Annotated in this window: 53 protein-coding genes (1 of these 53 running past the window's edge); 34 read left to right on the top strand and 19 right to left on the bottom strand. The window is 57.4% G+C overall.

Features of this window, described 5'->3' with window-relative positions; genetic code table 11:
- A protein-coding gene (locus FD02_RS07645; protein WP_268871601.1) for a multidrug effflux MFS transporter crosses the window boundary here: on the bottom strand, positions 1-372 show its start. The gene continues 771 nt to the left of window position 1, outside the view; the window shows 372 of its 1,143 coding nt (coding positions 1-372); it begins with the start codon at positions 370-372; the stop codon falls past the left edge of the window.
- A 183-nt stretch (positions 373-555) separates the two neighbouring features.
- Here FD02_RS07645 and FD02_RS07640 point away from each other — a divergent pair, with 183 nt between their 5' ends.
- From FD02_RS07640 to FD02_RS07580, 13 genes are all read left to right on the top strand, one after another.
- A complete protein-coding gene (locus FD02_RS07640; RefSeq protein ID WP_054723417.1) occupies positions 556-894 on the top strand; it encodes a hypothetical protein in 339 nt (112 codons plus the stop codon).
- Between the two features lie 93 nt (positions 895-987).
- Positions 988-1,863, top strand: a complete 876-nt coding sequence (locus FD02_RS07635) for a C40 family peptidase (protein WP_056951523.1) — start codon at positions 988-990, stop codon at positions 1,861-1,863.
- A 199-nt stretch (positions 1,864-2,062) separates the two neighbouring features.
- Positions 2,063-2,977, top strand: a complete 915-nt coding sequence (locus tag FD02_RS07630; RefSeq protein ID WP_056951522.1) for an ABC transporter ATP-binding protein — start codon at positions 2,063-2,065, stop codon at positions 2,975-2,977.
- Positions 2,955-4,574: an ABC transporter permease gene (locus FD02_RS07625; RefSeq protein WP_056951521.1), complete on the top strand. Its 1,620-nt coding sequence runs from the start codon at positions 2,955-2,957 to the stop codon at positions 4,572-4,574. The genes FD02_RS07630 and FD02_RS07625 overlap by 23 nt, the downstream gene beginning before the upstream one ends.
- A 12-nt stretch (positions 4,575-4,586) precedes the next feature.
- Positions 4,587-5,228 (top strand): TetR/AcrR family transcriptional regulator, encoded by a 642-nt coding sequence (locus FD02_RS07620; RefSeq protein ID WP_056951520.1) that lies wholly within the window; start codon positions 4,587-4,589, stop codon positions 5,226-5,228.
- Between the two features lie 73 nt (positions 5,229-5,301).
- Positions 5,302-5,856 (top strand): guanylate kinase, encoded by a 555-nt coding sequence (locus tag FD02_RS07615; RefSeq protein ID WP_420805083.1) that lies wholly within the window; start codon positions 5,302-5,304, stop codon positions 5,854-5,856.
- Positions 5,857-5,915: 59 nt separating this feature from the next.
- The gene (locus FD02_RS07610; RefSeq protein WP_054722875.1) at positions 5,916-6,344 is read left to right on the top strand and encodes a Fur family transcriptional regulator; all 429 of its coding nucleotides are present in this window, start codon (positions 5,916-5,918) and stop codon (positions 6,342-6,344) included.
- Positions 6,345-6,453: 109 nt separating this feature from the next.
- Positions 6,454-6,873, top strand: coding sequence for a hypothetical protein (locus FD02_RS07605; RefSeq protein WP_056951519.1), 420 nt, complete (start codon positions 6,454-6,456; stop codon positions 6,871-6,873).
- A gap of 11 nt (positions 6,874-6,884) precedes the next feature.
- Complete coding sequence (locus FD02_RS07600) at positions 6,885-7,715, top strand: DUF6681 family protein (protein WP_056951518.1); 831 nt, start codon at positions 6,885-6,887, stop codon at positions 7,713-7,715.
- Positions 7,716-7,869: 154 nt separating this feature from the next.
- Positions 7,870-8,607: an amino acid ABC transporter ATP-binding protein gene (locus FD02_RS07595; RefSeq protein ID WP_054722881.1), complete on the top strand. Its 738-nt coding sequence runs from the start codon at positions 7,870-7,872 to the stop codon at positions 8,605-8,607.
- An 11-nt stretch (positions 8,608-8,618) separates the two neighbouring features.
- The gene (locus FD02_RS07590; protein ID WP_056951517.1) at positions 8,619-9,440 is read left to right on the top strand and encodes a glutamate ABC transporter substrate-binding protein; all 822 of its coding nucleotides are present in this window, start codon (positions 8,619-8,621) and stop codon (positions 9,438-9,440) included.
- Positions 9,441-10,085, top strand: coding sequence for an amino acid ABC transporter permease (locus FD02_RS07585; protein WP_054722883.1), 645 nt, complete (start codon positions 9,441-9,443; stop codon positions 10,083-10,085).
- A 15-nt stretch (positions 10,086-10,100) separates the two neighbouring features.
- Positions 10,101-10,766 (top strand): amino acid ABC transporter permease, encoded by a 666-nt coding sequence (locus FD02_RS07580; RefSeq protein ID WP_056951516.1) that lies wholly within the window; start codon positions 10,101-10,103, stop codon positions 10,764-10,766.
- A 91-nt stretch (positions 10,767-10,857) separates the two neighbouring features.
- Here the strand turns inward: FD02_RS07580 and FD02_RS07575 are convergent, their stop codons facing one another.
- The 7 genes from FD02_RS07575 to FD02_RS07545 form a co-directional block, all read right to left on the bottom strand.
- Positions 10,858-11,562, bottom strand: coding sequence for an MIP/aquaporin family protein (locus FD02_RS07575; protein ID WP_082603372.1), 705 nt, complete (start codon positions 11,560-11,562; stop codon positions 10,858-10,860).
- A gap of 4 nt (positions 11,563-11,566) precedes the next feature.
- On the bottom strand, positions 11,567-13,405 hold the full coding sequence (gene glpO, locus FD02_RS07570) for a type 1 glycerol-3-phosphate oxidase (protein ID WP_056951513.1): 1,839 nt from the start codon (positions 13,403-13,405) through the stop codon (positions 11,567-11,569).
- Positions 13,402-14,928, bottom strand: coding sequence for a glycerol kinase GlpK (glpK, locus tag FD02_RS07565; RefSeq protein ID WP_054722885.1), 1,527 nt, complete (start codon positions 14,926-14,928; stop codon positions 13,402-13,404). The genes glpO and glpK overlap by 4 nt, the downstream gene beginning before the upstream one ends.
- Before the next feature lie 339 nt (positions 14,929-15,267).
- A complete protein-coding gene (hflX, locus tag FD02_RS07560; protein WP_056951512.1) occupies positions 15,268-16,548 on the bottom strand; it encodes a GTPase HflX in 1,281 nt (426 codons plus the stop codon).
- 158 nt (positions 16,549-16,706) lie between these two features.
- Positions 16,707-17,600 (bottom strand): diacylglycerol/lipid kinase family protein, encoded by an 894-nt coding sequence (locus tag FD02_RS07555; protein ID WP_054722887.1) that lies wholly within the window; start codon positions 17,598-17,600, stop codon positions 16,707-16,709.
- Between the two features lie 152 nt (positions 17,601-17,752).
- Positions 17,753-18,214 (bottom strand): hypothetical protein, encoded by a 462-nt coding sequence (locus tag FD02_RS07550; RefSeq protein WP_156408278.1) that lies wholly within the window; start codon positions 18,212-18,214, stop codon positions 17,753-17,755.
- A 125-nt stretch (positions 18,215-18,339) separates the two neighbouring features.
- Positions 18,340-19,974, bottom strand: a complete 1,635-nt coding sequence (locus FD02_RS07545; protein WP_056951510.1) for an APC family permease — start codon at positions 19,972-19,974, stop codon at positions 18,340-18,342.
- 219 nt (positions 19,975-20,193) lie between these two features.
- On the opposite strand from FD02_RS07545, the gene FD02_RS07540 reads away from it, so the two are divergent.
- Together FD02_RS07540 and FD02_RS07535 are read left to right on the top strand one after the other, a co-directional pair.
- Positions 20,194-20,952 (top strand): ABC transporter ATP-binding protein, encoded by a 759-nt coding sequence (locus FD02_RS07540; RefSeq protein ID WP_054722889.1) that lies wholly within the window; start codon positions 20,194-20,196, stop codon positions 20,950-20,952.
- 9 nt (positions 20,953-20,961) lie between these two features.
- Positions 20,962-22,764, top strand: coding sequence for an FtsX-like permease family protein (locus FD02_RS07535; RefSeq protein WP_056951508.1), 1,803 nt, complete (start codon positions 20,962-20,964; stop codon positions 22,762-22,764).
- A 64-nt stretch (positions 22,765-22,828) separates the two neighbouring features.
- Here FD02_RS07535 and FD02_RS07530 read toward each other — a convergent pair whose 3' ends face one another.
- The 6 genes from FD02_RS07530 to FD02_RS07510 form a co-directional block, all read right to left on the bottom strand.
- Positions 22,829-24,562: an oleate hydratase gene (locus tag FD02_RS07530; RefSeq protein WP_268871600.1), complete on the bottom strand. Its 1,734-nt coding sequence runs from the start codon at positions 24,560-24,562 to the stop codon at positions 22,829-22,831.
- Positions 24,552-24,686, bottom strand: coding sequence for a hypothetical protein (locus FD02_RS11615; protein WP_263849086.1), 135 nt, complete (start codon positions 24,684-24,686; stop codon positions 24,552-24,554). Before FD02_RS11615 ends, FD02_RS07530 begins: the two co-directional genes overlap by 11 nt.
- Before the next feature lie 93 nt (positions 24,687-24,779).
- Complete coding sequence (locus FD02_RS07525) at positions 24,780-25,331, bottom strand: TetR/AcrR family transcriptional regulator (protein WP_056951505.1); 552 nt, start codon at positions 25,329-25,331, stop codon at positions 24,780-24,782.
- A 9-nt stretch (positions 25,332-25,340) separates the two neighbouring features.
- On the bottom strand, positions 25,341-26,000 hold the full coding sequence (locus tag FD02_RS07520; RefSeq protein ID WP_056951504.1) for a histidine phosphatase family protein: 660 nt from the start codon (positions 25,998-26,000) through the stop codon (positions 25,341-25,343).
- Between the two features lie 73 nt (positions 26,001-26,073).
- The gene (locus tag FD02_RS07515) at positions 26,074-26,979 is read right to left on the bottom strand and encodes a proline-specific peptidase family protein (protein ID WP_056951503.1); all 906 of its coding nucleotides are present in this window, start codon (positions 26,977-26,979) and stop codon (positions 26,074-26,076) included.
- 147 nt (positions 26,980-27,126) lie between these two features.
- Positions 27,127-27,948, bottom strand: a complete 822-nt coding sequence (locus FD02_RS07510; protein ID WP_056951501.1) for a nucleotidyltransferase domain-containing protein — start codon at positions 27,946-27,948, stop codon at positions 27,127-27,129.
- A 1,263-nt stretch (positions 27,949-29,211) separates the two neighbouring features.
- Between FD02_RS07510 and FD02_RS07505 the strand changes: the two genes are divergently transcribed.
- Positions 29,212-30,045, top strand: coding sequence for a metallophosphoesterase family protein (locus FD02_RS07505; RefSeq protein WP_056951499.1), 834 nt, complete (start codon positions 29,212-29,214; stop codon positions 30,043-30,045).
- Between the two features lie 398 nt (positions 30,046-30,443).
- Here the strand turns inward: FD02_RS07505 and FD02_RS07500 are convergent, their stop codons facing one another.
- Positions 30,444-32,264 carry a monovalent cation:proton antiporter family protein gene (locus tag FD02_RS07500; RefSeq protein WP_056951497.1) on the bottom strand — a complete coding sequence of 607 codons (1,821 nt, stop codon included), beginning with the start codon at positions 32,262-32,264 and terminating at the stop codon, positions 30,444-30,446.
- Between the two features lie 126 nt (positions 32,265-32,390).
- On the opposite strand from FD02_RS07500, the gene helD reads away from it, so the two are divergent.
- The 14 genes from helD (at position 32,391) to guaA (ending at position 49,981) form a co-directional block, all read left to right on the top strand.
- Positions 32,391-34,682 carry an RNA polymerase recycling motor HelD gene (gene helD, locus FD02_RS07495; protein WP_056951495.1) on the top strand — a complete coding sequence of 764 codons (2,292 nt, stop codon included), beginning with the start codon at positions 32,391-32,393 and terminating at the stop codon, positions 34,680-34,682.
- A gap of 4 nt (positions 34,683-34,686) precedes the next feature.
- The gene (locus tag FD02_RS07490) at positions 34,687-35,154 is read left to right on the top strand and encodes an acyl-CoA thioesterase (RefSeq protein ID WP_056951493.1); all 468 of its coding nucleotides are present in this window, start codon (positions 34,687-34,689) and stop codon (positions 35,152-35,154) included.
- A gap of 126 nt (positions 35,155-35,280) precedes the next feature.
- Positions 35,281-35,760: a FeoA family protein gene (locus FD02_RS07485; protein ID WP_056951491.1), complete on the top strand. Its 480-nt coding sequence runs from the start codon at positions 35,281-35,283 to the stop codon at positions 35,758-35,760.
- Positions 35,757-37,853, top strand: a complete 2,097-nt coding sequence (gene feoB, locus FD02_RS07480; RefSeq protein ID WP_054723587.1) for a ferrous iron transport protein B — start codon at positions 35,757-35,759, stop codon at positions 37,851-37,853. Before FD02_RS07485 ends, feoB begins: the two co-directional genes overlap by 4 nt.
- 5 nt (positions 37,854-37,858) lie before the next feature.
- On the top strand, positions 37,859-38,029 hold the full coding sequence (locus FD02_RS07475; protein ID WP_156408277.1) for a FeoB-associated Cys-rich membrane protein: 171 nt from the start codon (positions 37,859-37,861) through the stop codon (positions 38,027-38,029).
- Entirely contained in the window at positions 38,026-38,949 is a 924-nt protein-coding gene (coaA, locus tag FD02_RS07470) for a type I pantothenate kinase (RefSeq protein WP_054723585.1), read from the top strand. The genes FD02_RS07475 and coaA overlap by 4 nt, the downstream gene beginning before the upstream one ends.
- Positions 38,950-39,034: 85 nt before the next feature.
- Positions 39,035-41,695 (top strand): DNA polymerase I, encoded by a 2,661-nt coding sequence (polA, locus tag FD02_RS07465; RefSeq protein WP_056951489.1) that lies wholly within the window; start codon positions 39,035-39,037, stop codon positions 41,693-41,695.
- Between the two features lie 11 nt (positions 41,696-41,706).
- A complete protein-coding gene (gene mutM / locus FD02_RS07460; protein ID WP_056951487.1) occupies positions 41,707-42,552 on the top strand; it encodes a bifunctional DNA-formamidopyrimidine glycosylase/DNA-(apurinic or apyrimidinic site) lyase in 846 nt (281 codons plus the stop codon).
- Entirely contained in the window at positions 42,549-43,139 is a 591-nt protein-coding gene (gene coaE / locus FD02_RS07455) for a dephospho-CoA kinase (protein ID WP_056951485.1), read from the top strand. The genes mutM and coaE overlap by 4 nt, the downstream gene beginning before the upstream one ends.
- A gap of 36 nt (positions 43,140-43,175) precedes the next feature.
- Positions 43,176-43,649 carry a transcriptional regulator NrdR gene (nrdR, locus tag FD02_RS07450; RefSeq protein ID WP_056951483.1) on the top strand — a complete coding sequence of 158 codons (474 nt, stop codon included), beginning with the start codon at positions 43,176-43,178 and terminating at the stop codon, positions 43,647-43,649.
- Between the two features lie 46 nt (positions 43,650-43,695).
- Positions 43,696-45,048 (top strand): DnaD domain protein, encoded by a 1,353-nt coding sequence (locus FD02_RS07445; protein WP_056951481.1) that lies wholly within the window; start codon positions 43,696-43,698, stop codon positions 45,046-45,048.
- Complete coding sequence (dnaI, locus tag FD02_RS07440) at positions 45,045-45,965, top strand: primosomal protein DnaI (protein WP_056951480.1); 921 nt, start codon at positions 45,045-45,047, stop codon at positions 45,963-45,965. Before FD02_RS07445 ends, dnaI begins: the two co-directional genes overlap by 4 nt.
- A gap of 325 nt (positions 45,966-46,290) precedes the next feature.
- The gene (thrS, locus tag FD02_RS07435) at positions 46,291-48,252 is read left to right on the top strand and encodes a threonine--tRNA ligase (RefSeq protein WP_056951478.1); all 1,962 of its coding nucleotides are present in this window, start codon (positions 46,291-46,293) and stop codon (positions 48,250-48,252) included.
- Between the two features lie 181 nt (positions 48,253-48,433).
- Positions 48,434-49,981, top strand: a complete 1,548-nt coding sequence (gene guaA, locus FD02_RS07430) for a glutamine-hydrolyzing GMP synthase (RefSeq protein ID WP_056951475.1) — start codon at positions 48,434-48,436, stop codon at positions 49,979-49,981.
- Between the two features lie 186 nt (positions 49,982-50,167).
- On the opposite strand, the gene FD02_RS11520 is transcribed toward guaA, so the two are convergent.
- The 4 genes from FD02_RS11520 to FD02_RS07415 form a co-directional block, all read right to left on the bottom strand.
- Positions 50,168-50,872 (bottom strand): site-specific integrase, encoded by a 705-nt coding sequence (locus tag FD02_RS11520; RefSeq protein WP_235806701.1) that lies wholly within the window; start codon positions 50,870-50,872, stop codon positions 50,168-50,170.
- The gene (locus FD02_RS11515) at positions 50,869-51,339 is read right to left on the bottom strand and encodes a hypothetical protein (protein WP_225352575.1); all 471 of its coding nucleotides are present in this window, start codon (positions 51,337-51,339) and stop codon (positions 50,869-50,871) included. The genes FD02_RS11520 and FD02_RS11515 overlap by 4 nt, the downstream gene beginning before the upstream one ends.
- Positions 51,340-51,447: 108 nt before the next feature.
- On the bottom strand, positions 51,448-52,257 hold the full coding sequence (locus FD02_RS07420; protein WP_235806700.1) for a PH domain-containing protein: 810 nt from the start codon (positions 52,255-52,257) through the stop codon (positions 51,448-51,450).
- An 11-nt stretch (positions 52,258-52,268) separates the two neighbouring features.
- Complete coding sequence (locus FD02_RS07415; RefSeq protein ID WP_268871597.1) at positions 52,269-52,913, bottom strand: LexA family protein; 645 nt, start codon at positions 52,911-52,913, stop codon at positions 52,269-52,271.
- A gap of 132 nt (positions 52,914-53,045) precedes the next feature.
- Between FD02_RS07415 and FD02_RS07410 the strand changes: the two genes are divergently transcribed.
- The 4 genes from FD02_RS07410 to FD02_RS07395 all read left to right on the top strand — a co-directional run.
- On the top strand, positions 53,046-53,315 hold the full coding sequence (locus tag FD02_RS07410) for a helix-turn-helix domain-containing protein (protein WP_056951473.1): 270 nt from the start codon (positions 53,046-53,048) through the stop codon (positions 53,313-53,315).
- Entirely contained in the window at positions 53,296-53,505 is a 210-nt protein-coding gene (locus FD02_RS07405; protein ID WP_054723339.1) for a hypothetical protein, read from the top strand. Before FD02_RS07410 ends, FD02_RS07405 begins: the two co-directional genes overlap by 20 nt.
- 54 nt (positions 53,506-53,559) lie before the next feature.
- Positions 53,560-54,768, top strand: a complete 1,209-nt coding sequence (locus FD02_RS07400) for a 5-methylcytosine restriction system specificity protein McrC (RefSeq protein ID WP_082603348.1) — start codon at positions 53,560-53,562, stop codon at positions 54,766-54,768.
- Between the two features lie 770 nt (positions 54,769-55,538).
- Positions 55,539-57,671: KxYKxGKxW signal peptide domain-containing protein (locus FD02_RS07395; protein ID WP_156408276.1), on the top strand; the 2,133-nt coding region annotated here is incomplete at its 3' end.

The following is a 57,671-nucleotide window of genomic DNA, read 5'->3' as shown; positions in this document are numbered from 1 at the left end:
CAAGAATTTGGTCAGTGCCGGGCCGCCGTATAAATCGCGGGCAATCGAACGCGACAGCACCTGCCCGGCGGCGCCGCCGATGCCTTGCACGAGACGCAACAGCAACAACAGCCAGATATTGGGCACCCAGGCGATTAAGAGCGAGGTGAGGATGAACAGCCATAATCCGGCTTGCAGAGGCAAGCGGCGGCCGTAGCGATCCGACAGCGGGCCGATTACCAGCTGGCCTGCCGCCATGCCCACGAGGCTGGCGGTGATGGTGAGTTGCGCCAAGGCGGTGGTGGTGCCCAGCGCCGTTTGCAAGGCGGGCAGCGCCGGCAGATACATATCCATGGACAGCGGGCCGAATGCCGACAGGGTGCCTAATAGCAGCCCCTGGCCGAGGCGGCGGGCAGCAGTGGGAGAATTGATGATGTCACCTTCTTTACAATGTTCCTTTTATTATGCCGCGCGCAGGGGCCAAACGCCAACCCGATTTGTCGCGGCGGCCGGGGTGGAACATGGTATACTCGAATTAACGGGACGCGACGGGGAGTCGCAGAAAGAGAGGGCGCGATGGCTTATGCGGTGATTGCCGCCAGCATGCAAGACAAGACGTTGAGTCTGGCGTATGGCGGATTAGATGGTGAAAAATTAACGAGCTTCAAGGATGCCGAGCTGAAGGCCATCAGTCTATTGATCACAGAATTATCCGGCGCCACGCTACCGGCGTTGCACACCTTGACGGATGCCATCATTCCGGAGCTGCAGGCGGTGCGAGGCGACTTGCGCAAACTGCCGTTGCACCTGCCGGAGGGCCTGGTCATCAGTTGGCTAGGACAGGATCACTGCCTGCTGGCGGTGATGGATGACACGGAGACTTACCAGCTGCATTTGGAAATTGTTCCCATTTAGACGCGAGATGGACGCACGACTTTAACGTTCCCGTCACGATTCTGTAAACTCCGATTGCTACACTGTGTTTAAATCATCACAAGGAGTGTATGCATGAAACGGAGTAAGGGAATTACAGGCATTGCCGCATTAATCATGGGATTTAGCCTCGTGGCCGGCGCCCCGGTTGCCGCCGCGCCAACGACCACGGCCAAGAGCCAACTCACCGCCGCCACCACGAAGCACACGAGCCTCGCCAAGACCCTCGCCGCCAAGCAGGCCGCGATGCGTGAGGCGACCAAGCAGCTCACGTTGAAGCAACGCGAAGCCACGGCTCGTGCGAACGAAGCCGAGCTGGCCGCACCGGTCACTGTGGCCAAGCGTGACGCCATCACCAGCCAACAAGCTGCCGCCGCGCGCGACGAAGTGGCCGCTCAAGCCGCTTCTGCCAAGCTGAAGGCCCAAGCCGCCGCCTTGCAGAAAACGGTCAAGACACTTAGCGCCCAAGTGGCCGCCACGAAGCAACAGGTCACGACCTTGCAGACGAAGGTGACAACGGCGGCTGCCGCTGCTCGCACCACCAAGGTGGCCACGAAGGCTAAGGCCGCAACTCCTGCCAAGTCGGCGACTGTGGCGACTGGTTCCTTAACCGGTATCGGCGCCGCCGCGGCGAAGTACCTCGGCACGCCGTATCGCGCCGGTGGCGCCTCGCCAGCCGGGTTCGATTGTTCCGGGCTGGTGTGGTACGCCGCTAAGCAAATAGGCGTGAGCTTGCCTCGGACTGCCGGTGGCATGAGCACCCGCGGCCAAGCCGTGAGTCTCAGCCACCTCAAAGCGGGCGACCTGCTCTTCTGGGGTGGCGTGGGGTCCGCCTATCACGTGGCCATTTACATCGGTGGTGGGCGTTACATCCATTCGCCGCAACCGGGCCAATCCGTTCGCATTCAAAGCATGGGCAGTTACGGGCCAAGTTTTGCTCGTCGCCTCTAAAATAATCTGAAGCCGGCATCGCCGGCTTTTTTGGTGCCTGCAACGGCATTGTTAAGGCCAACCCATTGACCCGCCACTAGGCGCCTCGCGCAGCCCCTGTGGCGCACGACGCTCAGCCGCCGCCCCGTTGACCCGAAAGTCATTGACCCGCCAGTCAGCAGGCCCTACACTTTGCTTATCAATTCGGGAGGCGAACACGATGACAGAGGTGTTAACCGTTGACCATCTGCAAAAACGTTTTGGTCAGTTTCAGGCGCTAAAAGACATTAGCTTGACGATTCACGCAGGGGAGGTCTTCGGCTTTATCGGGCCGAATGGCGCGGGCAAGTCGACGACGATTCGCACCTTGCTGGGCATTTTGCGGCCGACTGCCGGGCACGCCACCATCTTTGGCCTGGACGCGTGGCGCGATGCCGTCAAGATTCACCGGCGCCTCGCTTATGTGCCAGGCGACGTGAACCTGTGGCCGAATTTAACCGGCGGCGAGGTGATCGACTTCTTGTTGCGACTCAACGGTCAACAGCACAGCGCCCGCACCGATGCCTTGATCCAGCAATTCGAGTTGGATCCGGCGAAAAAAGCCCGTACCTACTCCAAGGGCAACCGGCAAAAGGTCGCGCTGATTGCGGCTTTTTCCAGCGACGCCGAACTGTACATTTTCGATGAACCCACCAGCGGCTTGGATCCCTTAATGGAAGAAGTCTTCCAGCAACAGGTGCTGGCCTTGAAGCAGGCCGGCAAAAGCGTGCTGCTTTCTTCGCACATTCTCAGCGAAGTCGAGCGAATGTGCGATCGGATCGCCATCATTCGCCAAGGGACCATCATCGAAGTCGGCTCCCTCTCCGAAATGCGGCAGCTCAGCCGCAGCACGGTGCACGTGACGACTCAGCAGCCGCTTGCCGCCATCGCCGATTGGCCAACGGTGCATCAGTTCACCGCTTCGACGCCGACTCAGGCGGTGTTTGCCGTCGATGCGGAGGCGATGGGGCAGGTGATGGCGACGCTGAGTCAGCTCGGCATCGTTGCGCTGACCACGACGCCACCGACGTTGGAGGACTTGTTCTTGCGCTATTACAATTCGGAGGCGGGGCATGATGACGAATCGCTTCGCTAATACCTGGGCTATTTTGCGGCTCGACCTGCGCCACGATTGGCTGAAAATCACGTTGTGGATCGGCGGACTCGCGGGGTTGATGGTGATTGCCGCGGGCAAGTTCGGCGGCATTTACAGCACGCAACAGGCGCTGGTGTCGATTGCCGAAACGCTGAAGACACCGGCGATGGTGGCGTTGTTTGGGCCATTCACGGCCACGCCGCCCTACGCCGTTGCGGTGATTTATGGCGCCGAAATGATGGTGTTCATGGGGCTGTTTGCGGCGATGATGAACGTGTATTTTGCTGTGCACGCCACGCGCGCCGAAGAAGACAGTGGCACCGCGGAGTTGATCTTGGCGCGCGCGGTTGGGCGCCAGAGTCAATTGGCCGCGGCGATGCTCGAGTTGGTGCTGATTAATGTGGCTGCCGGCTGCCTCGAGGCCCTCGGCTTGCAGGCAGCCAATATGGCCGGTAGCAATGCCGCCGGTGACTGGCTGTTCGGCCTCGGCCTAGCCGCATTCGGGTTGATGTTTGGCGCGGCGGCCTTGTTGGCGGCTCAGGTGATGAGCTCGGCGCGCGGGGCCACCACTTTGAGTTACGGGTGGCTAGGCGTGACGTTCATCGCGCGCATGGCGACAGACGTGGCCAATCCCGACTGGACCTGGTGGACATTTTTTGGCTGGATCGAAAAAATGGGTCTGTACACCACCAACCGTTGGCTACCGGTGGGGTTGATGCTCGGCTTCAGCGTGGTGGTGCTGGCCATCGCCGTGACCGTCGCGGCCACGCGCGATATCGGCGCTGGGATCGTTTCGCCGCGCCCCGGCCGCCGCACGGCCAGAGCCTGGCTGCAGGGGCCGCTGACGCTTTTGGTGCGCCTGGAGCGCACCAGCACCTTGATTTGGTGGCTAGGCTTATTCATTCTCGGCGCGGCTTACGGGTCAATTTTCGGCACAGTTGGCGACTTGGTAAAAAGCAATCCCATGCTGGCCAAACTCCTGGGTAATAGCGGGGTCACCGCCGCCAACCACGCGGTGATCTTGAGCCTGGCCAACACGCTCACCGTGATTTTCGCCGTGGTGGCGACGATTCCTGCCGTGACCACGTTGCTGCGGCTGAATACCGAAGAGCGGCAGGGCCGCCTCGAGCTGCTACACGCGGCGCCGGTGTCGCGGCTGCGCTTATTTAGTGCCACCGTCATCCAGGCGCTGGTCAGCGGCACCGCGGCGTTGGCCCTCGGCGTGCTGGGCATGGCGGTGGCGGGCAATGCCGTCATGACCAGTCCCATCAGCTTAGCCCGGTTCATGCGCGGCTTTGTCGGCTATTGGCCGGCACTTCTCGTGGTGTGCGGGCTGGCCGCGCTGCTGGTGGGGTGCTGGCCGCGCTGGCAGCGGCTGATTTGGCTCGTGCCGGTGTATGGCGTGTTGTCGAAGTACCTTGGGCCGATGCTGAATTTTCCCGACTGGGCGCAACGCCTAACGCCTTATGGGTGGGTCAATGCGGTGCCACAACACGCCGTGGCCTGGCCGCCAGTGGCCGGCATGGTGGCGCTTGGGGTGGCCTTTCTGGTGATTGCCGGCATTGGTTATCGGCGCCGGGATTTAACGATGAATTGAGGAATGATCAGGATGAACCAGTTAACCAACCAGCCGCGCGACCCAGAGAAGGTGGCGCGGATTTTGCAAGCGGCGCTGCACGAATTTGCCACGCTTGGTTATCACGCCGCCAAAACCTCGGTGATCGCCAGCACGGCGCAGGTCTCCAAGGGGCTGATTTTTCATTACTTCACCAACAAGGCCAACTTGTACCTGGCTGTGGCCAAGGATGTGTTCGCCCGCCTGAACCAAGTGGCGGACTGGTCGGTGTGGCAAGACGCCCCGGATCTGACCACGATGGTGACGCGGGCATTGCGCTACAAGATTCAGTTACAACTCGAATACCGCGACGAAATGGCGTTTGGCCTCGCGTTGTACGGCGCTAGCGACCTGCCGGAAGCGGTGCGGCCACAATTGTTGGCCTTGTTTGATTCGGAGGTCAAGCTGGCCAGTGTGGACTTGATCGGCCCGGTGTTGGCGCGGCTGCCGCTACGCCCCGGCGTGTCGCCGGCAGTGGTGCAGGCCTTGATTCGCGGCATGATCACCACCGTGACCGACCAGGCGCGGCCGTTTTTAGACGCGCATCCGAATGCCCGCGTCGAGGACCTCGACTGGCTGGTTTCGGATGTTCAGCAGTATCTGGCGGTGCTGGAACACGGATTTCTGGCGGAATAACTCGTAGCGGCGGCCCGGGAAAAGGTTGCGCCACCGGGCAAATTTCGGCACACTAGTCAACGGAGGCGATGACTTGAAGCGAGTGATTGTGATTATGGGGGCATCGGGTACCGGTAAGTCCACGGTGAGCGCGTATCTCACCCGGCAGTTTGGCATTCCGCGGGTGTTGACGCACACGACGCGCCCGGCGCGGCAAGGCGAGGTTAGCGGCGTCGATTATTACTTTGAAACGCCGACGAGTTTTACCCAGAACCATTACCTCGAAGCCGTGACCTATTCGGGCTATCAATACGGCAGTTCCTATGAGGGGTTGACCCGCGCCTGGGCGCAAAACGACTTGGTGTCGATCATCCTCGACACCGCCGGCGGTATGACCTATCAGCAGGCGCTGGGGGCGCAATTCGCCGGATTATTTTTGACCGTGCCGGATGCGGCGCACCTGGCGGATCGCTTGGTGGCGCGCGGCGACGCACCGGCGCGGGTGGCGGCACGGCTGGCCAGTGCGGAAACGAAGCGGGACTTGACGCTGCCACCCGCACTGGCCCCGTTTACCATCGTGGTAGTGAACGCCGACTGGGCGGCGACAAAACGCGCCTTGGCGGCATTCGTAGCGACGTTCACCGCGTAATTTCAATTGTGGTAAACTGAATTGACGAATCGAGTGAGTTACGCCGAAGGGAGGACACCATGAGTAATGCGAGGATCGCGCTGGCCAGGCTCAAGGCCAGCGGCTTGCGGCTGACCAAACAGCGCCGCGATTTAATCGGCTACCTCAGCACGCATGAAGACAGCTACGTGCCGGTGACTGCCGTGGATGCCTATCTGCGGGGCGTTCACCCGGGGTTATCCCACGACACGATTTACCGCAACGTGAAGGCGTTCGAGTCGCTGGGTATTCTCGAGGAAGCGACGCAAGGGGAGCAGGCGACGGTGAAGCTGCAGTGCGACTTTCAGCATCCGCATCACCATCACTTTATTTGTACGCAGTGCCACCGGGTGCAGGAGTTGAAGATGTGCCCGCTGGGGTATTTCGAGCAGCAGGTACCAGGGGCGCAAATCGCCAGTCATAATTTTGAATTGTATGGCTTGTGCGCCGCGTGTGCACGGGCCAAGTAGGCGGCGAGCAGTCGCCGTTTTTTAATTGGTGCGGTTTAGGACTTTCTTTACTGAATGTTCTGGCGGATTCGGGTTACACTGAAAGGGCACCGAGAAAGGAGCCAGCATCATGGCCTATCGCACTCCGCCGTTGTTTTCACCAGCGGCGATTGTTTCCATCATCTTGTTAGCGAGCACCTATAATATTGTCAATAATACTGTAAACCCAAGCAGTCAACCGAAGTCCGCTCAGTCGGCCAGCCTGTCGCTGTCCCGCAAGGCTAGCGGCCAAAGCACCAGCGCGTCGAGCAAACGCGCGGCCAAGCCAAGTGCTGCTAGCTCCAGCAGCAGCCAATCCGCCACCGCGCCAAGCTCGAGCAGCAGCCAAACCAGCAGCAGTACCCCGGCCAGCAGCAGCTCATCCAGCGCGCAACAAGCGACGACCACCACCAGCAGCAGTAAACCGACCGGTGGCACGACCACCGGTGACACGACGGGCGCCAGCAGCAGTAGCAGCAGCGCTAGTTCATCGTCGTCTGATCAAGAATAAGGAGGCCGTGCATGTTAACCGCATTAGATATTCTCAACCGCCTGCTCGGCTACTTTAATATTCAAGACAAAGCCAAGGGTAAGGCGTTCACCATCGTGGCGTTTCTCGCTAATTTCTACCTGTTGTACGTGGCGATTTTGAACCTGCGCTACGCCGCCTACCGGTTATACGGTGTCTTGTTCCTGTTGTTGTTCTTGGTGTTGCTGTACTTCATCGCGTTGAACTTCGTCTATTACTTCACCGACAAGCGCGCCAAGTTCGACATTTCCCCGAAGGTCGAAAAACTCCTCGGCGGCAATCAAGCGCAACTCAAGGCCGCCGAGCAGCAGCTGGCCCAAGACACCGCCGGCGGCCCGGCCAGCGGGTTGTTCGACGCCGATAAACTCCTGCCCACCGCCGTCAGCATCGACCCGGCCCAGCAGCGCCACCTCGACGACTTAGTCCAAGCGCTGACCAAGCAAGGCGCGATGACCTTGAACTATCAAGGCCTCGACGACCGCGCGGTGACCCGCGTGGCGCAAAAGAATAAGCAACCCGTGCCGGCCATGGGCGCGCCGGTGCCGGTGCCATATTACACGCTGCGCCGCACCGGCGACAGCCTCGAGGTGATTGGCGGCTTGAACGCACTGACCACCGCCAGCCTGGCGACGGTCACGCGCGTCGGGTTGATGCCGGTGGCCGCGGCGCTCGCCGATTACGAGTTGGCCGCGGCGCAGGTGGTGATCACCGGCGGCGAAAGCAAGGTGCCTGGGCGCCACGGCGTGATCACGCGCCAAGAACCATACAGCCTGAGTGTGCAGCTGGCCTACTCGCCAAGAAAAAGTGTCAGCGGACGACAATGATATTTGCAGTTATTAAGAAAAGCCGGTAAGATATTAATTAGGGCCTGCTCATTTTATGTCGACCAACGGCCTTCCCTTTTATCAGGGAAGGCCGTTTTTTATCCAGAAACGTGAACACCTGTATCCACGGGATAGCCATTAAGGGGGGATTGCGATGTCAATGATTGAGTTTCACGATGTCGAAAAATATTACGGGAAATTTCACGCACTCAAAAATATCAACCTCACCATCGATCGCGGCGAGGTCGTGACCATCATTGGCCCGTCCGGTTCGGGGAAGAGTACGCTGTTGCGCACCATCAACGGGCTGGAACGCATCACCAGCGGGCAATTGATCGTCAACGATTTCGACTTGGCGGACAAGAACACCGACATGAACCGGATCCGCAAAAACGTGGGGATGGTGTTCCAGCATTTTAACCTCTACGCCAACAAGACGGTGCTCGACAACATCACCCTTGGCCCGACGATGGTCTTGAAGCGGCCCAAGGCGGAGGTCGAGGACTCGGCGCGCGAGCTGTTGAAGATGGTCGGCTTGGAAGACCAAGCCGCCAAGTATCCCAGCGCCTTATCCGGCGGGCAAAAGCAGCGCGTGGCCATTGCGCGCAGCCTGGCGATGAACCCGCGGGCGATTCTGTTTGACGAGCCCACCAGCGCGCTTGATCCGGAAATGATCGGCGACGTGCTGGACGTCATGCAAACAATCGCCAAGCAAGGCATGACCATGGTTGTGGTCACCCACGAAATGGGCTTCGCCCGCCGTGTTGGCGACCGCATCGTGTTCATGGCCGATGGGCAGATCTTGGAAGACGAAAGCGACGTCGCCGGGTTCTTCGATCACCCTAAGGAGCCGCGCGCGCAGGAATTCATCAGTAAGATTCTCAACCACTAAGGAGGCAGCTTATGGCAAAACGCAGGTTGCGCCCATTACTGCTGCTCGTCGCCTTTCTCGCCTTGGCGCTGGCCGGGTGTGGCAAGAGTGTCGCCGACCGCGACGCTTTGGCCCACGCCAAGGCCACCAACAAACTCGTTTGGGGCGTGAAGGCCGATACGCGGTTGTTCGGGCTGATGAATATTAAAACGGATCAAATCGAAGGCTTTGACATCGACATGGCCAAGGCCATCACCAAGCAGATTCTCGGGCCCAAGGGCAAGGCGGATTTGGTGCAAGTCACCTCCGACACCCGGGTGCCGATGTTAAAAGGCGGCAACGTCGACGCGGTGATCGCCACCATGACGATCACGCCGGACCGCCAGAAGGTCTTGAACTTCTCGCAGCCGTACTTCAACGCCGGGCAGGCCTTGCTGGTAAAAAAGGGTAGTCCCATCAAGTCGGTGAAGGACCTGGTGAAAGGCACCAAGGTGATTGGCGTGCAAGGCAGCAACTCCGTCGACAACGTCAAAAAAGCCGCCCCGCAAACGCAAGTCTTGCAGTTATCCGACTACGCGCAAGCCTTCACGGCCTTGAAGTCCGGCCAAGGCGACGCGTTGACCACCGATAACGGCATCCTGTACGGGATGAGTGAGCAAGACCACGATTATGTGGTGGTCGGCGGCACCTTCACCAAAGAGCCTTACGGAATCGCGATGAACAAGGGGCAGGACAACTTGACCAAGGCCATGAATACCGCCGTCGATCAGTTGCGCGCCAATGGCACCTACGCCAAGCTCATCAACAAGTGGTTCAAGGGCATTCCTGGCTTTAGCTTGAAGGAGGTGGAGTAGATGTTCACAATCTTGGCTGAACACGGCTCGGCGCTGTTAAGCGGTCTGGGCTACACGCTTGCCGCCAGCCTGATGGCCTTGCTGGGGAGTCTGGTCATCGGCACGGCATTTGCCTTATTTGAAATCTCGCACCGCAAGTGGCTGCGCATCATCGGGCGTATCTACGTCGAGGTGGTCCGCAACATCCCACTCTTGGTCATCGCCTTGGGCTTTTACGTGATTGTGCCGCGCTACGTGATGCCGATGGATGGCTTCACCGCCGGCACGATTGGCTTGACGATTTACACCAGCGCCTTCATCGCCGAAACCGTCCGCGCCGGCATCGAATCCGTCGCCGTGGGCCAGATGGAAGGCGCCCGGTCGGTGGGGCTGACCTACACGCAGGCGATGGTGCAGATCATTTTTCCCCAGGCAATCAAAATCGTCGTGCCACCGTTGGGCAATCAGTTCATCAACTTGGTCAAGAACAGCTCGGTGCTGGCCTTCGTCGCCGGCTTCGACTTGATGTATGAAGGTAAAATCGTCGCCAACGCCACGTTTTCCACCTTCGATACATACCTGGCCGTTGGGTTGTTGTACCTGGTGTTGACCATGCCGCTGTCTTACTTGATGCGGTATCTGGAAAAACACTGGGTCTCGGCCTAGAAGGGAGGCGGGCATATGCAATCATTCTTTGCCGCCTACACATGGGATAATCTTCGTTACCTCTTGCAAGGGCTATGGGTGACCGTCGAAGTCTCGGTGGTCTCGATTCTGTTTAGCTTCATTCTCGGCACGTTGTTAGGCGTCGCCCGGTACGTGAAAATCAAGTACTTCAGCGCCATCGTCGGCTTTGTCATCGACTTGATTCGAAACCTACCGCTGCTGTTGATTCTGTTTTTTACCTACTTCGCCTTGCCGGATATCGGCATTCGGCTGCCGGTGATTCCGGCGGCGATCGTGGCGATGACCGTGTTCGAATCGGCGATGCTGGCCGAAATCGTGCGCAGCGGTATCAACGCGGTGCCGGTGGGCCAAATGGAGGCTGCCCGCAGCAACGGGCTGAGCTACACGCAGGCGATGACCAAGATCATCATGCCGCAAGCCTTCAAGAAGATGATCCCGCCGATCGTCAGCCAGTTTATTTCGCTGGTCAAAGATACCAGCCTGGCCACGATCATCTTGCTGCCGGAGCTGACGTACCACGCGCAAATCATCTACGGCCAAAACATCAACTACATGATTCCGATGTTCGTCGCGTTGGCCGCCTTGTACTTCATCGTCAACTACGCCTTGTCGATTGCCTCGCGGGTGATCGACCGGCGCATGAGTCGCGCGCCGCGCTAGTGATCCAAGCCGCCTTCACACAGAAGGCGGCTTTTTTGCTGCCCGTACGCACGAAAAAAGGCCTGCGCCGCGGCGCAGGCCTTAGTCTTGGCTAGATTAACGTGAACAACCACGCCCCGACGATGCCGCCGAGCAGGGGACCAATCACCGGTACCCAGCTGTAGCCCCAATCGGAGCCGCCTTTGTTGGCAATCGGCAGCACCGCGTGGGCGATGCGGGGGCCAAGGTCCCGGGCCGGGTTAATCGCATACCCGGTGGTGCCCCCTAGCGAGAAGCCGATGGCGGTGATCAACGCGCCGACGCCCATGGGATTCAAGCCCGCCGTCCATTTACCCTTGGTGAAGGCTAACAGGACAAACACCAGCATGATGGTGCCAAGAAATTCGGAGAAGAGGTTGGCCAGCGGGCTGCGAATCGCCGGCCCGGTGGCAAAGGTCCCCAGAATCGCCGCTTCGTCTTGCGTGGCCGCCCAGTGCGGGTAGTAGTGTAGCCACACCAGCACGGCCCCGATGAAGGCGCCCAGCATTTGCGCGATGATGAACGGCAAGACGCCGCTCCATGGGAACTGGCCGATGACGGCAAAGCCCACGGTCACCGCCGGATTCAGGTGGGCCGGGCCGAGGAACGACGCGGCGTAAACCCCGAGCGTTACTGCCAGGCCCCACCCCAGCGCAATGGCGATCCAGCCGGCGTCTTTGGCCTTGGATTTGTTCAGGGAAACGCCGGCGACGACGCCGTCACCGAGCAATACTAGGATCAAGGTACCGATAAACTCTCCGACCGCTTGGGTCATGATTGAATTAGTCATGATGGGCCTCCTTTAAAGTTGCCAGTTGCGTCTCGGCAATAGTGGCATCTAGTTGCGCCGCCATTTCGCCTTGCGTGGCGGTGTCCCAGCCGAGCAGGCGCGCCATTTCGGTGAGTACGGGTTGGCGCAGCGCCGGCAGGTCATGGGCGTGGAACAACATGGCATTGGTGCGCCGCAGCAGGTAATCGACCGGCGTCAGCGTCATTTCCTCGGCCACCGAGTAGCGCAGGGAAATGGTTTCCTTCAGCGAGAGGCCAGGCGCCGCACCGCCCTCGGCATAGGTGACGACGCGGCCGGTATTGCTGCCGAAGCGGTTGGCCAGGTCCTTGGCGTCTTCCTCGGGCACGCCGGCGTCTTGGGCAATGCGGGTGTAAAAGGCTAAGGTTTCGTCGACATTGGTCGGGTCAAAGTGGCCGCCAGAGACTTGGAGTTTCTTGGAGTCCACGTCCTTCACGGTGACGCCTTGCGCCTCCAATGCCGCACGAATCACGGCCATGGCGCCGGCCGCCATTTTCCGGTAGTCGGTGATTTTCCCGCCGGCTAGGGTCAACAGACCGTCATCCTCCACGTCGAGCTGGGAGCCGCGCGACACCTGAGACGGTGCCAGCGTCTCTTCGGCACGGGCGGTTTGTAGCTTGGAAATGGCGGCTTCGACATCGGCGCGGGTGGCCTGGTTGTCCTCATAGGCGTCGACCGTCTTGATCAAGTCGGTGAAGCTAGCCTCGGAGACCTTGCCGGTATTGGCGCCGCCGCCGTTATAATCGGAGCTACCGTTGCTGGCAATTAGCGGCCGCAAGCCCACCCAGCTGGCCTCGATGTCGGCCAAGGTGACGTCGGCGGTCGGGTAGCGGTAATTGAGGACCTTCAACAGGTAGTCGACGTCGGCTTGGGTCACGGTGGGGTGCGCGTAGTCGCCGGTGTAGTCGGTGTCGGTGGTGCCAAAATACGTCTTGCCTTCCCGCGGCACGACGAAAATCATGCGTCCGTCGTGCAAGCCGGAGTCAAAGTAGGTCGGCTGCGGCACGCTGAGCTTGCTGGCATCGATGACCAGGTGTACGCCCTTGGTTGGCCGCAACAGCGGCGTGGCCTTGAGTCGGTCGTCGCTGGCCCGGAGTTGATCCACCCAGGGGCCGGTGGTGTTGATCACCAGCTTAGCGTGAATGTCGAATTCCGTCTCGGTGAGCTCGTCTTTGGCGTGGACGCCGATGGCTTGACCGCGGTCGTCGTGTAAGATGCTTAAGGCCTTGACGTGGCTGGCGATGGTGGCGCCGAGCTCGGCGGCTTCCTTGATGTTTTCGATCACTAGTCGGGCATCGTTATTGACGTAGTCGAGGTAGACGCCACCGCCTTGCAGATTGTCGGCGCGCAGGCCCGGTTCGCGCTGCAGGACTTCCTTGGCGTTAATCGTGTAGTTGGCGTACTGCGTGGCTTCGACGCCGGCCAGCTGGTCATATAGGTTCATCGCGATTTTCACCGAGAACAGGTCGAAGGTGGCCTGCGGTTCGGCGTAAATCGGCATCAGCATTGGGAAGGGGCGCGGAATGTGCGGCGCGATGCCTTGGACCACGGCGCGTTCCTTGACGGTGTCGCTGACGACGCCGACGTCGAAGGTCTTCAAGTAGCGAATGCCGCCGTGCACCAGCTTGGTCGAGCGCGACGAGGTGCCTTCGGCGAAGTCCTGCATTTCAATTAAGGCGGTGGTGATACCGCTAGCCGCCGCTTGAATCGCGACGCCGGCGCCGGTGATGCCGCCGCCGATAATCAATAAGTCCTGGGTCGTGTTCGCCAGCTTGGTCAGGCTGGCTTGTCGAGTTGCTTGCGAAAAGGTCATGACGGGTCCTCCTCACTGTCCAGTTGCGGCTTGAACGCCATGGTCGCCTGCACGGCTTGTTGCCAGCCGTTGTACAACTTGGCGCGCCGGGCTGCCGGCATATTCGGTTCAAAACGCTTGCCGATTTTGGCGAGGTGCTGCAGCTCGTCGGTGCTGGACCAGAAGCCCACAGCCAGCCCGGCGAGGAAGGCGGCACCCATTGCGGTGGTTTCGAGGTTAGCGGCGCGTTCCACCGGCGTACCGATCAAATCGGCCTGGAATTGCATCAGGTAATCGTTGTTGGCGGCGCCGCCGTCGACACGCAAGGCCGGGATCTTGATGCCGGTGTCCTTGTACATCGTGTCCACGACGTCGCGGCTTTGGTAGGCCAGCGACTGCAGCGTGGCCTTGATGAAGTCGTTGCGCGTGGTGCCGCGGGTCAGGCCGAAGACCGCGCCGCGGGCATCGGCATCCCAATACGGTGCGCCTAAGCCGGTGAAGGCCGGCACGACATACACTTCATCTTGGCTGGTGGAGTTGAGGGCGGCTTGCTCGGAATCCGGTGCGTGCTGCACGAGCTCCATGGCGTCGCGCAGCCACTGAATGGCACTGCCGGCGACGAACACGGAACCTTCCAGCGCGTAGTTGACCTTGCCGTCAATGCCATAGCCGATGGTCGTCAGCAGGTTGTTGGCGGACATGGTCGGCTTTTCGCCGGTGTTCATCACGATGAAGGAGCCGGTGCCGTAAGTGTTCTTCACCATGCCAGGCTCAAGGGCCAGCTGGCCGAACAGCGCGCTTTGTTGGTCCCCGGCCATCCCGGCGATTGGCACGCTGCTGCCGTAGAAGTGATACGAGGCGGTTTGGCCATAGATCTCGGAATTGCTGTGAACCTCCGGCAGCATCGCCTTTGGAATGTTCAAAATCTTCAGGATCTCGTCGTCCCACTGCAAGGTGTGAATGTTGAACAACATCGTGCGGCTGGCGTTGGTGTAGTCGGTGACGTGAATGGCGCCGCCGGACAGCTTCCAAGAAATCCAGGTATCGATGGTGCCAAACATCAACTCGCCTTTTTCCGCGCGCGCCTGGGCCCCTGGCACATGGTCGAGGATCCAGCGAATCTTAGTGGCGGAGAAATACGCGTCGATCAACAGGCCGGTGTGTTCGTGAATTAAGTCGCTGTAGCCGGCTTGCTTCAAGGATTCGGCGATGGCGTTGGTTTGCCGGGATTGCCAGACGATTGCGTTATAAATCGGCAATCCGGTGGCCTTGTCCCACACCACCGTGGTTTCACGCTGGTTGGTGATGCCGACGCCGACGATTTGCTTGGGTTGGATGCCACTGTTGATGAACGCCGTGGCGATGGTGGATAAGACCGCGTTCCAGATCTCGTTGGCGTTATGTTCGACCCAGCCGGGTTGCGGGAAGTACTGCGGGAACTCGCGCTGGGAATCTGCGACCATTTGCCCATCGTGGTCGATAATCAAGGCGCGGGTACTGGTGGTGCCTTCATCGATTGCCAGTAGGTACTGTTGCTCAGCCATGTGAATGCCTCCTATAGTGTGTAATGATAGCGGTTACAATTTGAATGATAGCCCACAACCTAATCGCCGTAAACTAAAATGCCAAAAGTTTAATAATTAGTTTGTTCACAAACCTCTCGTGTAATCGCTAATGGCCAATCACAACTTTTGTCATGCGGGTTCAGGTCGGGTTTAAAAATGATAGTTTGATTAGTTAGCAACCCGGCCCGGCCTCAACAGAATATTTTTCACCGGTGATAATTTTAGCTTAGCACGCGAGTTGATTTGGCCCAAACAAAACGATGCGCGTCGTGCCGGGCAAATAAAAACGCCGCCGGTCAAGACCTGCGGCGAAAACACTTAGGATTCGGTAACAAGATACTGGGCGAGGCGCCCGGCCTGCGCGGCGTTGACGGTGGCGGTGATGCGGGTGCCGTCGTCGGTATAGTCGGTGGCACTCACCGCGGTTTCGCGGTTCATGAAGTCGACCAACTGACCTTCGCTAAAGGGGATGAGGTAGGTATGCGTCTCCGCGTCGGCGAAGATGTGCTTGGTGATCAAGCGGGCCAACTGGTGGAGGGAGGCCGGGTCTTGCGCTGAGTAGATAAACTGGTCGCCATTGAGCTCAGGGTAGTGGGTATCCGGGCGCTTGTCCGCCTTGTTGTAGGCGGTGATCATCGGGATGTCGTGAATGCCGATGGTCTTCAGCGTCTGCTCGGTGATCTGCATCATTTCCGGGTAGTGGGGATCCGAGTAGTCGACCACTTGAATCAAGAGGTCGGCGTTGGCGGCTTCGGCCAAGGTGGCCTTGAAGGCGTCGATCAGGTGATGCGGCAGCTTGCTGACAAAGCCGACCGTGTCGCTTAACAAGAACTTGCGGTTGTCAGGCAGGGTCAGCTGGCGCACGCTGGTATCCAGCGTGGCAAACAGCATGTCTTTCTCGAAGACCTGCTTGGTTTCGGGATGATCGGCGTAGAGATCCAACAAGCCATTCATCGTGGTGGACTTGCCGGCGTTGGTGTAGCCGACCAAGGCGACCACCGGCACGGCGTTGGTATCGCGCTGGACGCGCCGCACCTGGGCGCCGACGTCGGCTTCCTTGAGTTCGCGGCGCAAGCGAGCAATGCGCTTGTTCAGCACCCGCTTGTCCATTTCCAACTTGGTTTCACCGGCGCCACGGTTGGCGAGGCCGCCACCGCCGCCTTGCTGGTCCAGCTTGTTGGCGCTGGGGTGCAGACGCGGTAAAGCGTATTGCAGCTGCGCGATTTCGACTTGGGTCTTGGCCGCCTTGCTTTTGGCGCGGTCGGCGAAGATGTCGAGAATCAGCTGGGTGCGGTCGATGACATGCAGGCCGATCAGTTTGTTCAGGTTGCGGAGCTGCGACGGTGAGAGTTCATCGTTGATGATCACCGTGGTGGCGTCATTGGCCCGAGCCAGCTCGGCGATTTCGTCGACCTTGCCCTTACCGAAGTACGTCGCGCCGATAGCGCGGTCGAGGTTTTGCCGGACGTCGGCGACGACCGTGTCACCATGGGCCTTGGCCAGCTCGGTGAGTTCGGTCATCGAGTAGTCGAAGTTGTCCTGGCCGCGGGAGATGCCGGCGATTAAAACGAGTTCAGATTGTGGTTGGTTGTCTTGCATAAAGGTCCTTTCTGGACGCTTTGCACAGAAAAAGAGCAGCCCGGTCAGCTGCTCTTATGAGCGGACACGTGCGCAAAGCGTCGCCGTGAAGCGACAATTAGTCATGTAAATCAACTGTCTTTAAGCGCATCGTGATCGCTCCTTTCAAAACGTTACCTTCAGTGTACCATGCCGCCGCGCGCAGTGCTAGGGGCGATGACGGACAGCCGCGCCATGGTCAGCGTCAGCGGCGTGCTCACACTGGGGTCGCCGTCAATGCGCGCCTGCAGCGCACTCGGCGCTTGAATGGTGAGGCGGGTGGTGGTGAAGTAGGTCATCCCCGGCAGCTTGGCGAAGTTGCCGGTGAGAAAATACGGCAGCGCCAACAGCGTCTGGCGCCAGTTCAGCTTCGGGGCGACGAACACGTGAAAATGGCCATCATCTGGCGCGGCATCCGGCGCAAAATGGGTGAAGCCGCCGACGGAGTTGGTCATGGTCACCAGCACAAATTGGGTATCGCGCACCCACTGATGGTGCGGCGAGTGCAGCGTCAGCTGCCAGTGCTGGTGCCGGGCCAAACTGTTGGTGCCCTTGGCCAGATACACCAGCGGGCCAAACTTCTGCTTGTCGCGCTGGGTCACCGCCACGGCGGCATTGGCCAACACGCCGAGCGTTAACGTGCTAACCATCACCGCCGAGTTCACCCGGCCGACGTCTAACGGCCGCACGTGGCCGGCCAACAGCGTGTGAATCGCGCCGGGTAACAGCTGGGGAATGCCTAGGCCCTTGGTCAGGTTGTTGACGGTGCCGGCGGGAATCAAGCCCAGCAACGGCGGCCGCTTGCGGTTCAGTAAACCGGCCGCCACTTGGTTGATCGTGCCATCACCGCCGATGGCCACGACCACATCGGCTAAGGCGGTTTGCGCCAGCAACGTCGCCGAACGCTCACGACTCGTTTCAGCCAGCGTCGCGGTGTGGCCGGCGGCACGCAAGGCGCTGGCGACTAGGTTGGCGGTGGTGCGGCCATGGTTGTGGCCAGCATGCGGATTATAAATCAAGGTATAAGCGGTCATGCGGCACCTCCCAGCCAAAGTTTACGCGCTCGCCGGGCAAAACGCCACCGTTAAGCGCTTCTTCGCTTCCTGACCACCCGAGAACAGTCTTGCCACGAAAAAAAGGGGGCAACCGACGTTAACTGCGTCGGCCGCCCCATGATTGAAGTCGGTTATTCGTCTAACGTTCCCGTCACCATGGGTAGACCAAATACGTTGCCCGCGGACTTGCACGTTACGGTAATCGTATCGCCAACTTTGACAGCCTTGCTCGCCTTTGAAGCAGGGACCATAACATTAAACTCACCTGGGGCTTGGAACGCGATCAACGGTCCATTCGAACCGATATCTGTGACCTTGAATTTCAGCGTCTGATCCTTAATCGTATCTGAGTCCAATTGATCGAGGAAGTCCTTACCTTCAGCTTTTGTTGTGACCGTGTAGTCAACTGGTTCTTGAAGGCCAAGGACCGCTGCCGACACTGGTGCGCCAATGCTCAATACGAGCCCGACTAACAAAATGATGACGCTCTTCTTTTTTGGGTGTTTCTTAGCTGCTGCGACGATCAACATGATCAAGCCAACAACCGCTACGATAAACCCACCAATCATGACAAATCCGATTAATGCAAACATCCTATTTTCTCGCTTTCCCATTGATGCCCTCAGTGTACCTTAAGGGCACGTGAGAAGAGAGATAACTGATCAAAATATTTCCATTAAAATGCCAGATATCCGGTGATTTGTGGGATCGGATGATGTTAAGCGCCAACCGTGCCGCGGCGCCCATTGGCCGTGACGTGCAGCGTCACGGCGATAATCGCGGCGTCGATCACGGCGATGATGGCAACGCGCCACCCCACGACCAGGCTGGTCAACAGCCGTACGGCCAAGCCGTAGCTGGCCGCGGCAATCAAGCCGCCACCCATCACGGCGGTGAATAACCACCACGTCGCTGGCCCAAAGGCGTTGCCCGTGGCTTGGCGCTTGGCGATCCACGGCATCATGAACCCGAGCACCACCATGCCGATTGGCACAATGATATTCAAGGCGAGCATTAAGGCAAAGGTGTGTGCCGACGCGTCGGTGGGGAAGAAGCCTAACACGGCGAGCAGGAAGGTGATGCCCAGCATCCACCCGCCGACGATGACGCCGAGCTTGTCGTTTTTAATGAAGGTATAGTCGCCGTGCGGGAAGCGGTCGGCGTGGCGGCGCACCATGAGGTAGGACCAAAACAGGAAGCACGTCGAGAACGGACTGACGATGCCGTTGAGGTTCAACAACCAGTTGAAGATGTCGTTGATTTGCGGCAGCAACGCGCCCAGCGCCATGATCAAGGCACAAAGGATCGTCGTCAGCCAGTAGCCGTTGATTGGCAGGCCATCCGCGTTTTTCTTGGTGAGCTGGCGGGGCATGAAGCGCTTGGCGACGTCAGACAGGAACACGCGGGTCGACGCGTCGAGGATCACGGCCAGTTGCGCGAGCATGTAGATGCCTTGGACGCCGGCAAACAGGTACATTAAACCGTTGCCCAGGCCGAATTGGCGGCCGATCGCTTGAAAGGCGTAGTACGAGCCGTTCATTTTCAAGTCGTTGGGCAGGTCGTGAGCGTTGAAGTAGACGCCGAGGCTGAAGGTGCCGAATAACGTCAGGAACATCGTCATGATGGCAATCATCTTCAGCGCCTTCGGGAAGTCGCGGCCGGGGTGCTTCATGTCCGCGGTGTACGGCGCGGCGAGTTCCGAGCCGTTCATGGCAAACACGAACAGGCCAAACGTCGACAGAAACGCGAGGTCGAAGTGCTTGGGCATGAAGGCTTTGATGTCGAAGGGTTGCGTCTTGATGGGATTGCCATGGGCCAAGCCGACGATGGTCATCACGACGAACAGCACGGTCATGATGAACATCGCGCCGCCGCCAATGGTCGACATTACTTCCAGCGACTTGTTCTTAAAGAAGTGTTGCAGCCAGATGAACACGACGAAGATGACGGCGGTGAGGATGCTGAACCAGGCGTTGCCGAGAAACGACTGGATGTCGCCGTTGCCTTGGACGATCCAGCCGAAGCTGATGACCACGGAGTTGGCAACGTCGACCACGTAAGGCAGGCCGGTAATCCAGTAGAACCACGCGGCAAAATAGCCCACGGTGTCGCCGTTGGTTTCGCGCATCCAGCTGGTGATACCACCGCCGCGCTCGCCAAACGTCGACCCCATGTGGGCGACGATGAGGTTGTAGGGGATGACGTAGAAAAACGTCATCAAGATCCAGCTGGTGACGGCAACCAGCCCCTGGTTTTGGAAATTATAAATAATATCGTCGAAGCCGATGACGGTGACAAAGTCCATCAACCCGACCACGACCCAAGGAATATATTGCTTCTTTTCGGTTTCCATGTTGTCCTCCCTGACTAAGTGACGGTCAGCGGCGCAAAGCCGGGAGCCTTGTTGCGTTGGCGCATGGCAGGTCCTCCTCAATTCAATGAGACTAGTTTACCGAAAACGCCGACCACTGGAAACGAAAAGTTGCAACTTACGGAGTTGTTAGGTCAGTGTTCGTTCACAAGCTGTCTGGGTACGGTAAGATATGGCTAGTGATTAAAAGGAGAGAAGACTATGCAAACTCAACCAGTCGTCAGCGTCAAGGCGGTCACCAAGACTTATGGCAAGCCGAACCAGAAGCAATTCCAGGCCTTAAAAGGTGTGACCTTCGACGTGCAACCCGGCGAATTCGTCGGCATCATGGGGGCGTCCGGCTCCGGCAAAACGACGCTGCTCAATATCCTCAGCACCTTGGATCGGCCCACTAGCGGCACGGTGGCCATCAACGGCCGGGCCGTCACCGGCTTAACCGGCAACGCCTTGGCCGACTTCCGCGCCCACCAAGTCGGGTTCATCTTCCAAGACTTCAACTTGTTGGAGAACCTGACTGCGCGGGAGAACATCGCATTGCCGCTGGCGTTACAAAACATGGCGACCAAGGCGCAACGCGACGCCGTTGACCGCGTCGCGGCCACCTTGGGCATCGCCGAAGTGTTGGACCATTATCCCACCGAGTTGTCCGGTGGCCAAAAACAGCGCGTCGCCGCGGCCCGCGCCTTGGTGCAGGAGCCGGCGATTTTGTTTGGTGACGAGCCTACCGGTGCCTTGGATTCTACCAGCGCCAAGGACCTGTTGGACACGATGGCCAGCCTGAACCGCGAGCAAGGTGTGGCGATTCTGTTGGTGACGCACGATCCGTTTTCGGCGAGCTACGCCCAGCGCATCATGTTCATTAAAGATGGGCAAATCGGCACGGAGTTGGTGCACGGGACCAAGTCGCAGGAGGAATTTTATCAAGAAATCCTGCAGACGCTTGGCACCTTTCAGCAATAGGAGGCCCGCATGTTACGAAAATTAGCGTTAGGCGGCATTCGCAGCCGCTTCCGTGACTACGCGGTGCTGTTCTCCGGCTTGGTGATTGCCAGTGCCGTCTTCTATATGTTTCTGGCGCTTGCCACCAACACCGCGTTTTTGAAAAGTAATTCCTTCATCGCGCTGACCAGCTTCGTGTTTTACTTCGGCGAGGTGCTGCTGGTCATCATCACCGTGGTGTATATCGTCTACGCCAACACATTTTTGATGAGCATGCGCCAGCGCGACTACGCGATGTTCATGATGCTCGGCGCCAAGGGCCGCAAGATTGCCCAGCTGATCTTCATCGAAACCGTCAGTGTCGGCTTGTTGGCGACGGTGGTGGGCACCGGCGTGGGCATCGGGCTGACGACAGCCGCTGGGAACCTCTTAATCAACATGTTGCACGCGCCGGCAACGCACTTTAACCCGGTGTGGGGTCCGGCGGTGCTGTGGACCTTCGTCTTCTTCCTGGGCATGTTCGTGCTGGCGGCCTTTGTCAACGCCGGCAAGCTCTTGAAGACGCCGGTGCTGCAACTATTGCACGCGGACACCACGCCCAACCGGCTGCAACAAAAGCGCAGCGTCTTGGTGCTTCAAGCCATTGGCGCCATCGTGTTGCTGGCCATCGGCTACTGGGCGATGACCCAGCTAGGCACGCTGCAGCTGATGGGCATTGGCCTGGCTCTGGTCACCATCGTCATGGGCACGTACCTGCTGTTTAACGCCAGCCTCGTGGCCCTGATCGCCTGGCTGAAGCGCCGGCGCTTTGCCGCGCGCGGATTGCACAACTTCACGCTGAGCCAGCTGAGTTTTCGCATTCGCGACTACACGCGGATTCTGGCCGTGGTGGCGATGCTGTTCGCTTTGGCGCTGGGGGCCATCACCGTGGGGCTCGGGTTTCAAGCCGAGATCCCGGCGCTGGTCAACCAACAAGCCGTGTACGACGTGGTGACCGTCGCGCCAAACGCCGCGACGCGCAGGCAAGTTGCCAAGCTCACCGGCGTCACCGCGACGCAGCATTATCAGGAGAAAACCGACCGGCATTACGTCTACCTCGACGCCTCGGCGTTGGCGCGCCACCCGGTTCAGTTGATGGATTACCAAAACGGCAAAACCGTGCGCGTGAAGGTGACGGCGGCCAACTGGGAAAAATATGCTGACATGGCCGCCCAGCAGTTGAGCACGTTTCGGGTGCCGGCCGATGCCGACCGCCAGTTTAAGTTGGTGCCGGCCGCGCGGTTTGCCCAGCTGGCCGGGCCGATGCGCACCGTGACGACGTATCAGGTGGCGGATTTTGGCGCCAACTATGCGCCCATCAAGGCCATCGTCGCCGCCCAGGCCAAGCAACACGACATCAAAAGCGCCACCCAATCCGGCCAGAAGTTTTACAGCTATGAGTTGGTCAACGGCATGTTTTCCGGCTTGGCGTTCATGGGCTTCTTCCTCGGCATCGCCTTTTTGGCCATGCTAGCCTCGACGCTGATGTTCAAGATCCTAAGCGGCGCCAGCTATGACGCCAAGCGCTACTTGATGCTGCAGAAAATCGGCGTGCGGCCGCGCCTCCTGCGGGCCTCGGTGCGCCAAGAAATCGGCGCCTTGTTCCTGTTCCCGGGTTTGCTGGGGGTCGTGCACGTCTTGTTTGGCCTGAAGATGTTCACCGGGCTGTTGCGGCATCCCTATGGCAACTTGCTGGTGCCGTTTAGCATCTTCATCGTGTTGTACGTCGTGTATTACCTGTTGACCGTATGGTTGTACGAAAGCATCGTGATTCACCGCGATGTCACTGCATAACAAAACGCCAGTCGCGACTCAGTCGTGACTGGCGTTTTGCATTCCCCCAAAAAATTTCCAGCGGTTACTCAAACATTTTCTTGGTCGCTCGTAGCAAGGTCGGAATGTCCTTGTCGTAGCGCGGCGTCTTGACCAGGTGACTCATTGGAATGCCGGCAAAGTGGTACGCGGCGATTTCCCCAGAGCGCACCGCGCTTTGCTCGGTGAAAACCATCTGGTAAGGTTGCTCGGCGAACTCCCCGGTGAAGGCGAGGTTGGTCGAATGTGCCGGAATGACCAGTGGGCGGTCCGCCTTGGCCCGATTGTTGAACAGCGCCGAGGCGTAAGGCATGTACACGGGGATGCAGTTGACCACCGAGGCCATGATTGCCGCTTCGTGCTCGCGGATATTGACCGGGCCGGGATCGACCATCGCCAATTGGCCGAGCAGCTCCTTGAGCATATCCTCACCGGTCATTTCGATGTACGGCTTCTGCACGAACTCGCCGGTGCGGCGGGGGTACAGGAAGTAGCCCCAAATAACGCTTTCGTTGGGCTTTTGCGTGGTGAAGTGCGGCTGGTGGTGCACCACGATGGACATATTGACGTCAGGTTGGCCCAGCGGTGTGATCGGCGCCGTGCTTAAAAACGAGTTCAGCGCGTTGCCGGGCACCTGCGTGGTGATGCGCGTGATTTCGTTGAGCAGCAGGTGATCCTTGGTGGTTAACGTGAAGCTGACCCACTCGGAAGCGTCGCGGTCGGCGAAAAACTTGTCCGGATTGCCGAGGTTGTAGAAGCGCTCGGAGGCTTTTTGCCAGAGGCTGGCGGCGATGCCGTAGTCCATGTTTTCCCGCGCCGGGGTGTGGTAGTCGCCAATCGTGGCGGAGTCGGTGATCGACCCGTTGGTGAAAATCACGGCGGTGTCATCATCCACTGGCACCTGAGCGACTTCCCCAGTGTTGGCGTCGGTGACGGTCAGGCCGGTGACGGTGATGTCGTCTTGCATAGCGGTGTCCTTAAAGGTCCAATCCGTCACGATTTTGTCCAAAATGATCGTGACACCTTGTTGCTTCAGGTACTCGATCAGCGGCAGCATGATGCTTTCGTACTGGTTGTAGCGGGTGCGATTGACGCCGACGAGGTGCTCGATTTGCGTGAATTCATACAGCATCATGTGCATGTAGCGCCGCAACTCCTGGGCGCTACTTTGCGTGCGGAAGGCAAAGGTGGTTTCCCACATGTACCAGAAGTTGGTGGTGAACATGTGCGGATCGTCCTTGAAGTAGTCGGCAATCGACACGTTGTCGAGCTGCTCCTCGTCCTTGTCGGGCATCAACACCAGCTTGGTGAGCAGGGCCCGGTCCTGATTATTCAAGCCGAGGTGGCCGGCGTTGATAATACCATCACCGCGGCGCAAGAGGCGGGCCTTGTCGAAGGTGCGGTGCTTGGCGTCGAATTCACGCGTGTCTTCGGCGGCGGTGAGGCCGGGCTCGGTGGCAGACGGCACGCGGCTGAGCAGGTCCATCAAGTCCACATAGGTGCGATAATTCAGCATCCGGCCGCCGCGGGCGATGTAGCCCTTGGTGTTGGCCAGCGGGTGTTCCTTGTTCCAATAGTCGTCGGCTTGAGCCGCCGCGCGACTGCCATCATTTGAACCATGATCGTCGAGACTATAAAACGTGATCGCCGATCCGGCCCATTTGCCTTCTTGAATGAGGTACACGGCCGCGGCCAAGTTGGCCAGGCCGGCCCCGATGAGAATTGCCTTGTGTTTAATCATCATGGGACTCCTTTCTCGCTGCTCGCGCTTAGGCGCGATGTGACTCGAATTGGCGATAATCCTTGGCGTCGTCGTGCCACCAATCCAGCTTCTTCATGGCGTAGATGGTTGCGCCGGCGAGCACGCCGACGATGAGGCTGAGGCGAATCGTTTGCTTTTTCATACAGGCACCACCTTTCTGTTGACGCTTTCAGTGTAGGGGGAAAATTGGCCCAAAAAAATAGGCAACCTCAGGGGATTGCCCAAAAACTAGCGGTTAAATTGCGGCGTTATGAATCGCGTTTTGCACCGCGCCGGTGAGCATGATGTCGCAGCGGTGAACGATGGCCGTTTTCGGCTCGGCCAGCCCGTGCATCAGCCATTGGATGAGCTGGGCGACGATGGCCAGGCCGTAGAAGTTGCAGATATCGTCGGTGAGCGGCTTGGGCAGGCTGGCGTCGGCGTCGTTGACGACGCCGCGCACCAAGGCATCGGCCACCGTGGCGAGGAGTTGCTCCAAGAGGTCGCGGCCCACCGAGTGAAACGACGCGACACAAAACTCGCGATTCTCTTCGATGTAGTCCAGCAGCATTCGCAGCGCTTTTTGCCACTCCGTGATCTGCGCGTACTTGGCCATTTGCACGATGATTTCCTGCTCGTAGACCCAGGCCAAGAGCGAATAAATGTCTTCGAAGTGGTAGTAAAACGTGTTGCGCGTGACGCCGGCTTGCTTGGTCAAGGCACTGATGGTGATGTGATCCAGGGCGGTGGTGGCCATCATGGCGCGCAAGGTGTGAGCGAGGCGAAGCTTGGTGTCTGTACTGGCCATGGCGCCGCCCTACACGCTGGTTTGGTTGTAACTAAGCACCTTGATGCCCGTATCGGTCAAGGCAATCTTGGTGACGCCGCCGTTGAGTGGACTTTCCAAGGCGGAAAAGCCGTCTTCCTTGCCGAACTTGTCGACAATGCTGCGAATCGTCGTGCCGTGCGACACTAAGAGCACGTTGTCGCCGTCGCGGTTGTCGGCGCGCAGCTGCTTGAAGCCTTTTTGCAGGCGATTCCAGTAGGTGAGGGCGTCTTCTGCGGCGCCGAAGGGATCGGCGTCGTGCATGAAGTCCTTGGAGGCGTCGACGCCAAACTTCGAGATGATTTCCTTGAAGCTGTGAACGCCGTGCTTGCCGCCGACTGCGTACCAGGTGGCCAGCGAGTCGAGGCCTTCAAACGAGCCGTAAAACTGCTCGCGGAAATACTTGGTCACGGTGAGTTGGACGTTGGTGTTGAAGTTTTTGGCCAAAATGGTTTCGGCGGTGTTGCGGGCGCGCATGGTGTCGGAGCAATACGCGTGGGTGAAAGTGATGTGGCTTAGCATGGCGGCGGCGCGGTGGGCGTCGGCGATGCCTTTGTCAGTCAGCGGCGAATCCGACCAGCCTTGCATCTTGCCAAAGACGTTGAACCAGGTTTGGCCGTGGCGAACGAGGTAAACAGTGACGGTTTTCATAACAAACCTCCCAGTATGATTACTGTCAGTGTAGCACAAGAAAACCGGTTACACAGCGTAACCGGTTCGCGGATTAATCGTTAAATGTGCCGTTTTCAACATCGGAGATGAATTGCTTCAAGTGCGCGAAGTACACCGGCGCGTTGTCGATCATGTGATGGTGGCCGCCGTCTGGGGTGGTGACCAGGCGGGCGTGCGGAATGTCTTCGGCCATGCGTTGCGCCGAGCGTAGCGGCATGGTTTCATGTTCGCCGAAGGTCAACAGCGTCGGCACGGTGATGTTGTGAATCTGATCGCGAATGTCCCAGTCCTTCAACTTACCGGTGACGACGAATTCGTTGTCGCCTTGGAAGGCGTTGTACACCGCGGTGCCGGTGGTGTTGATCAAGTGGGAAATCGCAGGCGGCTGCTTGCGGTCGACGTAGCTACGGTTCAAGACGTCGACATACTTTTGGTATTGTTCGTCTTGCCAGTTGCCCTTGGCTTCGATGTCTTGCATGTACTTGACGGCCTTAGGAGGCAGGCATTCCTCGCGCACGTAGTTGACGTGGTCGACGTATTCGTCGATGTTGTCGATCATGCTAGAGATGATGGCGCCTTTGAGGTGCTCGCCGTACTTCAACGCGTACAACTGCGTCAGCGCGCCGCCCCAGCTTTGGCCGATCAGGTAGAAATGGTCGAGGCCGAGTTTTTGCCGGACTTCTTCAACTTCGCCGAGAAAATAATCGGTGGTTAAATATTTTGCCGCAATTTCTGGGTCAGAATAATCTGGCTGGTCGGAGTACCACGAACCGAGCTGGTCATACATGTGCACCTGCACGCCGAGGTCGGCGAGCTGTTCGCCAAAGTTCTCCCAGTATTCGTGATTACCGCCAGGCCCACCGTGCAGGCAAAGCAGGTGGATATCGCCGGTGCCTTGGGTGTTGGTCCACAAGTGGTAGCCATTATCCAAGGTGAGAATCGTTGTGCCTTGTTTCATCAAATTCACCGCTTTCTTAGGATATTGCCATTGTAGCACAAGAAATTGGTGGGGAAATGCCGCGGGCGGAAATAGATTGGCTGTAATAACATATCCAGTGAATGATAGTGACGCACTGGTTACGAGTGCGTAACTGGCGTGTTGTTGCTAAGCGTAAAGATACCATTGGTCCAGCCACTCAGCTTCAGGGAAGCGTTGCTGAAGCGCGGTGATCAGTTGTTCGGTTAAGGCGAGGCCTGCTGCATAGACGGGGTAATCGGCTAACTCGATCTCGGCAGGCATTGTTGGCAGTGTCGAAAAGGTCTCATCGTAAGCCATTGCAGCGGTAATCAGCGGGGTAGCGTCCAGCTTTTGCAAGGACCTGAATAACCATTTGTCAGGGGGAAATGGCGTCTCGTGGAGCAGCAAAATCAAGCGGCAGGCGGCGCGCCAAAAACTTGTGGCGTAAAGTACTGCCGCGCGCCGATCTGCCCGGCGTAGCGGCTGGCGCAGCCAGTCGAGTTGCAACCGCATGGTGAGATATTCCTGCTGCAGCAGGTTTGGCAACGCTCGGTGAAAATCCGTCAAGGCCTGAGTTTTGGCTCGGGCGTATCGTTGATTCGGGTCGTGCAGAATTTTCACGTTGCTATATTCCCACAGTGAGGCCGTGGCGGCAGGGGTCAAGGCGGCTTGCAACTGTTCGAAAGTCATGAGGTTATAATGCCCGTCCCAGTCGCCTAAGGGCAAAAATATCCCGTCAGCGCGGTGCGAGAGGCCGGCGGCGCGGTAATCCGCCACGATTGCAGAAAAATTGGCGGCATCTGTGACCAGCACGAAATCAAGATCCGAATATTGATCCGCGTCACCGCGGGCATAGCTGCCCTTTAACACCAGGCTCAGGGCGGACCAGTAGCGGTGAAGAACCGAGTGGTGATGGAGTGCTTCAGAATATGTGGTGACTAATTGTCCTAACTCTGTAACGTGATCCATGCTGTACAACCTCTCTGTCATATTGCGGTGGCGAGTGCCCGCAAAATTTACGCGTCGCTTATTCCTGAGGACATTATAGTTGATTTGCCTTAATGTGCTAGCTGGGGCAGGGCATCAGCGCGCGGCAGCGGTCATTTGACGGCCGTGGGTAAATTTTGAATCAGTCCTCACCATATTCTTTGACACCGATTTCAACGCCTGTTATTCTGAATTCAGATGATTCGAGCGCCAGCCGGATGCGGTGAAGGCCACACCAATTGCTCCCCGGACATGCGATTGAAGAACCAGTACCTATCGGTGTGAGAGAGATACCCACCCGGTGGTTACGCGCTCCACAGGATATCCGCTAATGGCCCCTTGCAGTAGAGGGGTATACCAGGGCGTCCAAGGTACAGCCAGCGGCGTAAGCCAACGGCAGGTGAGGAAGAAGCCTCACCAGGTATATCTCCGCAACGCAGCCGGTGACCGCTGCCGCGGAGCTAAGCCAGCCCAAGGGTGTGCGAGCCTTGAAGGTTGGCGACGGTCGGTGATGACCAGGTCTCCCATTAAATCCGCGATTCAGCGACGACTGAACCGCGGTTTTAGTGCGCAGTCCGTAGCTTTTTAAAGCGTACGGACTGCCACTCGACGCGAGCGCAGCGAGCTAGAGGCGCTCTGCAGTAGGATATCAGTGTGAATGGACAGCCAAGTACAGGTATGAAAGTAGAATAGCGTTTTCGCATTCCGCACTTTACGGATTAATGCTGATGACATTGAGCAAACAATCGATGGTCCCCCGGCTAGTATTCTAACCATTGAAGGTGCCAGAAAAATCCAGGAATTCATTGTAGTTGCCGTTCGGGATGAGCACGATCTGGTCGTTCATTGTCACGCGGGCCAATCACGGACTGGTGCCGTGATAGAAGTGGCTTATTTTGGCTTGGAACTGCCTTGCGTGCATGTCCTAAAATGGCGGTCTGGGCGTAAGATTTACGAATATATGGCCAATAAGATTAATACGGGATGCTACGACTGTTTTGGAGCAATACCTGCAAATGACAACAGTCGCTTCTGATGAGTAGTTTAGTAGGAGTGCTACTTACAAGCTTTTTTAAAGGGTTCTCATACAATCAGTCAACACAGAGAGTACGAATACAGTGATTTACGTTATTGACTTTTTGAAAAATAGTTAGGCCGGTATCCCGACAAGTGTTATTGTGAACTGCATACAAAGAAATGAAATGTACCAATTAGACAAGTGTTGTCATGATTGGAGATATGATAATGATTGTAATTGCAGTAGGTGATTTACATGGGCGGTTGAAGACGCTGGATCGGCTGCGTAGTGTACAGGCCAGATATCCTAATGCGGTCACGGTTTTTATTGGCGATTACGTCGATTGCTATGGCCCCAATTCGGGTTTGGCCCTCCTTGAACAAATTCATGAAATGCAAATTGCCGACGAAGGTCACACTGTTGTCCTAATGGGGAACCATGATGCTAGCATGCTGAATTTTATGAAGGATGCTGCTCAGGATGATTGGCTTAATTTTGGCGGTTTGCAGACGATGGTGGCAGAGGCCGCCCGGTTGGGATTATCTCCTGAGCAGGGTGAAATCTTACCAATGGAGCGGCTAGCCTTACGAACTCGTGAGAGGTTACTTGAACAAAAAAACGACCTCCTTGACTGGGTGGCGGAGCTGCCGTTAACGCATGTGATTGATCATTTGGTTTTTGTACATGCGGGTCTTAATCAGTCACTGGCTAATCCGCTTGAAGATACCACCGCACATGATAGGCTGTGGCTTCGTCATACGTACTGGTATGCGCAACACAAATGGCGTGTATTTGACCATAACAAGCTTAGGTATAGCTTGATTACGGGCCATACCCCAACACGAGAAATAATCGGCCGATATGCAGACGCGAGTCGTCCTGATAAAGTTTATGATCCACAAGCAATCAAAAGTCCTATTTATAGCATCCAATACCCAGATGAGATGCCCCGTTACCAGATTGATGGCGGGGTAGGCTCAAAGGGGGCAGACAATCTGTTAGGAAACGTTGGAGTTTTTGACAGTCAGACTGGGTTGTTGGTTGATGCGGTAGAAGACTAATAAAGGGTCCTTAACGCTGCACTAGGACGTGTATATTTGACCGGATTTAGTGTAGTGCTGGGGCATTATCTAGGTATTTTTGGCGACATCATGCAGATTCCCTGACAATACCAAAGCGTCGGCCTTATGTGTCTTCGTCTAATTGGCGGAGTTCGTCGTAAACTATTGTCTGGACTATGAACGATACGGGTGCAATTGGGATTTGGCTTTGCTTTCAAAAACCGACATGTTTGTGCTCTTCAGGAGCACCACATGTCGGTTTTTTTATTTGTTCCTACATAATGATGTGAGAAATTTCAGGCGTCATTCTTCCGAAATCTTAGGATGGAACTGATACACAGCCACGAACAGTAAGCTTTAGCTATTAACAGTGACCATGCATTCATGTGTCCCTTCAGTTAATTCTGCTTTTCCAACGCGGCGCGAATCTCCGCCACGGCGGTTTTGTCACCGGAGAAAATCAGGTGATCACCCAGCAACAGCTGGGTATCGCCATGCGGGGCGATGAAGTGGTTGTCCCGGAAAATCTGGCTGACGGTGATGGCGTCGATGAAGGGCAGGTTCTTGATTTCCAAACCGGTGAAGCGGCGGTTGTTGACGACGATTTCATAGATGCCGGCGGTGGAGTCGTTGAGCATCTTCAGCGTCGACGGTGTTTCAATCAGGCTGCGCAACATGGCGATGTTAGCGTCCACCGAGTTGTACATTTCCACGCCGGCCGCGGCGAGTTCGTCGTAGGCGGAATCCTCGACGTTTTTGGCCTCGAAGCGGGCGATGATGCGCGGCACCTTGGCGGCCAGTGCCCAGTGCGCGACTCGGACGTTTTTGTCGTGGTCGAAGTAGGCCAGCATCACGATGTCGGCATCAAAGGCGCCGGCTTCGTTCAGCGCGCCTTCGGAAAAACTGGGGATCAGCCGCACGTCGGCCTCGGAGTTGTAGGTTTTGTACTTGGCCTGGTCGTCGGTGTACAGCGTGATGTCATACGCGCCGCGGCTAAGTTGTTGCGCAATCGGCACGGTCAAGAGGTTGGCGCCGACGAAGTGCACGCGCGTCGGCTGCACGTCGTCGGGCTCGGCTTGATAAAACCGGTTGAAGAGAATTGGGCTAATGATGCAGGTGATGATGGCAGCCAGCGTGAAGGCACCGGATTGCTGAGTGGTGAGGATGCCGAGGTTGCGCCCGACGGTTAACGCCGGCACGACCAGGGTAATCGTGGTGGAAATCAGCCAGGTGCCAGCAATGGCATTGCGTGGCTTGAAGCGCAGACGCAAAATTGGCAGCAGGATGAGTTTGGCCGCGAGAAAGCCGATCAGCAGCAGCGGAATCAAGGCGAGGCTGCTCGGATCGGCGAGCAAGGTGCGCAGGTTGATGCGCACGCCGGTCATGATGAAGAAGATGGGAATGAAGAAGCCGTAGCCCAGACTGGTGAGTTTGTCGAGGGTTTCCTCGCGCGGGCGCAGCAGCTTCATCACCATGCCGGCGAGAAACGCGCCGAGGATATTTTCCGCGCCGACGCTTTGGGCGATGGTCACCAGCGTCACGATCAGGAAAAACGCGAGGCGAATGTCGAGCTGCGTGGTGCTTTTATCGATGCGGGCGAAAAACGAAAACGGCCGGCGGGTCCATAGCAGCAAGACGATGGCCGCCACGAAAATCAAGAGCAACAGCCACACGCTTTGGTGCGTGGTGCCATGCGTCGCGGCGTACACGGTGAGGGCAATCAAGGGGATCACCTCGCCGAATGCGGCCAGCAACAGCATGGTTTGCCCAAACGGCTTGCTTAAAAGCTCTTTTTCCTTCAAGGTCGCGATGACCACGCCCAGCGCCACGGTGATGAAGACAATCGTGGTGAAGCCAAAGTGACTAAACAAGCCAACCAGCTTCAAGGCGTAGCTGAGGAGCAAGGCCACGCCGACAATGCCGGCGTAGCCGAGGATAGCCAGCTTGGCCGGGCCCCACTTGGCCGTGCCGCTGCCGCGCTTGAACAGGCTGAAGTCGATTTCCATCCCGGATAGGAAGAGCAAGACGACGACGCCGAGGTCGGACAGCTCGCTCAAGGTGCCGCCGGGGTTGACGACGTTGAACAGGCTTGGCCCGAGCAGCATGCCGACGACGATTTCCGCCACGGCGGTGGGAGTGCTGGTGATGCGAAACCGCGCCATGAATAATGGAATTAATAACGCCGCGAACAAGACGATGAATAATGACACACTGGCCATGGGAACCCCTCCTTTTGCCTGTCGTTAGAATACCACAAACCGCCGCTGATGATTGTCACGAGGTGGGACTTGTGGTAACATATTAAAACGATTATTTTCACCAACACAACCTGAAGGGGTGGTAACGTGGCGGATCAAGAACAACAACGCGAGCAAGGGCATTTGGACCAAATCGTGCAGCAACTGGGGCAAGCCGAAGTGCGGCTGGCCGCGGAGATCAAGCGGACGAAAGCCGAAGAGAAAAACCTTAACGAACATTTCTTTTCCGATTTCTCCATTAACTTATCCAACGACGCCGAGACGATCGAAACCGCGGCGTCGATTCAACAGCAACAACAAATGCTGGACGAGCGCTCGCACGCTTGGCAACAATCCACCGCGCAGCTCAATACCGTTAAGCGCCTGGAAGGCAATCCCTACTTTGCCCGGATCGATTTTCAAGAAGGCCAGGAGCACCCGGAGACGATTTATATCGGCTTGGGCTCCTTCACGGATGAGCACGGCAAGTTTCTGATCTACGATTGGCGCGCGCCGATCAGCTCGATTTATTATGACGGCGGCCTCGGCAAGGTGACTTACCAGACGCCGGATGGCCCGCAGGTGGTGACGGTGAACCTCAAGCGCCAATTCGTCATCAAAAACGGCCAAATCGAGACGATGTATGACACCACCGAAACCATTGGCGACCAGATGCTTCTGGAGGTGCTCGGCGAAAAGTCCGACACGCAAATGAAGAGCATCGTCACGACGATTCAGCGCGAGCAAAACCAGATCATCCGCGACACCAGCGCCGAGTTGTTATTCGTCCAAGGCGCGGCGGGCTCCGGGAAAACCAGCGCCGTGCTACAGCGCGTGGCGTATTTGCTGTATCGCTACCGCGGCAACCTGAACGCCAGCCAAGTGATCATGTTCAGCCCCAACCAGCTGTTTTCTGACTACATCGGCAACGTCTTGCCGGAACTCGGCGAGCAAAACATGGTGCAGTTCACGTTTTACCAATACGTGACCCGGCGCGTGCCGAACATTCAGGTCCAGGATCTGTTCTCGCAATTCGAGGCGCGGCTGTCGCCGGCCCAGAAGAAAATCGCCAAGCTAAAGGGCAGCCTCGCGTTTGTGAAGGCCACCGAGCACTACGCCGCTAGCCTCGAGCAAACGGGGATGCGCTTCCGCGACATTCGCTTCCAGGACCAGGTCTTTTTCTCCAAGCAGCGCATCGCCGACATCTTCTATAGTTACAACGAGAATTATCACCTCGGCAATCGCCTGAGCGCCACCAAGGATCGCCTGTTGAGCATGCTGAACCGCAAAGTCGAATCCGAGATGAAGGCCAAGTGGGTGCAACAAACCGTCGAGGACCTCTCGGAAGAGCAACTGCGTCAGTTGCAACAAGAGGCGCCGGGCGAATTCAAGGATAGCGACAGCGAGTATCGCTACTACGCGCGCGGCATCGTCACCAAGGCCTTCCAATCCATCAGTACGGCCATCAACCGCAACCATTTTCTCAATGTGCGCGGCCAATACGTCGCGTTCTTGCGCGCCGTACCGACGCTGTTGAACCTGGCGGACTTTGACCTGACCGCCGCCGAGTGGGACGCCGAGGTCGACCATTTTCTCACCGGCTTCAAGGCGCGCCAGCTGACCATGGCCGACGCGACGCCATACCTGTATCTCTACGACTTGATGACCGGCCGCCACGGCGAGCGCGATATGCGCTACGTCTTCATCGACGAGATTCAAGACTACACGCCGTACCAGCTGGCCTACCTGCGGATCAGTTTTCCTAAGGCCAAGTTCACGCTGCTCGGGGACTTGAACCAGGCGATTTTCACCAAGGCCGATTCGCACACCTTGATTCAAGACACCGCCAAGCTGTTCGATCCGGACAAGACGCGCGTCGTTCAGTTGACGCGGTCGTACCGCTCGACGGCGCAGGTGACCGATTTCACCAAGGCCATCCTGAAGTCCGGGCAACAAATCGAGGCCTTCAACCGCCAAGGCCCGCTGCCCACCATCACCGTGCGCGCCAGCGAGGCCGAGCTGGTGACGGCGCTGCAGGCGCAACTCAAGATCAATACCGCCGCCAAGCAAAGTACGGCGATCATCGCCAAGACCTTGGAACAGGCCACGGCCTTAGCCGACGCGCTGAAGGCCGCCGGTGAAACGGTGACCTTGATTCGCAGCGAGAATCAGCGGCTGGCCGCCGGGGTCATCGTCGTGCCGTCGTATCTGGCCAAGGGGCTGGAATTCGACGCGGTCATCGTGTGGCAGGCCAACGCCGCTAACTTCCACCACGAAGACGAGCGCGAGTTGTTGTACACCATCACCAGCCGCGCCATGCACCGCCTGACGATTCTGGCCAGCCCAGACTTGTCGCCGCTATTGGCGGCAGTGCCGGCGGAGTTATACGAAGGGAAGTAGCGCGATGAAAATGAGCGCCACGAAGTCGCTGGCCATCCACCGCGTGTTTGCCGGCCAGATGAATGAGGCGCACACGCTGTTCGGCGGGCAAACGGTGAGCTGGCTGGACGAAGCCGCCAGCATCAGCGCGCACCGCTTCGCGCGCCGGCCGCTGGTCACCGCCGGCGTCGACCACATGACGTACGTCGCGCCGGTAGCCATCGGGGATGCCGTGATGTATCACAGCATCGTTACCGGCGCCGGCAAGCGGTCGCTGGAGGTGTTCACCCGCATCGTCGGCGAGCGCATGGCCACCGGCGAGCACTACCTCGTCGGCTACGCCTGGCTGAGTTTCGTCACCCCAGAGCCTGCCGCGCTGCCAACCTTAACCATCGATGACGACTTTGGCGCCCAGCTTCACGCCGGCTACGCCCAGCGCCGCGCCGCTAACGCAGCGGCGCGGGCGGCGTTACCGACGCTCCCACTAGATTAACGACCAGGCCGAGTGGAGACTCGGCCTTTTGCGTGGTTGTGAATTTTGCCGGCACGGCGCAGCAAAAAATAGTAAAATAAACGCAACCGTTAACCCACGGTAGTCTGATGCAGGAGGACCGCTGCCATGACCCCATTGAGCGAGCTGCGCCGCCCCGGCGCAGTGATGATTATGGCCATTACCGCCAGCACCACCTTGACCCGTCACCTCGGTGAGCTCGGGCTGCGCGTCGGCTCGCGGCTCACCGTGATTCAACCCGCCGCCGGTCGCAGCGGGCTGTTAGTGTATTTTCAAGGCCAGCGCCTGGCGATGAGCGACGACATCGCCGCGCAACTGCAGGTGCAAAGCGTGGCCGCGACCACGAATCAGCCGACGGTGAGCCTCGCCGACTTGCCGGTGCACCGCCATGCCGTCGTCGCGACCATCGCCGGCCGCCCGGAATTGCGGCGGCGCCTGATGGACATGGGGCTAACGCGTGGCACGTTAATCGAGTTACGCCAGGTGGCGCCGTTAGGGGATCCCTTGGAGTTGGCCGTGCGCGGCTACAAGTTGAGCCTGCGCAAGGCGGAAGCCGCGGTCATTCAGGTGGCGGAGGTTGAGGCATGACGATTGCAGCCTTAGTGGGAAACCCCAACAGCGGCAAAACCACGCTGTTTAACGCCTTAACCGGCGCGCGGCAAATGATCGGCAACTGGCCCGGTGTCACCGTCGCCCGCAAGGCCGGAACCTTGCGGCAAAACCCGGCGGTGACGGTGCAGGATTTGCCCGGCACCTATTCGCTGTCGCCTTACAGCACCGAGGAGCGCATCACGCGCGATTACTTGCTGAGCGGTGAGGCCGATGTCGTCGTCAATGTCGTCGACGCCACCAACCTCGAGCGCAACTTATACCTCACCTTGCAGGTCATGGAAACGGGGCGGCCGCTGGTGGTGGCGCTGAACATGATGGACGTGTTGGCCAAGCAGGGTCGGGAAATCAACCTGACCAAGCTGGCGTATGCGCTGCGGGTACCGGTGATCGGCATCAGCGCCACGCAGCACCTGCACCTGGCCGACCTCACCGCCGCCATGACGGCGGATGCCGCGGCGTATCCGTATCCGGAATACGATCCGCGGGTGGAATCGGCGCTGGCAATGATTGCCGCGCAACTCACCGATGTGCCGGTTTCGCAGCGGCGCTGGTATGCGATTAAACTCTTCGAGCACGATGAGGCGGTGAGCGCGCAGTTGGCGTTAACGGCGGCGCAAACCGCGGAAATCGACGCGACTCGCGCCACGGCCGAGCAGCTCTTCGCCGACAGCGCCGACAGCATCATCGTCAACGCCCGCTACGACTTCATCGCGCGGTTAATGGCCATGTGCGTGGTCGACGAGTTGAGCTTCACGGCCTCCATATCCGACCGCATCGATCGGGTGGTGACCAACCGCTTCTTGGCGCTACCGATTTTTGCCGCGGTGATGTGGGCGGTGTATTATTTATCGATTCAAACCATCGGCACGCTGGGGTCGGATTGGCTCAACGACACCGTGTTCGGCAGCTGGCTGCCCGGCGTGATGACGCAGACGCTGACCAGTTGGCACGTCGCCACTTGGCTGCAAAGCCTATTGGTCGACGGCATCGTCGGCGGCGTCGGGGCCGTGCTGGGGTTTCTGCCGCAGATCATGATGCTGTTCTTGTGTCTCGGCTTGCTGGAGGATTGCGGCTACATGGCGCGCATCGCCTTTGTCATGGACCGCGTGTTTCACCGGTTTCACCTGTCGGGCAAGGCGTTTATCCCGATGCTGATTGCCACCGGCTGCGGCGTGCCGGGCATCATGGCCACGCGCACGATTGAAAACAGCAAGGACCGCAAGATGAGCATCATGTTGACGACGTTCATGCCGTGCTCGGCGAAGCTGGCCATCATCGCCATGGTCAGCGGCACCTTTTTCCCGCACCAGTCGTGGGTGGCGCCGAGCGCGTACTTCATCGGCATCTTGGCAGTGGTGTGCTCGGGCATCTTCTTGAAGAAAACGCGGTTGTTCGCCGGGCCGCCTGCGCCGTTTGTGATGGAGCTGCCGGCGTATCACCTGCCGCTATTGGCCAACGTCTGGCGCTCGGTGTGGGCGCGGGCGCGCGCCTTTGTCCGCAAGGCCGGCAGCATCATTTTCCTGTCCTGCGTGGCGCTGTGGTGGCTGAGCCACTTCAACTGGCGCCTGAAGTGGGTTGGCCAAAACGACAGCCTGCTGCGCGGGCTGGGCGAGTTATTGGCGCCGGTGCTGGCGCCGCTGGGGTTTGGCAACTGGCAAGCCACGGTGGCGACCTTGGCGGGGCTGATTGCCAAAGAAAACTGCGTGGGCACCTTGCGCATCGCGCTTGGCCCCGGAAACTTCGGCGACTTGTTGCGGCAAACCTACGCGCCGATGGCCGGCTACGCGTTTTTGGTGTTTAACCTGCTGTGCGCGCCGTGCTTTGCCGCCATTGGGGCGATGTATCGCGAGTTTGGCGAGCGCAAGTGGACCCTGTACGCCATCGCCTACCAAACCAGCGTGGCCTACCTGTTGGCGCTGATCGTGTACCAAGGCAGCCAGGCGGTATTGGGCACTATCAGCGCGGGTGGGGCCGTGATGTTGGTGGCAGCGCTTGGGTTGTTGCTGTATGGCTTGTGGTGGCGCAAGCCGGTGGCGGCCAGCGCGTTGGCCACGGAAGAGAAAGGATGATTGCGATGATGACTTGGATAATTGCCATAATCACGTTTGCGGTGATTGGCTGGGCGGTGTACCGCCAGTGGTTCAGCAAAACTAAGGCCGCGCACTGCGACGACTGCGCCGATGTCGGCTGCCCGCTGTATGATCAGGCCAAAGTGATTCGGGAGAATAATCAAAAACGCGCATGAAATCCGAAATGAACTACTTCACGTTTAGCCGGGCCGAGTGGGCGACGTTTCACGCGCATAACTTCGCGTCGGTGACCGATGCCGAGTTGAGCAGCCTGCGCTCGTTAAACGACGAGGTCAGCCTCGATGACGTCAAGACGATTTATTCGCCGCTGCGGCACCTCATTCACATTCGTTACCGCGACTACCTGCAGGCCGAGTTCAACCTCAGCCAGTTTCTTGGCGTGCGCCAGCGGCCGCACCCGTTTATCATCGGCATCGCCGGTTCCGTGGCGGTGGGCAAAAGCACCACCGCGCGCCTGTTGCAGCTGTTGTTGTCTCGCGCGTATCCGGACAAGCGCATTCAGCTGATCACCACCGACGGCTTCTTGTACCCCAATGCCGAGCTGATCAAGCGCGGCCTGCTAGACCGCAAGGGGTTCCCGGAAAGCTACGACATGAACCTGTTGATTCACTTCCTGAACAACGTCAAGAACAACTCCGGCATCGTGCGCGCGCCGAAGTATTCCCACCAGATCTACGACGTAGTGCCTGGCGAAAGTGACATCATCGACCATCCGGACATCGTCATCGTCGAAGGCATCAACGTGTTGCAGCTGCCGAGCCAGGAGCCGATTTACATCAGCGACTACTTCGATTTCTCGGTGTACATCGACGCCGACCCGACGTTGATCGAGCAGTGGTACCTCGAGCGCTTCGGCATGTTGCTGGACACGGCATTCACCGACCCGACGAATTACTACTACCGATATGCCAGCGGCGACCGCGAGGCGGCCTTCAAGATGGCGCGGCGGGTGTGGCGCGACGTCAACTTGAAGAACCTGAACGAATACATCTTGCCGACGAAAAATCGCGCGGATGTGATTCTGCATAAAACCGCACATCATCTCATTGATGAGGTGGGGCTGCGCAAGTTTTAAGGCGAGGCGACTCGCCTTTTTTGCTACGCGGCAAGGGGCCTTGGAGTTTGGTACAATAGGGGTAGACACATTCGAGGAGGGCATGATGGCCACGATGAAGAAATTACTACTGATCGACGGCAACTCGGTCGCGTTTCGGTCGTTTTACGCGTTGTATAACCAGCTGGACCGGTTTACGACCAAGGACGGGCTGCACACCAACGCCGTGTTCGTGTTCAACAATTTGCTCGACATCATCGTGGCCAAGGAACAACCAGACGCCGCCTTGGTGGCCTTTGACGCGGGCAAGACCACGTTTCGCACCAAGCAGTTCGACGATTACAAAGGCGGCCGCGCCAAGACCCCAAGCGAACTGCTGGAACAATTGCCGTTAATCAAGCGCCTGCTGGACGACCACGGCATCACCCATTATGAGTTGCCGGATTGGGAAGCCGACGACATCATCGGCACCATGGCCAAGGCCGGGGAAGAAGCCGGCTGGACGGTGACGGTGGTGACCGGCGACCGCGACTTGACCCAGCTCACCACGGCCGCCGTGACGGTGCAAGTCACCGTCAAGGGCGTCGGCGAGTTGGAAACCTACACGCCGGCGCATGTTCAGGAAAAACTCGGCATCACCCCGGCGCAAATCGTCGACCTCAAGGGCCTCATGGGCGACACCTCCGATAATTATCCCGGCGTCACCAAGGTCGGGGAGAAAACGGCGCTGAAGCTCCTCGAGCAGTTCGGCACCATGGAGAATCTCTACGCCAACCTCGACGAGTTAAAGCCCAGCAAGATGAAGGAGCACCTGATTGAAGACCGCGACCAGGCCTTCATGTCTAAGGACCTCGCCACCATTCGGCAAGACGCGCCGGTGACCATCGGCTTGAGTGACCTGGCTTACCGTGGGCCGGACATTCCGGCGTTGCGCGACTTGTACACCGAACTCGAGATGCGCCAAGCCCTCGCCAAGCTGCCCGCCGATCCGGCGGCCGCGCCTACCGCCGCCGCGGTCGAGGCCAGCGCACCGGCGCACTTCGTTGAGCTCACCGCGGCTAACCTCGAGACGCTGCCCGCCAAGCCTGGGCAGGTGAGCTTCGAGCTGGAAATGCTCGACGACAACTACCACGTGTCGCCGCTAATCGGCTTTTTCCTCGGCACAGCAGACGTTACCTATGTATCGGCCGACGCCGAGCTCTTGACCAACCCAACGCTGCAGACCTGGCTAGCCCAGCAGACGCTGGTCGTGTTCGACGCCAAGCGCAACCAAGTGGCCGCGCACCGGCTCGGCCTCGAGTTACCACCAATCGATTTTGACGTGTTGTTGGCCTCGTACTTGTTGAACCCGGATCAAAACAGCAACGACTTCGGCCAAATCGCGCAGGATCACGACTACCAGTTGGCCTTTGATGCCGACGTCTACGGCAAAGGCGCCAAGCGCGCCGTGCCGGAGCAGCCGGCGCTGTTCGCCCATTTTGCCGCCAAGGCCCAGGCGCTAGCGACCTTAACGCCGCACCTGATTGCCGACCTCAAGGACCAGAATCAATTCGACTTGTTCACCGACATGGAACTGCCGCTGGCCCAGGTGCTGGCGCGCATGGAAATGCAAGGCATCACCTTGGATCAAGCCCGCTTGCGCGACATGGGCAAGCAGTTCAGCCAAACCATCAAGGTGCTCGAAGAGAAAATTTACGGTGAGGCCGGGGTGAAATTCAACCTGAATTCGCCGAAGCAGCTCGGCGAGATTTTATTCGAAAAACTCAACCTGCCCGTGATCAAGAAAACCAAAACCGGCTACTCGACGTCGGTGGAGGTGCTCGACCAACTGCGCGGCGGCCACCCGATTGTGCAAGACATCCTCGACTACCGCGCCGTGGCTAAGCTGAACTCGACTTATGTCACCGGCTTGTTGAAGGCGGTGCTGCCGGATGGCAAGATTCACACGCGCTATCTACAGACGCTGACGCAAACCGGGCGCCTGTCGTCGGTGGACCCGAACATGCAAAACATTCCCGCCCGCGATGAAGGCAAGCAGATTCGCCGCGCCTTTGTGCCGTCGCAACCCGGCTGGCAGATTTTCAGCTCTGATTATTCGCAAATCGAGCTACGCGTGCTTGCCCATATTTCCGGCGACGAAAACATGCAAGAAGCCTTTCGTGAGGACCGCGACATTCACGCCAACACCGCGATGAAGATCTTCAACCTCGACTCGCCCGACCAGGTCACCCCGGACATGCGCCGTCAGGCCAAGGCGACCAACTTCGGGATTGTCTATGGCATCTCCGACTTTGGCTTGGCCAAAAACATCGGCATTTCCCGCAAGCAGGCCAAGGCCTTCATCGACAGCTACTTCGAGCAATACCCCAAGGTCCACGACTATATGGACAAGATGGTCCAAGTCGCCCGCGACCAAGGCTACGTCGAGACGCTGTTCCACCGCCGGCGCTACCTCAACCAGATTCACTCGCGCAACTTCAACCTGCGCCAGTTCGCCGAGCGCACCGCGATGAACACGCCGATTCAAGGTAGCGCCGCCGACATCATCAAGGTGGCCATGATCAACATGCAACAAATGCTTGAGGCTGAGCATTTACAGTCGCGCATGTTGCTGCAGGTCCACGATGAACTGATTTTTGAAGGCCCCGAAGCCGAAATGGCGACGCTGGCCAAGCTCGTGCCCAAGGTCATGGACTCTGCGGTCAAGCTGGCCATTCCGTTGAAGGTCGAAAGTTCCTACGGGCCGGATTGGTTCCAAGCCAAGTAAAGAAGGATCACATGCCAGAATTACCTGAAGTCGAAAACGTGCGGCTGAGCCTCTTGCCGCTGATTCAAGGCAAAACCATTACCGCCATCGGCACCAACTGGGAGAAAATCCTCACCGGCGGCCTGGCGCATTTTCAACAGACGTTGGTGGGGCATACCGTCACCGGGCTCGACCGGCGCGGCAAGTACCTGCTGTTTCGCTTCGACCACGGCGTCACCATGGTCAGCCACCTGCGCATGGAAGGCAAGTATCAAGTTGTGCCGTATCCCACCGTGCCGTTTGGGCGTTTCGCCCATGTGTGGTTCACCTTTAGCGACGACAGCCAGCTGCGCTATCACGACATGCGCAAGTTTGGGCGCATGCAGCTGATTGCCACCGGGCAGGAGTACCTGGTGAGCGGGCTGTCCAGCCTCGGCCCGGAGCCGACGCCGGCGCAATTCGACTTGGCGGCGTTTGCCGCCAAGCTCAAGGCGCGCAAGGCCCCGATTAAGTCCGTGCTGCTGGATCAAACCGTCGTCGCCGGCGTCGGCAACATCTACGCCGACGAGACGCTGTGGCAGGCACGGGTCAATCCGCAACAGCCGGCGTGCACCTTGAAAAAAACCGAAATCGCCGCGCTTCACGATGCGATTATCGCGGTGTTGGCGCAGTCGATTCAACTCGGCGGCACCAGCGTCCACACCTTCGTCGATGCCACCGGCGCCCGCGGCGGGTTTCAAGACCGGCTGCACGTCTACGAGCGCCAAGGCGAGCCTTGCGACCGCTGCGGCACAGATATCGTGAAGATTAAGGTGGGCCAGCGCGGCACGCATTATTGCCCCAAGTGTCAGCCGTTGCGGAAGCGGGTGATTCGATGACCTATCGCCTCGGCCTCACCGGTGGCATCGCCAGCGGTAAAAGCACGGTGGCGGCGCAGTTTCGCGACGTCGGCGTGCCGGTGATCGACGCCGACGCCATCGCGCATGACTTGGTGCAGCCAGGGATGCCCGTGCTGGCTAAAATCGTCAAGCAGTTTGGCCCCACCATGCTGCGCGCCGATGGGCAACTCGACCGCGCGCGGCTCGCGCAGCGCGTCTTTAACGACCCGGCGGCGTTGGCAAAACTCAACGACTTGTACCAACCGGAGTTGCGCGACACGCTCACGGCCGCCTTGGCCAGCGCCACCGGACCGCTGGTGGTAGGCGACATTCCATTGTTGTATGAAGGCGGCTGGGTGTCGGCGTTTGACGGCGTGGCGGTGGTGACGCTGCCTGAGGCGCTGCAAAAGCAGCGCTTGATGGCGCGCGACGGCTTAAGCGCAGCGGCCGCCCAGGCGCGCATCGCCGCGCAGCTGCCGCTGGCCGATAAGGTGGCGCGCGCCGATTTTGTCATCGATAACGGCCGCGGCCCCGCGGTGCGGCAGGCGCAAGTTGCGGCCTTGATTGCCCAACTGCGGCGGGATTAATGTTATAATCTAAAAAAATGCAAAGAAGGTGGCGCCGTGCAGTGCCCACATTGTCATCACAATAGCTCTCGCGTCGTGGATTCGCGCCCAACCGATGGCGGCAAGGCCATTCGGCGCCGGCGGGAGTGCGAGAACTGCGGTTTTCGCTTCACGACCTTCGAGCGCGTCGAACAGACGCCATTGTTGGTCATCAAGAAGAACGGCACCCGCGAGGAATTCAACCGCGAGAAGATCCTCAAGGGCCTGATTCGCGCGGCCGAAAAGCGGCCGGTGACGATGGAACAGATGCAAGGCATCGTCGATTCGGTGGAGAACAAGTTGCGCGCCATTGGCGAAAACGAGGTGTCCAGTCAGGCCATCGGGGAATACGTGATGAGCCTCTTGGCAGACGTCGACGACGTGGCCTACATTCGCTTTGCCAGTGTTTATCGGCAATTCAAGGACATGTCCGTGTTCATGAAGGAGCTGCAAGACATGATGGCCAAAGGCGATGCGCCGAAAAATAGCTAGGCGGCCGCCTGGCTTTTTTTGAGCACGCCGGCAGAAAGGAGACACGATGAAGCGACCCGCAAATTTCATGGCGCAAGACGCCTATCTCGTCGCGCAGGCCAACTGGTTTAGCGACCAATTGCAGCAGGTGGCCATTGCGCTGTACCAGCCGCTGGTCGGTCCGGTGGCGTTGGCGTTATACCTGACGCTGTGGCAAGAGGCCACGCCCCGTCCCAGCATGACCGAGCGCCGGCCGCAAACCCAGCTGCTGGAAGTGCTGAACATTTCAGTTGATCAACTCTACGACGCGCGGGTGCACCTCGAGGCCGTGGGGTTATTGAAAACCTACACCGCCATCGACGCGATGGGGCGTTATTACGCTTACGAGCTGTATGCGCCGCTAACCGCCGACCGCTTTTTTGCCGACGACTTGTTGGGGATGTTGCTGTATGATCGCGTCGGCGGCCACCGCTACGTTGAGTTGGCCGAGCGCTTCACGCTGCAACCGGTATCGCGGACGGATTGGCAAGACGACACGCACCAATTCCTCGACGTCTATCACCTGACCTCGGTGACGCCGCCGGCCGACTTGGCCCCGGCGCGCGCGGCGACCCAGCAGAAACCAACGCCGCAGGTGAGCCTCGGCAAGCCCGGCGTCGACTGGGCGCTGGTGAAAACCCAGGCGCAAGGCTACGGCGTCTCGCCGGAGCAAATCACGCAACAAGAAGCCGCGTTAGGGGAAATCGCCACGTTTTACGGACTCGACGCGCTGAGCCTCAGCCGCCTCATCGGCAAGGCCGCCGACGTGATGACCGGCAAAGTCGCAGCCGCCTCCGTGCGCCGGCTGGCCGAGCAAACCTACCAGAAGAAAACGCCGGCCTTTACTGACGCGCCGATCGCGCAACCGGCCGCGCCAGCCACGGGCAACACCGACTGGACGCCGGAGGAGCAAGCGCTACTGCAGCGCGTGCACGGCGTGGCACCGCGCCAGTTTCTCGAAGCCGTGAAGCAGGCAAAAGGGCCGCGAATGTTTGTGGCCGGCAACGAAACGTTGGCACTGCGCAACCTCGCCAACCGCGGCGTGTTCGACGACGACACCTTGAACGTCTTGGTGGATTACGTCTTGCGCGACCGCGACAGCCTCAATCAGGCCTACCTCGATTCGGTGGCCAACGCCTGGCTCAAGGCCGGGGTCAACAGCCCGCAAAGCGCGTTGCTGGCGATTCGCGACTACCAAACCAAGGCCGCCAACCGCAAGCCGCGCTCGCGCAAGCCGGCGCGTCAAGAACAGGTGCCGGCGTGGTTGAAACAGCGCACCGCGCCGGCCAGCCCGCAGCAGCCGGCGGTGTCTAAGGCTAAACTGGCAGAACAAATGGCGAAGCTCAAGGCGCTGCAAGAGAAAGGTGGCACGCAATCATGAAAGACATGCGGGGAGAAATCGCGAAGCTGATGGACGCGCGGCAAATGACCGGCGAATACGCGCAGCTCGTGCAACAAGCCGTTGCCGATCCGGCCGTGCAGCAGTGGCTGCACGAACACGAAGCGGCGCTCGCCCCAGACGCGGTGACGCGCGGCGCGGCCAAAATCTACGAATACGTCAGCCAACGCGACGCCGCGGCGGCCGGCAAGCCGGTGGTGGCGCCGGGCTACGCGCCACAGCTGGTCGTGTCTAACCGCCTGATCGACATCACCTACCAGCCAACCGCCGCCATGGTGGCCAGCCAAGCCGCCGCCAAGCGCGCCAGCCTAGTCACCGCCATCAGCATGCCTAAGGCCAACCAAAATGCCAGCTTCGCCACATACGACTCGCAGGACCGCGATGCGGCGTTAAGCGCGGCCTTGGCGTTTGTCAGCGCGATGCTGGAACAGCCGCACCAATTCCACAAGGGCCTGTACCTCACCGGCGCGTTCGGCGTCGGCAAGACCTACCTGCTCGGGGCCATCGCCAACGAGCTGGCCGGCCAAGGCATCGCGTCGACCTTGGTCCACGTGCCGACGTATTCGGTGGAGCTCAAGGCAGCCATCGCCACCAACGGCGTGCCGGCCAAGGTCAACGCGTTAAAGCGCGCGCCGGTATTGATGCTCGATGACATCGGCGCCGAGTCGCTGAGCCCGTGGTTCCGCGACGATGTGCTCGGCATTATCTTGCAGTACCGCATGCAAGAGGAGTTGCCGACGCTGTTTAGCTCGAATAAAACCATGGCCGAGCTAACCAATTTCCTGGCCGGCGTCGAGGTCGGCAACAATGAAAGCTTGAAGGCCAGCCGCATCATGGAACGCGTCAAGTTTCTCGCAACGGAAATCGTGGTTGGCGGGCGCGATCGCCGCAACGGGTAGACAGGTGTCGGCCGGTGGTGAACATTTTTTCAGCAAGTGACTTGCGTCGCTGGCGGCAAAGTGGTTTAATCTAGGCATACACAGACGAAGGCTATAAGAATCAATTGCAGAGAGCTCCGGACTTGGCTGAAAGCCGGACACGACCTGATTCGCACCACCTTTCGAGTTGTTTGCGCAAGCACCCACTGCTGGGTTATCGGCAACGAGTGGAAAGCTGTGCTTTCAAGTCGGGTGGAACCGCGAGGAATCGTCCCGGATATTCTAGAAGAATATTCGTGACGATTTTTTTTATGGCATTTTCGTCAAATAAAAAGGAGCAGAAATCATGGCAATTGCTTTAACTTTTCCAGATGGTAACGTCAAAAACTTTGATGATGGCACGACCGTTTTGGCCGTGGCCCAATCCATCAGCGTCAGCCTCGGCAAAAAAGCCGTCGCCGGCTTGCTGGACGACACCTTGATCGACATCGAGGCACCCATCACTCACGATGGCAAAATCGCCATCCTCACCAAAGACGACGACCAGGCGCTCACCGTTTTGCGCCAAACCGGGGCCTTCTTGTTGGCAGCGGCGATTCACGCCTTGCATCCCGACGTGCAACTCGGCGGCGGCGCGGCAACCGACGACGGCTTCTACTATGACACCGACCGCCAAGGCAGCCAACTCACCGTCGACCAATTGCCGGCGCTGAAGGCCAAAATGGCCGAGCTAGCCGCGGGCAGTGCCGAGCGCGTCGTATTATCCGCCGCCGATGCTAAGGCGCAGTTCAAGGCTCAGCCCTACAAGCTGAAGCTGTTGGCGCAAGCCGGCGATGCCGTGTTGGCGTTCAAGCTTGGCGACTTCGTGGACTTCGGCGAGGGGGCCATCTTGCCGAGCCTCAAGGACGTGAAGCATTTTGACCTGCTGAGCGTGGCTGGGGCATATTGGGAAGGCAAGTCCAGCAACCCAATGCTGCAACGGCTGTACGGCACGGCGTACTTCAAGGCCGCCGACCTCGAACAAGACGCCAAGGACCGTCAAGAAGCCCGCGAGCACGACCACCGCACCATCGGCCGCGACCTCGACTTGTTCTTCGTGGATCCGAAGGTTGGCGCCGGCTTGCCATACTGGATGCCAAAAGGCGCGACGATTCGCCGCGTGATCGAGCGCTACATCATCGATAAGGAGCTTGCCGACGGGTACGAGCACGTGTACACGCCTGTCTTGGCCAACCTCGATTTGTACAAGACCTCCGGCCACTGGGACCACTACCGCGAGGACATGTTCCCGCCAATGGACATGGGCGACGGCGAAATGCTTGAATTGCGGCCGATGAACTGCCCAAGCCACATTCAGATTTACAAGCACCACATTCGCTCGTATCGCGAATTGCCACTGCGTATCGCCGAACTGGGCATGATGCACCGCTACGAAAAGTCTGGCGCCTTGTCCGGCCTGCAGCGCGTGCGGGAAATGACCTTGAACGACGGCCACACCTTCGTCGCCTTGGATCAGGTGCAAGAAGAATTCAAGAAGATCCTGCGCCTCATCATGGACGTTTACGCCGACTTCAACATTTCCGATTACACCTTCCGCTTGTCCTACCGCGACCCGAAGAACACTGAAAAGTACTTCGATGACGACGAAATGTGGAACCGGAGCCAGACGATGCTGAAGGGCGCCATGGACGACTTGGGCTTGGACTACTACGAAGCCGAAGGGGAAGCCGCGTTTTACGGTCCGAAGCTCGATATCCAAACCAAGACGGCGCTGGGCAACGACGAAACGATGTCCACCATTCAGCTGGACTTCATGCTGCCAGAACGCTTCGAGCTGACCTACGTCGGCAAAGACGGCCAGGAGCACCGGCCGGTCATGATTCACCGCGGCATCGTCGGCACGATGGAGCGCTTCATCGCCTACCTGACGGAAATCTACAAAGGGGCTTTCCCAACCTGGTTGGCCCCAACGCAAGCCATGCTGATCCCGGTCAACCCCGACGAGCAAGGCGACTACGTCAAGGAGTTGCACGATAAGATGCTCAAGGCCGGCCTGCGCGTCGACATGGATCTGCGCAACGAGAAGATGGGCTACAAGATTCGTGAAGCCCAAACCCAAAAGATTCCGTATACCGTGGTGGTCGGCGAAGCCGAACGCGCCAACGCCGGCGTCTCCGTCCGCAAGTATGGCGAGACGCACACCGAGGAGGAATCGACCAAGATGTTCATCGAAAGCATGCAGGCTGAGGTGAAGAACTACAGTCGCGATGGCAAAACCAAGCCAAGCGACGTCGCCAGCCAGTTTTAACCTAGTTTTACGCTGACAAGCAAAATCGCGCCACCGCTGTTGTACGACAGCGGTGGCGCGATTTTTTGGCTGAGGCCAACTTACGCAAGCCTTCCATGAGAGTTTTCACAGGGTCAATTGACCGGCCGGCGGAATATCTGTACAATTGTTTCAATTCATAAAACGTAAGGAGCGTGGGGACTTGGCAACCACTGACGATTACGACAAGATCATCGTCTTGGATTACGGCAGTCAGTACAATCAATTGATCACGCGGCGGATTCGGGAATTTGGCATCTATTCCGAGTTGAAGCCGCACACCATCACGGCCGCAGAGGTGCGGGCGATTGCGCCAAAGGGAATCATTTTCTCCGGCGGGCCGAACTCGGTGTATGACGCCGGAGCGCTTGGCGTCGACGACGAGATTTTCCAGCTGGGCATTCCGATTCTTGGCGTGTGCTACGGCATGCAGCTGATGGCCCAGCGCCTCGGCGGCAAGGTGGAGCCTGCTGAGGACCGCGAGTACGGTAAGGTCGACATCACGGTGACGGATCCGCAGGCCAAGCTGTTCGCCGATTTGCCTAGTGAACAAACGGTGTGGATGAGCCACGGCGACTTGGTGCATGAAGCCCCAGCTGGGTTCCATGTCACCGCCACCAGCGCCAACTGCCCAATCGCGGCGATGGCCGACGATGACCGTCAGTTTTACGGCATCCAGTTCCACGCCGAAGTTCAACACACCAAGTATGGCCACGAAATCCTGCACCATTTTGCCTTCGACGTTTGCGGCGCCCAAGCCAATTGGAACATGGGCGATTTCATCGAACAACAAATCGAAGCCATCCGGGCGGAAGTCGGCGACAAGCAGGTGCTGCTCGGGTTGTCCGGCGGCGTCGACAGTTCCGTTGTCGCCGCGCTGCTCAACAAGGCGATTGGCTCGCAGCTCACCGCGATTTTCGTCGACCACGGCTTGTTACGGAAAAACGAGGCCGACCAGGTGATGGATAGCCTCGGCCGCGGGCTGGGCGTGAAGATCATCAAGGTGAACGCCGCCGAGCGCTTCTTGGGTGACCTCAAGGGCGTCACCGACCCGGAGCAAAAGCGCAAGATCATCGGCCGCGACTTCATCGAAGTCTTCAACGCCGAGGCGCGTAAGTTGCACGGCATCGAATACCTCGCGCAAGGCACGCTGTATACCGATGTCGTCGAATCCGGTACCGATACCGCGCAAACCATCAAGAGTCACCACAACGTTGGCGGCTTGCCGAAGGACTTGCAGTTTAAGCTCATCGAGCCGTTGAACAAGCTGTTCAAGGACGAAGCGCGCGAACTCGGCGAACGCCTCGGCATTCCGCATGCACTCGTGTGGCGCCAGCCGTTCCCGGGCCCTGGCCTGGGCATTCGGGTGCTCGGCGAGGTCACGCCAGCCAAGCTGGAAATTGTCCGCGATTCCGATGCAATTTTACGCGAAGAGATCAAAAACCACGGCCTCGACCAGGATATCTGGCAATACTTCACGGTGCTGCCGGGCATCCGCAGCGTCGGCGTCATGGGGGATGGGCGCACGTATGATTACACCATCGCCATTCGCGCCATCACCAGCATCGACGGCATGACCGCCGACTTCGCACGCATCGACTGGGAAGTGTTGCAGGAAATCTCCAGTCGGATCGTCAATGAGGTGGCGCACGTCAATCGCGTCGTCTATGATATTACGAGCAAGCCGCCAGCAACGGTTGAGTGGGAATGAACCGATAACATTTTGAAGAGGCTCCCGGCACCGCATAACGTCAACGTCGACGCCGTGCGGCGCCTTTTTTTGTACATTTTTGAAGCTAACCGTTGGCCATTAAATACAACGGTTTACCACGAAAAACGTGGGACGAGCGTGGGACGAACGCCGATCCAAATCCGTCCCACGTTTTGCCGGTGAATTTTAACCTCTTAAGAACGCATTTATGCCCTCAAACACGTTCAGGCTGGCCTCTTTGGTCGCGCGCGTATAGTCCGCTGTCATCTGAAGATTCTTGTGGCCGAGATAGTGCATCACGTCGATTTGCGGTTTCTCGCTGGCGATGGTTGCTGTCGCGAAGTAGTGGCGAAGCAGGTGGGGATAAATCTCGATTCCGCATTCCTTGGACACTTTACGCTCAACTCGGTTCAAGTAGTCGGGGTAAAAACGCTCTCCATTGTTGTCAACCCACAGCCAATGGTTGGCCGACTGGATATGGTTGCGGGCACGGAGATTGTTGGCAGTAACCTTGGCGAACTTTAGGAGGCCGACCATTTCACCAAATACCCAGATTGTGCGATATGAAGACGGCGTTTTAAGCTTGCCGCCGTTTAGCTTGGTTGAGGTCCGCTGGAGGTCAATCTTGATTGCTGCCTGATCGCGATCGTTTACTTCGTCGTGGGTAATGGAGATTGAGTTGGTGCGCAGTCCCATCACCTCTCCCTTGCGCAAGCCTAGCGCGTCAGTCAGCACTAAAGCAAGCTGGTTTTTGTCTAGGATCCTGCGCGCGGTCGCTAACCACTTTCTAGCTTCCTGATTGGTGAGCGATTTGTTGCGTGCTGGCTTTCCACCGAGGTGCAGGCCCCGCAGCCTGTTTTTTGTCGATGACGTCCTCGTTGGCGGCTTCATTCATGATACTTTTCATATACAGTCGATCGTCTTGATGGTGCTTGCAGCCAGACCGTATTCCGTCGCCAACCCGTCAAGGTATGCCTGGTACTGGCTTCGGAAGATTTCAGACAGGCGCATGCTGCCAAAAGCGGAGCGACGTATTTGTTGTAGTAGTTTTGTTGTGTCGCCCGGGTTGACTCCTGCCAGATGCCTAAATCTATCTTTCGTTCTACCAAGCAATCGTGGTATTGGCTGACCGTGATACCCGGATTTTCAATTGGACCAGCCTTACCATTGGCCAAGTCTGCCTCGAACTGTTTTAATGCTTGGTCGGCCTCCCGCCATTGCTTTAGCCCAGCGGACGACCATTCATGACGTCTGCCAAGGGAGTCTGTGTAGGTGCGGCGCGCGGCATATCGCACTCCGCCATCTGTTTTATAGGTGAACAGGCCTTTGTGTCCTTTAATTGGTGTCCATTTTGGCATGAAATTACCTCCATTTTGTCTTGCCGGGGTGTTGACCAAGACGCGGATGTATAGAACCTATGTTTGGTTAAACGGTGAAAATAATACCCCGCGAACGGGGCGGTAGTTCTATAAACCAAGCAGTTCTTTCTTTTTAGCATCGAACTCTGATTGTGTGATGATTCCGTCGTCTAGCAGGCCTTTGAATTCGCGAATCTGATCTGCTGCGGACGGTAGAGCCGACTGCGGTGCCGGTGACGATTGTGCTTGTGGGCGGTTCAGTGCGGATCGGTTGGCATTGATTGCGTCAACCATCATCTGGGCCGTCCCTTTGTTGACGTTTTCGACTTTGGTAATGGTCGCCCCGTTAGTGATGGAAATGGTTCCGAACATTAGCCCCGTGGAGTAAGACACAGCATTGACCATGTTCAGCGGTATCTCGGTCGACTTGATACCGTACAGCATGCCCTTGTCAATAAACAGGATCCGGCTGTCGGTGCAAACCATCAGCACCGTGGTCCCGGCTACCAGTCCGCTTGTGGCGTACTTGACGATTTCCGACTCTCCCAAGATTTCCGGCAGTGCCTTGACTTCCTTCTTCGTACCCCACAAGTCGGAGACACCGGCATCGGCGAACTGCTTCTGTATCTCAGCCATTCTGTTGTCACTCTCGGGCGTCTTGCGACCGTCTTTCCCGAACAATTCCACAGCGAATTGGTGGCCGTTTAAGTGCTCGTCTCTGATTTTGAGATAGTCAGCACTGGAGATGCGAGGCCCAAACATCGTGTTGTCGGTCATCAAGTTAAAGCCCAACGATTTAAAGTGCTTATAGCAGATCCAGTCTCCATCAACGTTGACGATGTGAAAATGTAGTGTCGGCCCTATTTTTTCCTTGATCGGCTCGCCCCCAATGAGGCAAAGATGCGACGGCTTCCCCATAATTGTTCCCCCTATATATCCTGATCTGTCGAAAACAAGTATACGCCAAGAATCTCAAAATCTTGCGGCTCGTCTTTGCGGAAAACATATGGCTTAAAAGTCGGGTCATAGCTCGCTGGGGCAAACATCACGGCAAGCGATGTCTCCTGATAAACCTTGACGGTGGCGTCCTCATGGTCAATCAGCACGGCCACGATGTCACCCGGTTCGGGCCGTTGGTCTTTGCAGAAGACAGCCGTGTAACCGGGTAGCAGCCGACGATTCATGGACTCGCCGACAATCTTCAAACCAAACAGATTCTTGCGCCCGTAGCGCATCACTTGTTCCTTGGTGGTCGGTACCTTGCCGATTATGTTTTGCTCCGCCCACGACACTGCGCCCGCGTGTATCTCACCGTACACCTTGATGTAATCGTCAGCGATGACTAGATCCTGCTGGTTGCCGTTAATGTTTTTAGAGTCGGAATTGCCAAGGATGTAATCGACCGACGTGTTGAATAGGTTGGCAAGTCTGGTAAGCATATCCGGGTCCGGTTGTCGGTATCCCTGCTCGTAGGAGGCATACGTGGTAAGTGCAATCCCCAGTTGTTTGGCAACCTCAGACTGGGTCATGTGGTGGTTTATCTTTCTAAGCGTCTTTAGTCTTTTCGTGTCCAAGATTAACAACCCCTTAAGGTGAGTATAGTACGCAGCTTGCGTATACGCACTTTTTACACAAATAGAGTAATTTCCAGTTTACTTACGCTTAACGCGTATCATTATAAAGTCATGCAGAAATGAAGTGAGACAATGCGAATCTGGTTGAAGGAACTTCGCAATGGCAAACACTTGAGCCAAGTGGAGCTCGCTAAGGAATTGGGAATCGCTCCAACCACTTTATCTGGCTATGAGCTTGGCACGCGGGATCCTTCCGTTGACCAAGCCAAGGTAATGGCGGAAAAGTTGAATATTGACTGGACCATTTTTTTGAAACAGGGTTACGCGAAAAGCGTAATACAGCGGAGGCTGTTAAATGATCACATAGCAAGGGAGAACGACAATGGAAAAATTCATCATTGATTTTTATCCAGACGCCGAGACGATGGTCCGGGACTACAACAAGCGCACCGGCGAACGGCTGCCGATTGGCTCGATGACCACGGCGGTTAACCATGTCGTTAATAGCGGCAAGCTGGTCAGCGTGAAGCATCGTGATGGCATTGCCCGGGTCAGCCTTGACGGCCCCGAGGTGTGCATCGAGACCCGTTAGTGGGGAAGAGGAGCAGTCAAATGAAAGACAGCAGTGGACTCCGCCTAAACGCCGATGAAGAGTTGGCCCAGCGCAAGTATCTCGAAAGCGAGGCTGGGAACACATGCAAGTGGTGTGGCGCCGGCAACCCGGGCACCATCGTCCCACTGCGTAGCAGTGGGACGATGCTACTGCACTATTGCCTGTATTCAACCGGCGACGACGAGAACGGCAGGCATTACGAGCGGTGCACGTCAGGATGCACGAGAGGATTATTTTTTGCGCTATATGTTGCAGGAGGTTTTGAATTATCGCGTTGTCAGTTCGACGAGCCACGCCACGGATAATGCAGATTATTATGACTTGCTTGAGTTTCTGTTTCCGTATTACTTGAATGAAGCGTTGCGGAAGGGTTTGTACAAGGAGTATGTGGATCGCCAATATAACGATGCGAATGCTAAAGGAACGATTGAGATTGCTAGACAGCTCAAGACCAACATGCCCTTTATCGGTCGGGTGGCCTACCGAACGAGAGAATTCAGCTTTGACAACCCAGTGACGCAGCTGATTCGTCATACAATTGAGAAGATTCAAAACGGTAAAAGTTTTCTCCTATCAGGAAATGAAGAGGTTAAGCAGAACGTTCGAGATATTCGGCGCGTAACGGGGTCATACGAGAAATTAGATCGACAAGATGTCATGCAGACGAACTTATTGAATCCAGTGACGCATGGTTACTTTCAAGAGTATGCCGTGTTACAGCGGCTGTGTTTACAGATCTTGAAGGAGAAACGTGTCGGGTTTGGCCGAGATGCCCGGCAGATTAACGGTATTATCATCGACGTTGCTTGGTTGTGGGAGGCGTATATCTGGCAGATTACGGGGTGGAAGCATTACGGTAGGAAACGTGGCTTGCGGACCCTGCCATTTTACGAACAGTTTGGGGATGACGGACAGCAGCATCGTTACCCGGATTTCGAATACGCAGGTATCCCCATTGACACCAAGTACAAACGGCATATTGATAAGCGTAACGATTATAATCAGCTGGTCACCTACATCCATTTGATGAAGGCTACAAAGGGCGGATTTCTTCAGCCCACGGACAACTTGGCACAAGCTGGATATCAGCGATTAGGGATCTTGTATGGCGGTGGGGAGTTGTTCTCCTTCAAGTTCCTTGTTCCCCAGGTGGCTCGTGACTATGAGGATTTTCAACGTCAGATGCGACAAGAGGAGGCTACATTGCGGAGGGCTGTAGACACTGATTTAGTTGTGGGTTAGGTAACAATCCGGGAAAGGTTGTTGCTAAGTAGATATTCTTCGCAAGAAGTGGTTGTAGTTCTGTTAGGTTGATGATTGATTAAGATCGGACTGACTTCTTGGGGAGTATGACTTATCCCTTGATTGTTTGTTGCCAAGTTGAATTTTTACCAAATAGTTGCTAGTTCTCTAAAATTTGCAAGCTTTAATCAGCACGGTTGTCGTTGGAAGTGACGGGAACGGTTCTTTTTCTGTGTTCTAATCAGTCCCGACGGTTCGGTAGGCTCGCAGATGATTCAGCGGTTGTTTCGGTCATACATGAATTTCGTTGTCGCCAGCGGTGATTTGTTTGTTGCTCTCCGATGAAGTGGTGATTATTCAATGAACATGAGTATCGAGAAACGGGAAACAATGGTTAGTCCAAAAAATTTCGATCAATCACCATTGAGGAAAATTGCGGGGTCGAGATAAATTAATATTTAGTATTAACCGTTTAATTAATATCTGATTCGTTTATTTGAAACTAGCGGTCAAAAACTAAATAATATCACAACGAAAACTGTACCGGTCACTGATGAATGGAGTTGGTTGCTAAAACAGAACATTTTCCATAAAAACCGCAAGAACGCCTAATTTTGACAAATATTTTGTAAAACTCAATTTTATAAAGCCTTTATTTCCGTACTAATATATAGTAAAATTGCATTATAGTTGTTATAAATACAGCGTCTCGTTGACGTTTCCCTGAATACGCGAAAGACGCGTATTGAATAAAGAAGGAGCTTATCAAAATGAATGCATTTCAGCAAAAGATTGCCAAGATGGACGGTGCAACACATAAGAAGATGTACCGGGCTGGCAAGCTATGGTTAACTGCCGGCATTACCTTGTTGGGCATGACGGAAATTGCGTTAACTCAAAATGTCGTTCGCGCCGACACGACTGCGACCGATGCTGGCTCGACCGCACAAGTTGCGTCCACCCAAACTGCGCACGTCACAGCGCAAACCGTGCCGTTAACTTCATCTAGCGCGACCAGTAGCACGGCGGCCAATGATAATACAACTGCGGTTAATGCGGAGTCGAAGACCACAACTAAGACGACTACTGACACAACCGCCAAGCCGAGCATCAGCGCGGCGGATTTGCTGAAGCAACTTCCGCAGGGCACGACGCTTAAGGAAACGAGCAGTCAGTACGTATTTGATTTTCCTGCAGACACGGATGCGGCCAGCATGAAAGCAATTGTCGACGGTTATACCCTGGACAAAGGGGTACAGCTGAACTTTATGTTGGCGGATCCTAGTGATTCAGATGGTTCGGAAAGTACAACGCCCGACACTAATCCCAAAAATGCAGCGGATGTTTTGATTGACAAGTTAAATGCGATTACTACTCACTTTACTGGGTACGATGTTGCAACTTCACCAAACACAACGGCCCTGCTTGATGCATTACAGTATGCGTCTAAACGTCTCGATGATCCGGACCCCAATAAGTCGGATACATCATCATTAACTACTGCTCTTAATGTTGTTAGTGGCATGTTCGCTGTTAAAACCGACGCGGAACCTAATGCCGTTGATGCCGGTCTTGCGCAGTCGGTAATCGATAATGCTGTTAATTTCTTCGTTCCTTCAGTAACTACTGATGGATATACGCCTTCAAGCGCTGTAGATACGGCAATTAAAAATGCGGATACAACTGCCAGCCCATACAGCCAAGAAGAAGATGTTGCAAGGGCACTCGCAAAAATCAAGGATTTGCCGAGCACTGCAACAGACGCTGATAAGCAAGCCGCAATTGATGCACTCACAGCGGCTGTGACCGCTGCAAAGCCACTGCGTGATGATGCAAATACGGCCGCCACGACTGCAGCAGGCACGGTTACTGGCGACCTAGCCAATAATCCGACGGTGACTGTTGCCCAAACCGCTTTGCAAGATGCTGTGACGGCTGCTGCCAACAATACTGGTTCAACTGGCGCTATCACAACTGCAACCACTGCTTTGACTAACGCTGTTGAAGCAGCAAATGCCGCCAATACGGCACTTGCTAATGCCAAAGATACTGCAAAACCATACAGTCAGGAGACTGAGGTTCAAACGGCCCTGGACAATTCGACACTGCCAGCGAAAGCAACAACGGATCAGATCAAAGCTGCAGCTGACAATCTCACCAAGGCAGTTGAAGCAGCAAAAACTGCGCGTGATACTGCCATCGCAAATGCCACGACAGCACAGAGCAATGTTGGTAGCCTGAATAGCGATGCGATTACCGCGGCTCAAACCGCGTTGGCGACGGCATTAAGTAAGGATGCGGCCGGCACGGGAACGACTGCTGAGATTACCGCCGCGACTGACAATTTGACGAGTGCTATTCAAGCAGCGAAGACGCTAAATGAATCGATTACCAATGCGCCCACTTCGGCCAAACCGTATAGCAAAGAAAACGATGTTGCTAATGCATTAAAAGACATTGCTGATCTTGGGAGTGATGCCTCCACCGAGGATAAACAAGCTGCGGTGGATAAGTTAACTGCTGCCGTCGCTGCTGCTAAAACAGCACGTGATAAAGCGAATGCAGATGCGAATACTCAAATCGGCAAGATTTCACCGGAATTACTTCAGAATCCGACCATTGCGGCCGCTGTGAATGCGGTGAAGACTGTTCAAACTAATGTGAATAACGAAGAAGCCACGACTGCCGCAATCAATACAGCTATTCAAGATTTAACTAAAGCAGTTGATGCCGCAAATTCCGCGGATACAGCAATAGCCAACGCAGCAACTACGGCCACCCCGTACAGTCAAGAACCTGATGTTGCGGATGCCCTGACTGCCATTACGAGCTTGCCAGCAGATGCGGCGACAGCAGATAAGCAAGCTGCTGTCACAGCTTTGGAAAATGCAGTGAAGGCTGCG

Source organism: Lacticaseibacillus nasuensis JCM 17158, assembly GCF_001434705.1.
In the GTDB taxonomy this organism is placed as follows: Bacteria; Bacillota; Bacilli; order Lactobacillales; family Lactobacillaceae; genus Lacticaseibacillus; species Lacticaseibacillus nasuensis.
This window is presented reverse-complemented; position numbering and strand designations above follow the sequence as displayed.

What these genes read in the sequence shown, in the direction of transcription:
- FD02_RS07520 (WP_056951504.1), bottom strand. Translation starts at nt 26,000, where the DNA reads ATGAAAACCGTCACTGTTTACCTCGTTCGCCACGGCCAAACCTGGTTC.
- FD02_RS07525 (WP_056951505.1), bottom strand. Translation starts at nt 25,331, where the DNA reads ATGGCCAGTACAGACACCAAGCTTCGCCTCGCTCACACCTTGCGCGCC.
- FD02_RS11515 (WP_225352575.1), bottom strand. Translation starts at nt 51,339, where the DNA reads ATGCCAAAATGGACACCAATTAAAGGACACAAAGGCCTGTTCACCTAT.
- FD02_RS07515 (WP_056951503.1), bottom strand. Translation starts at nt 26,979, where the DNA reads ATGAAACAAGGCACAACGATTCTCACCTTGGATAATGGCTACCACTTG.
- FD02_RS11520 (WP_235806701.1), bottom strand. Translation starts at nt 50,872, where the DNA reads ATGAAGCCGCCAACGAGGACGTCATCGACAAAAAACAGGCTGCGGGGC.
- FD02_RS07535 (WP_056951508.1), top strand. Translation starts at nt 20,962, where the DNA reads ATGTTACGAAAATTAGCGTTAGGCGGCATTCGCAGCCGCTTCCGTGAC.
- feoB (WP_054723587.1), top strand. Translation starts at nt 35,757, where the DNA reads ATGACGATTGCAGCCTTAGTGGGAAACCCCAACAGCGGCAAAACCACG.
- mutM (WP_056951487.1), top strand. Translation starts at nt 41,707, where the DNA reads ATGCCAGAATTACCTGAAGTCGAAAACGTGCGGCTGAGCCTCTTGCCG.
- FD02_RS07490 (WP_056951493.1), top strand. Translation starts at nt 34,687, where the DNA reads ATGAAAATGAGCGCCACGAAGTCGCTGGCCATCCACCGCGTGTTTGCC.
- FD02_RS07595 (WP_054722881.1), top strand. Translation starts at nt 7,870, where the DNA reads ATGTCAATGATTGAGTTTCACGATGTCGAAAAATATTACGGGAAATTT.
- FD02_RS07640 (WP_054723417.1), top strand. Translation starts at nt 556, where the DNA reads ATGGCTTATGCGGTGATTGCCGCCAGCATGCAAGACAAGACGTTGAGT.
- FD02_RS07620 (WP_056951520.1), top strand. Translation starts at nt 4,587, where the DNA reads ATGAACCAGTTAACCAACCAGCCGCGCGACCCAGAGAAGGTGGCGCGG.
- FD02_RS07590 (WP_056951517.1), top strand. Translation starts at nt 8,619, where the DNA reads ATGGCAAAACGCAGGTTGCGCCCATTACTGCTGCTCGTCGCCTTTCTC.
- FD02_RS07420 (WP_235806700.1), bottom strand. Translation starts at nt 52,257, where the DNA reads ATGGGGAAGCCGTCGCATCTTTGCCTCATTGGGGGCGAGCCGATCAAG.
- FD02_RS07410 (WP_056951473.1), top strand. Translation starts at nt 53,046, where the DNA reads ATGCGAATCTGGTTGAAGGAACTTCGCAATGGCAAACACTTGAGCCAA.
- FD02_RS07475 (WP_156408277.1), top strand. Translation starts at nt 37,859, where the DNA reads ATGATGACTTGGATAATTGCCATAATCACGTTTGCGGTGATTGGCTGG.
- FD02_RS07485 (WP_056951491.1), top strand. Translation starts at nt 35,281, where the DNA reads ATGACCCCATTGAGCGAGCTGCGCCGCCCCGGCGCAGTGATGATTATG.
- FD02_RS07555 (WP_054722887.1), bottom strand. Translation starts at nt 17,600, where the DNA reads ATGACCGCTTATACCTTGATTTATAATCCGCATGCTGGCCACAACCAT.
- FD02_RS07605 (WP_056951519.1), top strand. Translation starts at nt 6,454, where the DNA reads ATGGCCTATCGCACTCCGCCGTTGTTTTCACCAGCGGCGATTGTTTCC.
- FD02_RS07630 (WP_056951522.1), top strand. Translation starts at nt 2,063, where the DNA reads ATGACAGAGGTGTTAACCGTTGACCATCTGCAAAAACGTTTTGGTCAG.
- FD02_RS07585 (WP_054722883.1), top strand. Translation starts at nt 9,441, where the DNA reads ATGTTCACAATCTTGGCTGAACACGGCTCGGCGCTGTTAAGCGGTCTG.
- coaA (WP_054723585.1), top strand. Translation starts at nt 38,026, where the DNA reads ATGAAATCCGAAATGAACTACTTCACGTTTAGCCGGGCCGAGTGGGCG.
- polA (WP_056951489.1), top strand. Translation starts at nt 39,035, where the DNA reads ATGGCCACGATGAAGAAATTACTACTGATCGACGGCAACTCGGTCGCG.
- FD02_RS07580 (WP_056951516.1), top strand. Translation starts at nt 10,101, where the DNA reads ATGCAATCATTCTTTGCCGCCTACACATGGGATAATCTTCGTTACCTC.
- FD02_RS07505 (WP_056951499.1), top strand. Translation starts at nt 29,212, where the DNA reads ATGATTGTAATTGCAGTAGGTGATTTACATGGGCGGTTGAAGACGCTG.
- FD02_RS07625 (WP_056951521.1), top strand. Translation starts at nt 2,955, where the DNA reads ATGATGACGAATCGCTTCGCTAATACCTGGGCTATTTTGCGGCTCGAC.
- thrS (WP_056951478.1), top strand. Translation starts at nt 46,291, where the DNA reads ATGGCAATTGCTTTAACTTTTCCAGATGGTAACGTCAAAAACTTTGAT.
- coaE (WP_056951485.1), top strand. Translation starts at nt 42,549, where the DNA reads ATGACCTATCGCCTCGGCCTCACCGGTGGCATCGCCAGCGGTAAAAGC.
- FD02_RS07545 (WP_056951510.1), bottom strand. Translation starts at nt 19,974, where the DNA reads ATGGAAACCGAAAAGAAGCAATATATTCCTTGGGTCGTGGTCGGGTTG.
- FD02_RS07610 (WP_054722875.1), top strand. Translation starts at nt 5,916, where the DNA reads ATGAGTAATGCGAGGATCGCGCTGGCCAGGCTCAAGGCCAGCGGCTTG.
- FD02_RS07400 (WP_082603348.1), top strand. Translation starts at nt 53,560, where the DNA reads ATGAAGAGTTGGCCCAGCGCAAGTATCTCGAAAGCGAGGCTGGGAACA.
- FD02_RS11615 (WP_263849086.1), bottom strand. Translation starts at nt 24,686, where the DNA reads ATGAAAAAGCAAACGATTCGCCTCAGCCTCATCGTCGGCGTGCTCGCC.
- FD02_RS07600 (WP_056951518.1), top strand. Translation starts at nt 6,885, where the DNA reads ATGTTAACCGCATTAGATATTCTCAACCGCCTGCTCGGCTACTTTAAT.
- FD02_RS07550 (WP_156408278.1), bottom strand. Translation starts at nt 18,214, where the DNA reads ATGTTTGCATTAATCGGATTTGTCATGATTGGTGGGTTTATCGTAGCG.
- FD02_RS07540 (WP_054722889.1), top strand. Translation starts at nt 20,194, where the DNA reads ATGCAAACTCAACCAGTCGTCAGCGTCAAGGCGGTCACCAAGACTTAT.
- glpO (WP_056951513.1), bottom strand. Translation starts at nt 13,405, where the DNA reads ATGACCTTTTCGCAAGCAACTCGACAAGCCAGCCTGACCAAGCTGGCG.
- glpK (WP_054722885.1), bottom strand. Translation starts at nt 14,928, where the DNA reads ATGGCTGAGCAACAGTACCTACTGGCAATCGATGAAGGCACCACCAGT.
- FD02_RS07510 (WP_056951501.1), bottom strand. Translation starts at nt 27,948, where the DNA reads ATGGATCACGTTACAGAGTTAGGACAATTAGTCACCACATATTCTGAA.
- FD02_RS07500 (WP_056951497.1), bottom strand. Translation starts at nt 32,264, where the DNA reads ATGGCCAGTGTGTCATTATTCATCGTCTTGTTCGCGGCGTTATTAATT.
- FD02_RS07635 (WP_056951523.1), top strand. Translation starts at nt 988, where the DNA reads ATGAAACGGAGTAAGGGAATTACAGGCATTGCCGCATTAATCATGGGA.
- hflX (WP_056951512.1), bottom strand. Translation starts at nt 16,548, where the DNA reads ATGCAAGACAACCAACCACAATCTGAACTCGTTTTAATCGCCGGCATC.
- dnaI (WP_056951480.1), top strand. Translation starts at nt 45,045, where the DNA reads ATGAAAGACATGCGGGGAGAAATCGCGAAGCTGATGGACGCGCGGCAA.
- FD02_RS07405 (WP_054723339.1), top strand. Translation starts at nt 53,296, where the DNA reads ATGGAAAAATTCATCATTGATTTTTATCCAGACGCCGAGACGATGGTC.
- FD02_RS07445 (WP_056951481.1), top strand. Translation starts at nt 43,696, where the DNA reads ATGAAGCGACCCGCAAATTTCATGGCGCAAGACGCCTATCTCGTCGCG.